General features: G+C 68.3%; 55 protein-coding genes (2 of these 55 only partly in view). 23 read left to right on the top strand and 32 right to left on the bottom strand.

Going from position 1 to position 54861, the window contains the following annotated elements; genetic code table 11:
* Positions 1–436 carry the beginning of a DMT family transporter gene (locus tag P8934_RS04025; protein ID WP_278033048.1) on the bottom strand. Its footprint begins 455 nt before the window's first position, so 436 of the gene's 891 nt are visible here — the first part of the coding sequence; it begins with the start codon at positions 434–436; its stop codon lies beyond the left edge, outside the window.
* Positions 437–447: 11 nt separating this feature from the next.
* Entirely contained in the window at positions 448–717 is a 270-nt protein-coding gene (locus tag P8934_RS04020) for a SelT/SelW/SelH family protein (protein ID WP_278033047.1), read from the bottom strand.
* A 55-nt stretch (positions 718–772) separates the two neighbouring features.
* On the opposite strand from P8934_RS04020, the gene P8934_RS04015 reads away from it, so the two are divergent.
* The 5 genes from P8934_RS04015 to P8934_RS03995 all read left to right on the top strand — a co-directional run bounded on the left by P8934_RS04015 (position 773) and on the right by P8934_RS03995 (position 6328).
* Complete coding sequence (locus P8934_RS04015; protein WP_278033046.1) at positions 773–2086, top strand: MFS transporter; 1314 nt, start codon at positions 773–775, stop codon at positions 2084–2086.
* 115 nt (positions 2087–2201) lie between these two features.
* The gene (locus P8934_RS04010; protein ID WP_106229787.1) at positions 2202–2636 is read left to right on the top strand and encodes a PAS domain-containing protein; all 435 of its coding nucleotides are present in this window, start codon (positions 2202–2204) and stop codon (positions 2634–2636) included.
* 187 nt (positions 2637–2823) lie between these two features.
* Positions 2824–3024: a hypothetical protein gene (locus tag P8934_RS04005; protein ID WP_278033045.1), complete on the top strand. Its 201-nt coding sequence runs from the start codon at positions 2824–2826 to the stop codon at positions 3022–3024.
* 89 nt (positions 3025–3113) lie between these two features.
* Positions 3114–4775 carry an energy-dependent translational throttle protein EttA gene (gene ettA, locus P8934_RS04000; RefSeq protein ID WP_278033044.1) on the top strand — a complete coding sequence of 554 codons (1662 nt, stop codon included), beginning with the start codon at positions 3114–3116 and terminating at the stop codon, positions 4773–4775.
* Between the two features lie 215 nt (positions 4776–4990).
* On the top strand, positions 4991–6328 hold the full coding sequence (locus tag P8934_RS03995) for a DUF2254 domain-containing protein (RefSeq protein WP_278033043.1): 1338 nt from the start codon (positions 4991–4993) through the stop codon (positions 6326–6328).
* A 16-nt stretch (positions 6329–6344) separates the two neighbouring features.
* Here the strand turns inward: P8934_RS03995 and lpxL are convergent, their stop codons facing one another.
* The 19 genes from lpxL to P8934_RS03900 all read right to left on the bottom strand — a co-directional run bounded on the left by lpxL (position 6345) and on the right by P8934_RS03900 (position 24450).
* Positions 6345–7262, bottom strand: coding sequence for an LpxL/LpxP family Kdo(2)-lipid IV(A) lauroyl/palmitoleoyl acyltransferase (gene lpxL / locus P8934_RS03990; protein ID WP_278033042.1), 918 nt, complete (start codon positions 7260–7262; stop codon positions 6345–6347).
* Positions 7263–7284: 22 nt separating this feature from the next.
* Positions 7285–8388, bottom strand: a complete 1104-nt coding sequence (gene alr, locus P8934_RS03985) for an alanine racemase (protein ID WP_278033041.1) — start codon at positions 8386–8388, stop codon at positions 7285–7287.
* Positions 8389–8586: 198 nt separating this feature from the next.
* Positions 8587–9600: an RNA polymerase sigma factor RpoS gene (rpoS, locus tag P8934_RS03980; RefSeq protein ID WP_106229781.1), complete on the bottom strand. Its 1014-nt coding sequence runs from the start codon at positions 9598–9600 to the stop codon at positions 8587–8589.
* Between the two features lie 117 nt (positions 9601–9717).
* Positions 9718–10911, bottom strand: coding sequence for a peptidoglycan DD-metalloendopeptidase family protein (locus P8934_RS03975; RefSeq protein WP_278033040.1), 1194 nt, complete (start codon positions 10909–10911; stop codon positions 9718–9720).
* A complete protein-coding gene (locus P8934_RS03970) occupies positions 10904–11878 on the bottom strand; it encodes a DUF368 domain-containing protein (RefSeq protein ID WP_278033992.1) in 975 nt (324 codons plus the stop codon). The genes P8934_RS03975 and P8934_RS03970 overlap by 8 nt, the downstream gene beginning before the upstream one ends.
* Positions 11879–11888: 10 nt before the next feature.
* Entirely contained in the window at positions 11889–12557 is a 669-nt protein-coding gene (locus P8934_RS03965) for a protein-L-isoaspartate(D-aspartate) O-methyltransferase (protein WP_133636463.1), read from the bottom strand.
* Positions 12544–13290, bottom strand: a complete 747-nt coding sequence (gene surE / locus P8934_RS03960; RefSeq protein ID WP_278033039.1) for a 5'/3'-nucleotidase SurE — start codon at positions 13288–13290, stop codon at positions 12544–12546. Before surE ends, P8934_RS03965 begins: the two co-directional genes overlap by 14 nt.
* Positions 13290–14405, bottom strand: a complete 1116-nt coding sequence (locus tag P8934_RS03955) for a tRNA pseudouridine(13) synthase TruD (protein ID WP_278033038.1) — start codon at positions 14403–14405, stop codon at positions 13290–13292. The genes surE and P8934_RS03955 overlap by 1 nt, the downstream gene beginning before the upstream one ends.
* Positions 14398–14892: a 2-C-methyl-D-erythritol 2,4-cyclodiphosphate synthase gene (gene ispF, locus P8934_RS03950; RefSeq protein WP_278033991.1), complete on the bottom strand. Its 495-nt coding sequence runs from the start codon at positions 14890–14892 to the stop codon at positions 14398–14400. Before ispF ends, P8934_RS03955 begins: the two co-directional genes overlap by 8 nt.
* A gap of 21 nt (positions 14893–14913) precedes the next feature.
* On the bottom strand, positions 14914–15669 hold the full coding sequence (ispD, locus tag P8934_RS03945; protein ID WP_278033037.1) for a 2-C-methyl-D-erythritol 4-phosphate cytidylyltransferase: 756 nt from the start codon (positions 15667–15669) through the stop codon (positions 14914–14916).
* Positions 15666–16016: a cell division protein FtsB gene (gene ftsB / locus P8934_RS03940; RefSeq protein WP_278033036.1), complete on the bottom strand. Its 351-nt coding sequence runs from the start codon at positions 16014–16016 to the stop codon at positions 15666–15668. Before ftsB ends, ispD begins: the two co-directional genes overlap by 4 nt.
* A gap of 210 nt (positions 16017–16226) precedes the next feature.
* Positions 16227–17285, bottom strand: coding sequence for a transporter (locus P8934_RS03935; protein WP_278033035.1), 1059 nt, complete (start codon positions 17283–17285; stop codon positions 16227–16229).
* A 160-nt stretch (positions 17286–17445) separates the two neighbouring features.
* Positions 17446–18246, bottom strand: coding sequence for a hypothetical protein (locus P8934_RS03930; RefSeq protein WP_278033034.1), 801 nt, complete (start codon positions 18244–18246; stop codon positions 17446–17448).
* A gap of 47 nt (positions 18247–18293) precedes the next feature.
* Positions 18294–18998, bottom strand: a complete 705-nt coding sequence (locus P8934_RS03925; protein WP_278033033.1) for a C39 family peptidase — start codon at positions 18996–18998, stop codon at positions 18294–18296.
* A 107-nt stretch (positions 18999–19105) separates the two neighbouring features.
* Positions 19106–20182 carry a hypothetical protein gene (locus tag P8934_RS03920; RefSeq protein WP_278033032.1) on the bottom strand — a complete coding sequence of 359 codons (1077 nt, stop codon included), beginning with the start codon at positions 20180–20182 and terminating at the stop codon, positions 19106–19108.
* Positions 20183–20234: 52 nt separating this feature from the next.
* Entirely contained in the window at positions 20235–20957 is a 723-nt protein-coding gene (locus tag P8934_RS03915; RefSeq protein ID WP_278033031.1) for a hypothetical protein, read from the bottom strand.
* Between the two features lie 2 nt (positions 20958–20959).
* Positions 20960–21391 carry a hypothetical protein gene (locus P8934_RS03910; RefSeq protein ID WP_278033030.1) on the bottom strand — a complete coding sequence of 144 codons (432 nt, stop codon included), beginning with the start codon at positions 21389–21391 and terminating at the stop codon, positions 20960–20962.
* 356 nt (positions 21392–21747) lie between these two features.
* Positions 21748–23127: a sigma-54 dependent transcriptional regulator gene (locus tag P8934_RS03905; protein ID WP_278033029.1), complete on the bottom strand. Its 1380-nt coding sequence runs from the start codon at positions 23125–23127 to the stop codon at positions 21748–21750.
* Between the two features lie 189 nt (positions 23128–23316).
* A complete protein-coding gene (locus tag P8934_RS03900) occupies positions 23317–24450 on the bottom strand; it encodes a GNAT family N-acetyltransferase (protein WP_278033028.1) in 1134 nt (377 codons plus the stop codon).
* Positions 24451–24557: 107 nt separating this feature from the next.
* Between P8934_RS03900 and P8934_RS03895 the strand changes: the two genes are divergently transcribed.
* The 5 genes from P8934_RS03895 (at position 24558) to P8934_RS03875 (ending at position 31014) form a co-directional block, all read left to right on the top strand.
* Positions 24558–25952 carry a coniferyl aldehyde dehydrogenase gene (locus P8934_RS03895; RefSeq protein ID WP_278033027.1) on the top strand — a complete coding sequence of 465 codons (1395 nt, stop codon included), beginning with the start codon at positions 24558–24560 and terminating at the stop codon, positions 25950–25952.
* A gap of 133 nt (positions 25953–26085) precedes the next feature.
* Entirely contained in the window at positions 26086–27972 is a 1887-nt protein-coding gene (gene edd, locus P8934_RS03890; protein WP_278033026.1) for a phosphogluconate dehydratase, read from the top strand.
* A gap of 184 nt (positions 27973–28156) precedes the next feature.
* A complete protein-coding gene (gene glk / locus P8934_RS03885; protein WP_278033025.1) occupies positions 28157–29125 on the top strand; it encodes a glucokinase in 969 nt (322 codons plus the stop codon).
* Positions 29126–29146: 21 nt separating this feature from the next.
* A complete protein-coding gene (locus P8934_RS03880; RefSeq protein ID WP_278033990.1) occupies positions 29147–30034 on the top strand; it encodes a D-hexose-6-phosphate mutarotase in 888 nt (295 codons plus the stop codon).
* Complete coding sequence (locus P8934_RS03875; protein WP_278033024.1) at positions 30031–31014, top strand: carbohydrate kinase; 984 nt, start codon at positions 30031–30033, stop codon at positions 31012–31014. The genes P8934_RS03880 and P8934_RS03875 overlap by 4 nt, the downstream gene beginning before the upstream one ends.
* A 161-nt stretch (positions 31015–31175) precedes the next feature.
* Here P8934_RS03875 and P8934_RS03870 read toward each other — a convergent pair whose 3' ends face one another.
* From P8934_RS03870 to zwf, 3 genes are read right to left on the bottom strand one after another with little or no spacing between them, the layout of a single operon-like run.
* On the bottom strand, positions 31176–31838 hold the full coding sequence (locus tag P8934_RS03870) for a bifunctional 4-hydroxy-2-oxoglutarate aldolase/2-dehydro-3-deoxy-phosphogluconate aldolase (protein WP_133636473.1): 663 nt from the start codon (positions 31836–31838) through the stop codon (positions 31176–31178).
* 16 nt (positions 31839–31854) lie between these two features.
* A complete protein-coding gene (gene pgl, locus P8934_RS03865; RefSeq protein ID WP_278033023.1) occupies positions 31855–32532 on the bottom strand; it encodes a 6-phosphogluconolactonase in 678 nt (225 codons plus the stop codon).
* A gap of 1 nt (position 32533) precedes the next feature.
* Positions 32534–34045 (bottom strand): glucose-6-phosphate dehydrogenase, encoded by a 1512-nt coding sequence (gene zwf, locus P8934_RS03860; RefSeq protein ID WP_278033022.1) that lies wholly within the window; start codon positions 34043–34045, stop codon positions 32534–32536.
* 229 nt (positions 34046–34274) lie between these two features.
* Here zwf and P8934_RS03855 point away from each other — a divergent pair, with 229 nt between their 5' ends.
* The 4 genes from P8934_RS03855 (at position 34275) to P8934_RS03840 (ending at position 38308) form a co-directional block, all read left to right on the top strand.
* Entirely contained in the window at positions 34275–35147 is an 873-nt protein-coding gene (locus tag P8934_RS03855; protein WP_133636476.1) for a MurR/RpiR family transcriptional regulator, read from the top strand.
* Between the two features lie 73 nt (positions 35148–35220).
* Positions 35221–36075 (top strand): putative selenate ABC transporter substrate-binding protein, encoded by an 855-nt coding sequence (locus P8934_RS03850; RefSeq protein WP_278033021.1) that lies wholly within the window; start codon positions 35221–35223, stop codon positions 36073–36075.
* Positions 36075–36788 carry an ATP-binding cassette domain-containing protein gene (locus tag P8934_RS03845; RefSeq protein ID WP_278033020.1) on the top strand — a complete coding sequence of 238 codons (714 nt, stop codon included), beginning with the start codon at positions 36075–36077 and terminating at the stop codon, positions 36786–36788. Before P8934_RS03850 ends, P8934_RS03845 begins: the two co-directional genes overlap by 1 nt.
* Positions 36785–38308, top strand: a complete 1524-nt coding sequence (locus P8934_RS03840) for an ABC transporter permease (protein WP_278033019.1) — start codon at positions 36785–36787, stop codon at positions 38306–38308. The genes P8934_RS03845 and P8934_RS03840 overlap by 4 nt, the downstream gene beginning before the upstream one ends.
* A 33-nt stretch (positions 38309–38341) precedes the next feature.
* On the opposite strand, the gene P8934_RS03835 is transcribed toward P8934_RS03840, so the two are convergent.
* Together P8934_RS03835 and P8934_RS03830 are read right to left on the bottom strand one after the other, a co-directional pair.
* On the bottom strand, positions 38342–38704 hold the full coding sequence (locus P8934_RS03835; protein ID WP_133636480.1) for a RidA family protein: 363 nt from the start codon (positions 38702–38704) through the stop codon (positions 38342–38344).
* 33 nt (positions 38705–38737) lie between these two features.
* Positions 38738–39079 (bottom strand): TraR/DksA family transcriptional regulator, encoded by a 342-nt coding sequence (locus tag P8934_RS03830; protein ID WP_278033018.1) that lies wholly within the window; start codon positions 39077–39079, stop codon positions 38738–38740.
* Positions 39080–39247: 168 nt separating this feature from the next.
* Here P8934_RS03830 and P8934_RS03825 point away from each other — a divergent pair, with 168 nt between their 5' ends.
* Positions 39248–40441 (top strand): MFS transporter, encoded by a 1194-nt coding sequence (locus tag P8934_RS03825; RefSeq protein ID WP_278033017.1) that lies wholly within the window; start codon positions 39248–39250, stop codon positions 40439–40441.
* Positions 40442–40492: 51 nt separating this feature from the next.
* On the opposite strand, the gene P8934_RS03820 is transcribed toward P8934_RS03825, so the two are convergent.
* The 5 genes from P8934_RS03820 to P8934_RS03800 all read right to left on the bottom strand — a co-directional run bounded on the left by P8934_RS03820 (position 40493) and on the right by P8934_RS03800 (position 46623).
* A complete protein-coding gene (locus P8934_RS03820; protein ID WP_278033016.1) occupies positions 40493–41347 on the bottom strand; it encodes a universal stress protein in 855 nt (284 codons plus the stop codon).
* Between the two features lie 64 nt (positions 41348–41411).
* Positions 41412–42902 (bottom strand): SulP family inorganic anion transporter, encoded by a 1491-nt coding sequence (locus P8934_RS03815; RefSeq protein ID WP_278033015.1) that lies wholly within the window; start codon positions 42900–42902, stop codon positions 41412–41414.
* 420 nt (positions 42903–43322) lie between these two features.
* A complete protein-coding gene (locus tag P8934_RS03810; protein WP_278033014.1) occupies positions 43323–44120 on the bottom strand; it encodes a slipin family protein in 798 nt (265 codons plus the stop codon).
* A gap of 64 nt (positions 44121–44184) precedes the next feature.
* Positions 44185–45696, bottom strand: coding sequence for a nodulation protein NfeD (locus tag P8934_RS03805; protein WP_278033013.1), 1512 nt, complete (start codon positions 45694–45696; stop codon positions 44185–44187).
* 225 nt (positions 45697–45921) lie between these two features.
* A complete protein-coding gene (locus P8934_RS03800) occupies positions 45922–46623 on the bottom strand; it encodes a c-type cytochrome (RefSeq protein WP_278033012.1) in 702 nt (233 codons plus the stop codon).
* A gap of 220 nt (positions 46624–46843) precedes the next feature.
* On the opposite strand from P8934_RS03800, the gene P8934_RS03795 reads away from it, so the two are divergent.
* Genes P8934_RS03795 through P8934_RS03780 form a run of 4 tightly spaced genes read left to right on the top strand, consistent with a single transcriptional unit; the run spans position 46844 to position 51580 of the window.
* Positions 46844–47944 carry an aminoglycoside phosphotransferase family protein gene (locus P8934_RS03795; protein ID WP_278033011.1) on the top strand — a complete coding sequence of 367 codons (1101 nt, stop codon included), beginning with the start codon at positions 46844–46846 and terminating at the stop codon, positions 47942–47944.
* Between the two features lie 57 nt (positions 47945–48001).
* Positions 48002–49219: an ABC transporter substrate-binding protein gene (locus P8934_RS03790; protein WP_278033010.1), complete on the top strand. Its 1218-nt coding sequence runs from the start codon at positions 48002–48004 to the stop codon at positions 49217–49219.
* Positions 49220–49268: 49 nt separating this feature from the next.
* Positions 49269–50948: an ABC transporter permease subunit gene (locus P8934_RS03785; RefSeq protein ID WP_278033989.1), complete on the top strand. Its 1680-nt coding sequence runs from the start codon at positions 49269–49271 to the stop codon at positions 50946–50948.
* Positions 50945–51580 (top strand): ATP-binding cassette domain-containing protein, encoded by a 636-nt coding sequence (locus P8934_RS03780; RefSeq protein ID WP_278033009.1) that lies wholly within the window; start codon positions 50945–50947, stop codon positions 51578–51580. The genes P8934_RS03785 and P8934_RS03780 overlap by 4 nt, the downstream gene beginning before the upstream one ends.
* A 53-nt stretch (positions 51581–51633) precedes the next feature.
* Here the strand turns inward: P8934_RS03780 and P8934_RS03775 are convergent, their stop codons facing one another.
* On the bottom strand, positions 51634–52344 hold the full coding sequence (locus P8934_RS03775) for a lipo-like protein (protein ID WP_278033008.1): 711 nt from the start codon (positions 52342–52344) through the stop codon (positions 51634–51636).
* A 235-nt stretch (positions 52345–52579) separates the two neighbouring features.
* Here P8934_RS03775 and P8934_RS03770 point away from each other — a divergent pair, with 235 nt between their 5' ends.
* The gene (locus P8934_RS03770) at positions 52580–53281 is read left to right on the top strand and encodes a TIGR04283 family arsenosugar biosynthesis glycosyltransferase (protein ID WP_278033007.1); all 702 of its coding nucleotides are present in this window, start codon (positions 52580–52582) and stop codon (positions 53279–53281) included.
* Positions 53271–53918 (top strand): TIGR04282 family arsenosugar biosynthesis glycosyltransferase, encoded by a 648-nt coding sequence (locus tag P8934_RS03765; protein WP_278033006.1) that lies wholly within the window; start codon positions 53271–53273, stop codon positions 53916–53918. Before P8934_RS03770 ends, P8934_RS03765 begins: the two co-directional genes overlap by 11 nt.
* Positions 53919–54288: 370 nt before the next feature.
* A complete protein-coding gene (locus tag P8934_RS03760) occupies positions 54289–54861 on the top strand; it encodes a sigma-70 family RNA polymerase sigma factor (RefSeq protein ID WP_278033005.1) in 573 nt (190 codons plus the stop codon).
* A protein-coding gene (locus P8934_RS03755; RefSeq protein ID WP_347403448.1) for a zf-HC2 domain-containing protein crosses the window boundary here: on the top strand, positions 54858–54861 show its 5' end (the start). Its footprint extends 188 nt past the window's final position; only the first 4 of its 192 coding nucleotides appear in the window; the start codon lies at positions 54858–54860; its stop codon lies beyond the right edge, outside the window. The genes P8934_RS03760 and P8934_RS03755 overlap by 4 nt, the downstream gene beginning before the upstream one ends.

Raw genomic sequence — 54861 nt, 5'->3', positions numbered from 1 at the left:
CGAACACCGCCCCGCGGGTGGCGATCACCCACACGCCACCGTAGGCGATCAGCCCCGCCAGGACGTCGATGCGGGTCAGCCGCTGGCCCAGCAGCGGCACCGCCAGGAAGGCCATCGCCAGCGCCCAGGTGTAGTTGAGCGCCATGGCCTCCTGGCCGGGCAGGCGGTCGTAGGCGCCGAACAGCACCAGGTAGTAGGCCACCGGGTTCATCAACCCTGCCCAGGCGGCGGTGCGCCAGCCGCGCCGGAGCGCCTGGCCCAGCAGCCCCTGGCGCGCCACCAGCACGCCGATCAGCGCCCAGGAGACCAGTGAGGCGAGCCACATCAGGGCCAGCGGCGACATGTGGGCGAGCGCCACCTTGAAGGCGGTGGCCACGGTGGACCACAGCGCCACCGCCCCCAGCCCGAAGAGCATCGCCTGGCGATCACCGGCCATGGGCCTCGGGCTCATCGGTCGAGGTGCCCCAGGTCACGGCCGGGGGCCAGGCGGTCGCGTACCGCCTGCTTGAGGGCCTTGATGTCGGGGAAGCCGCCGTCGCGCTTGCGCTCCCAGAGCGAGGCCTCATCAAGGAGGATCTCGAAGTGGCCGCCGTGGGAGGGCACCAGAGCCACCTCCTCCAGCTCCTCGCCGAAGGTGGAGAGCAGCTCCTGGGCGTACCAGGCACTGCGCAGCAGCCACTGGCACTGGGTGCAGTAGTGGATTCGGATACGTGACATGGAACCTCGAGTGTCGCGACAATGAGCCTCTGATGATACCAGCCAGGGAGTTCCGATGGCCGCCCCCGAGATCAGCCAGACCCGCCTCTTCGAGTGGCTCACCGGTGACGAGGACAGCCGGATGTGCCGGGACATCCCGGACGAGGCCTGCCACGAGCAGCCGCGCAACTTCTTCCTGCACCTGGTGGCGGCACTCGGCAACAAGCTGGCCGACGAGCTCTCCAGCGCCCGCCTGGTGCTGCCCTGGTTGCTGGGGGTGATCGGCGCCCCGCTGTGGATGGTCGGCCTGCTGGTGCCGATCCGCGAGTCCGGCGCCCTGCTGCCCCAGCTGTTCGTGGCCGGCTTCATCCGGCTCAAGCCCGAGCGCAAGTGGGTGTGGGTGCTGGGCGGTGCCCTGCAGGCCCTGGCCGCCGCCCTGCTGGCCCTGCTGGCGCTGCTGGGCAGCGGGGCCGTCGGCGGGGGCCTGGTACTCGCCGTGCTGGTGGCGCTGTCGCTGGCCCGGGGCCTGTCGTCGATCGCCACCAAGGACGTGATGGGCAAGACCATCGCCAAGCAGCGCCGCGGCACCCTGATGGGCTGGAGCGGCAGCGTGGCTGGCGGGGTGACCCTGGCCGCCGGCGGCGTGCTGATGCTGTTCGGCGACCGTCCCGGGGAGCTGGCGCTGGCCGTGCTGCTCGGGGTGGCGGCGCTGGGCTGGGCCGTCAATGCCCTGTCCGCGGCACGCATCAGGGAGACACCCGGCGCCGTGGAGGGTGGCGAGAATGTCTGGGACAGCGTCAAGCTGGGGCTGCGCCTGCTGCGCGACGACCGCGCCTTCCTGCACTTCAACCTCTCCCGCGCCCTGCTGCTGGCCAGCGCCCTGGCCCTGCCCTATGTGGCGCTGCTCGGCCAGCAGCAGAGCGGCGCCGAGCTCGGCGGCCTGGGCATCCTGATCGTGGTCTCGGGGCTTGCCGGCATGCTGGCAAGCCCGATATGGGGCAAACGCGCCGATGCCTCGAGCCGACGGGTAATGCGCGATGGGGGCCTGGGCACCGCGGCGGGCTGCCTGCTCGGGGCGGCCTTCGCCTGGCTGCCCGGTGCCTGGAGCGAGAGCGTCTGGCCCTATGCGCTGGTCTACGCGCTACTGGTGATCGTCCATGCCGGCGTCCGCCTGGGCCGCAAGACCTACATCGTCGACATGGCCGGCGCCGACAAGCGCGCCCTCTACGTGGCGCTCTCCAACACCCTCACGGGCGTGCTGATGCTGGTCGTGGGCGGGGCCGTCAGCCTGCTGGCCCAGTGGCTCGGCAGCGCCGGGCTACTGGCCTGCCTGGCACTGATGGGCCTCGGCGCGGCCGCCAGCGCCTGGCGACTGCCCGAGGTGCAATGACCCGCCGGCACGCCAGCGCGTTGAAATCCCGACGCCGGCTGGCCATGATGAGGGCAATATCCCGCCCCTTGCCGCCATGCGATGCGCCAAGGGCACCGCGACAGGAACCCCCTGCATGAAACGATCCCCCCTGATCAGCCCGGAACTGCTGGAACGCATCATCGATGCCTCCGAGGATGGCATCGTGGTCGCCGAGCAGGAGGGCGACGAGAACATCCTGATCTACGTCAACCAGGGCTTCGAACGCCTCACCGGCTACAGCGCCGACGAGATCCTCTACCAGGACTGCCGCTTCCTGCAGAACGAGGACCGCGACCAGCCGGGGCTCGATGCCATCCGCAAGGCCCTGAAGGCGGGTCGTCCCTGCCGCGAGGTACTGCGCAACTATCGCAAGGACGGCACCCTGTTCTACAACGAGCTCTCCATTACCCCCATGTACGACGAGGATGACCACCTCACCTACTACATCGGGGTGCAGAAGGATGTCACCGAGCGCGTCGAGGCCCAGCTGGAACTCGAGCGGCTCAAGGCCGAACACGGCCTCACCTGAGAGCGCAAAGGCGGCGACGAAAAAAAGTCTCCCGGGGGGCTTGTCCCCGGCCCACCTTGCGGCTATATAGCCAGCAGGCAACGGCCGTTGCCTGCTGGCGCTTCAGGTTCCGCACCCGGGACGGGAAGCGATCGTATGATCCGCCGGACCTTGCAGCGTTCGGCCCCGGGCCATGGGAGGACGTCGCATGAGCCATGAACCCCTTCTCGATACCACCGACGACGATCAGGACTACCTGGAAGCGGTCAACGACGACTACGGTCGCGTCCGCCCCAGCAGTCGTGCCGATACCCTGAGGGCCCGGCGACGCGTGGAGGCCCTCATCGAGGAGCGCCGCCTGCGCCGCGCCATCGAGGACGACTGGACCCTCGAGGAAGAGGAAGAGTAACCCCTGCCCTCGGCCCGGGGACGCTGGCCTTTGGCGTCCCCGGGCTCTATCATCGTGGCCACTGACATCCCCCAACCAAGTGGCTTTCCATGGCGCAATACGTCTACACCATGAACCGGGTGGGCAAGGTCGTGCCCCCCAAGAAGCAGATCCTCAAGGACATCTCCCTCTCCTTCTTCCCCGGCGCCAAGATCGGCGTGCTGGGCCTCAACGGTGCCGGCAAGTCGACCCTGCTGCGCATCATGGCCGGCGTCGACACCGAGTTCGAGGGCGAGGCGCGCCCCATGCCGGGCATCAACGTCGGCTACCTCCCCCAGGAGCCGGCACTGGACGACGACAAGAACGTCCGCGAGACCGTGGAAGAGGCCCTGGGCGAGATCAAGGAGGCGCAGGAGAAGCTCGACGCCGTCTACGCCGCTTATGCCGAGCCGGACGCCGACTTCGATGCCCTGGCCACCGAGCAGGCGCGCCTGGAGAACATCATCGAGGCCTCCGACGCCCACAACCTGGACCGCAAGCTGGAAGTGGCCGCCGAGGCCCTGCGCCTGCCACCCTGGGAGGCCCGCGTCGGCCACCTCTCCGGCGGCGAGCGGCGCCGCGTGGCGCTGTGCCGCCTGCTGCTCTCCAGCCCCGACATGCTGCTGCTCGACGAGCCCACCAACCACCTGGACGCCGAGTCCGTGGCCTGGCTGGAGCGCTTCCTGCACGACTACAGCGGCACCGTGGTGGCGATCACCCACGACCGCTACTTCCTCGACAACGTGGCCGGCTGGATCCTCGAGCTCGACCGCGGCCAGGGTATCCCCTTCGAGGGCAACTACTCGGGCTGGCTGGAGGCCAAGGAGAAGCGCCTCGAGCAGGAGGCCAAGCAGGAGGCCTCCAAGAACAAGGCCATCAAGCACGAGCTGGAGTGGGTCCGCAGCAACGCCAAGGGCCGCCAGGCCAAGAGCAAGGCGCGCCTCAACCGCTTCGAGGAGATGCAGTCCGGCGACTTCCAGAAGCGCAACGAGACCAACGAGATCTACATTCCGCCCGGCCCGCGCCTGGGCGACAAGGTCATCGAGTTCCACGACGTCGCCAAGGCCTTCGACGACAAGCTGCTCTACGAGGACCTGACCTTCACCGTCCCCAAGGGGGCCATCGTCGGCATCGTCGGCGGCAACGGCGCGGGCAAGTCGACGCTGTTCAAGCTGATCACCGGCCAGGAGCAGCCCGACCGCGGCGAGGTGGTGGTCGGCGAGACCGTCGATATCGCCTACGTCGAGCAGCTGCGCGACGCCCTGGATGACAAGCAGACGGTGTGGGAGGCGGTCTCCGACGGCCAGGACATCCTCAACATCAACGGCTACGAGGTCTCCTCGCGGGCCTACGTGGGGCGCTTCAACTTCAAGGGCAACGACCAGCAGAAGCGCCTTAACGAGCTCTCCGGCGGCGAGCGCGGTCGCCTGCAGCTGGCCCAGACCCTCAAGCAGGGGGCCAACGTGCTGCTGCTCGACGAGCCCTCCAACGACCTGGACATCGAGACGCTGCGCGCCCTGGAGGAGGCCCTGCTGGCCTTCCCCGGCTGTGCCCTGGTGATCTCCCACGACCGCTGGTTCCTCGACCGCATCGCCACCCACATCCTGGCCTTCGAGGGCGACTCCCACGTGGAGTTCTTCGAGGGCAACTACACCGAGTACGAGGCGGACCACAAGAAGCGCGTCGGTGACGACACCCCGCACCGCATGAAGTACAAGCGCATCGACGCCTGACCCGGCTTCGCCGCGCCGAAAGAACGCCCGCTTCGCGGGCTGAAGCTTGAAGCTGGAAGAAGACCCCACGACCGAAAGGTTCGTGGGGTCTTTTCTCTTCTGGCTTCCCGCTTCCAGGCGCGAGGCACCGCTCTTCCAGCTCCCGGGGATAGCGCGGGGTTGCCCCGAACGACGAGACGCGCCATAAGGGGGATTCCTGCCGCGAGGAGTCACCCATGAGCGTCCTGCTGTCCTGGCCCATCCACCTGCTCAAGGCCTTCCGGCAGAGCATCGCCTACCTGCCCTCACTGCTGGCATTGGCCTATGCCCTGCTGAGCCTCGTCGCGCTGCTGCTGCCGATCTCCGACGACCGGCTGCCGGCCCTGCTCACGATGCTGGGCCTGGAGGCGCCGGAAGAGACCCGCGCCCTGCTCGCCGCGCTGCTCGGCGGCATGATCTCGCTGATGGTGTTCAGCTTCTCCATGGTCATGTCGGTGCTCTCGCAGGCCGGCGGGCAGTTTTCCCACAAGCTGGTGTTCGGCCTGATCTCGGAGCGCCCCCACCAGTGGGTGCTGGGCCACTACCTGGGCACCATCCTCTTCACCCTGATGCTGCTGATGGTCCCGGATGTCGCCGAGGGCCAGGCGACCTGGCGGTCGCTGGCGATCTACCTGGCCTGCGCCATGGTGATCCACTGCCTGGCGCTGTTCGTCTACTTTATCCACAACGCCTCTCAGTCGATCCAGGTCGACGCCGTGGCCGCCGACCTGCACCAGTCGACGCTCGCCTCCCTGCAGGCGCTGCAGTCCCGCCAGCAGGGCAAGGAGTGGCGCATCCTGGCCGTCGCGCCGTCATCGGGCCATCGCCAGCATGCCGTGCATGCCCGCCGCGCCGGCTACCTGCAGAACGCCGATCTCACCGCCCTGGCCGAACTGGCGCGCCGTGTCGACGGCATCGTGCACCTTCACTTCCGCTTCGGGGACTACGTGGTGGAGGGGCTGCCGATCCTCTCGCTGGAGGCCGCGGCGGCCCCCGAGGCGAGCTGGTGCGACGAGGTCCGGGCCACCCTGACCTACGTGGAGGGAGAGTCGATCACCGAGCACCATGTGTTCGGCATGACCCAGTTGATGGAGGTCGCCCTGAAGGCCCTATCGCCGGGCATCAACGACCCCGGAACCGCCCGCCTCTGCCTGCATCGCCTGACCGACCTGCTGCGCCGGCGCCTCGAGTGGCGGCCCTGCGATGCGCTCTTCGATGAGGACGGGCACTGCCGGGTGACCTGGCAGGTAGAGGATTTCGAGAGCCTGCTCTACCGGCTCTTCCAGCCCATCCTGCGGTACGGCAGGGACGACCTGAGCATCGGTCTCGGGGTGCTCAAGGCCCTGAAGACCCTCTCGCTGTTCGCCGAGCAGAAGGATCTCGAGACCCTCCAGGCCCATGCCGACCGGGTGGTGGAGACGCTGTCCCACGCGGCGAGCCACCCGCTTGACCGGCGCTTCGTCTCGGCGCGCCTGGACGACGGCATTCACCGGCTCTCGCTCCCGGCCGCGCTCCCTGGCCGTCAGCAGGCCTGATCGCCGCCTGCCGGCGTCAGTAGAGCTTGGGCTCGCCGGGCGGGCGGGTCTTGAAGCGCCGGTGCAGCCACAGGTACTGCTCCGGGTGGCGGCGGATCGCCGCCTCGATCACCGCGTTGATTCGGGCGGCATCGGCCACCTCGTCGCCGCTGGGGAAGCCTTCCAGCGGCGGCAGGTACTCCAGGGTATAGGTGCGGTCATCCGGGTTGCGGTGGAAGATCAGCGGGATCACCGGGGCGCCGGTCATGCGCGCGATGCGCGCGGTCATCCGCACCGTGGCGGCCGGGATGCCGAAGAAGGGGGCGAAGACGCTGGCGTCGCGGCCGAAGTCCTGGTCCGGGGAGTACCAGACGCCGTGCCCGGCCTTGATGCGACGCACCACGCCGCGCAGGTCATGGCGGTCGAGGACCGCATCGAAGTAGGGGGCGCGGGCGCGGGACATGAAGCGGTCGAAGAGCGGGTTGTCATGGGGCCGCTGCACGGCGTCGGCGCGGAAGTAGAGCGCATGCAGGGCGGCCCCCAGGTCCAGGGTGGAGAAGTGAATGCCGAGGATCAGCGCCCCCCTCCCCTCGGCCTGCAACCGGGCCCGGTGCTGCTGCCCCAGGAAGGTGACGCGGTGGCGCAGGTGCTCCGGATCGCGGCACCAGCCGGTGGCCGTCTCGACGATGCCGATGCCATTGGCGACGAAGGTCTCCCTGACCAGCCGGCGTTGCCGGGGCTCGTCGAGGTCGGGAAAGCAGAGGCGGATATTGGTCTCGGTGATATGGCGTCGCCGCCTGGCGAGGCGCCAGGCGGCAAGGCCGATCCCCCGGCCGACCCACAGCTTCAGCCGCCAGGGCAGCCAGGCCACGACATGCATGGCGCCGATAGCCAGCCAGGTCGGCCAGTAGCGCGGATGGGCAAAGGCGGTCTGCGGGGTGTCGTCCCTGGACATGCGGCTTCCCGTGGTGCGGCGATCAGTCCGCCCCATGATACCGCCTGGGCACCCTCGGCAGCACCCCGGTCAGCAGGGTGTAGCTGATGGTGTCGCAATGGCGGGCTACCTCATCCACCGACAGCAGCGCACTGTTCGCGGCGCGTCCCCAGAGCACGACCTCACTGCCGATGCCGGCCTCGGGAAGGTCGGTGAGGTCCACCGTCAGCATGTCCATGGAGACCTTGCCGGCGATGGCCGTGCGCTGCCCATCGACCAGTACCGGGGTGCCGTCGACCGCGTGCCGGTCATAGCCGTCGCCGTAGCCACAGGCGACCACGCCGATCCGCGAGGGGCGTGGCGCCCTCCAGCGCCCCGCATAGCCCACCGGCTCGCCCGGGGCGAGTTCGCGCACGGCAATGATCGCGGAGCGCAGGGTCATCACCGGCGCCAGGCGACGGCTCGCCTCGTTGGAGGCTTCCAGCGGGTCGCTGCCGTAGAGCATCACCCCAGGACGGTTCCAGGCGCCATGCGCCTCGGGCCAGGCCAGGGTGGCGGGGGAGTTGGCGAGACAGGTGGGGGCCTCGAGCCGGATCGCCAGGTCGTCGAGCAGCTCGAGCTGGCGCCGGAAGTAGCCGGGTTCCAGGGCGTCAGCGGTGGCGAAGTGGCTCATCAGGTGCAGGTCGCAGGCGCGGTCGGGCGCCGCGGCGAGACGCGCCCAGACCGCCTCGGCCTGTTCCGGCGGGAAGCCCAGCCGGTGCATGCCCGAGTCCACCTTGACCCACACCGGGATGGGTCGCGCGGGGCGATAGGCGAGCAGCGCCTCCAGTTGCCAGTCGGTGTGCACCGCGATCCACAGCCCCAGCGCCTCGACCCGCTCGAGCTCGGCGGCCTCGAAGATGCCCTCGAGCAGCACGATGGGCGCCGTGATGCCCCCCTCGCGCAGGATCTGCGCCTCCTCGAGGCAGGCCACGGCAAAGGCCGGCGCCAGCCCCTCGAGTGCCCGGGCACAGGCCACGGCGCCATGACCATAGGCATCCGCCTTGATCACGGCGACGGCGCGGCTGTGGGGGGCCTGGTCACGGGCCAGGCGATAGTTGTGACGCAGGGCGTCGAGGTCGATGTCGGCGTTCAGCGGCCGGGCCATGGTCGGGGTCCTGGAGCGTCGATGGGAAACGCCACGATTATCCCCCAAAGAGGAGCCGATTTCACGGCACGACCAACTAGCAAGAGAGCTTTTAGCGGGATAAACGCCAGATAAAGGGGCATGTTGACAGGGCGATCATCTGACCGTCATGAGGGAATGACACGACGGTGCCGGAGGCGCCTCCTCCGGCACACGGCATCACTCGAAGATGGCATCCAGCGAGAGGCCCTGCTTGTCGAGCATGCGACGCAGCTTCTTGAGCGCCTCCACCTGGATCTGGCGGACCCGTTCGCGCGTCAGGCCGATCTCCTCACCGACCTGCTCGAGGGTCGCGGCCTCGTGGCCACGCAGGCCGAAGCGGCGCACCACCACCTCCATCTGCTTCTCGGTGAGCTCGGCCAGCCATTCGTCGACATGCTGGCGCACGTCGCCGTCCACCAGGGTGGATTCCGGGCCCTGGTCGTTGTCGTCGGCCAGGGTCTCGATCAGCGGCTTGTCGCTCTCGCTGCCCATCGGGTAGTCGACGGAGGAGACCCGCTCGTTGAGGCCCATCATCTTCTTGACCGTCTCCACCGGCTTGTCGAGGTAGTCGGCGACCTCCTCGGCCGTGGCCTCGTGGTCCAGCTTCTGGGTCAGCTCGCGGGCCGCCCGCAGGTAGATGTTGAGTTCCTTGACCACGTGAATCGGCAGCCGGATGGTGCGGGTCTGGTTCATCAGCGCCCGCTCGATGGTCTGGCGGATCCACCAGGTGGCGTAGGTGGAGAAGCGGAAGCCGCGCTCGGGGTCGAACTTCTCCACCGCGCGTATCAGGCCCAGGTTACCCTCCTCGATCAGGTCGAGCAGGGTGAGGCCTCGGTTGAGATAGCGCCGGGCGATCTTCACCACCAGGCGCAGGTTCGACTCGATCATCCGCGAGCGGCCGAGCGGATCACCCTTGCGCGCCAGGCGGCCGTAGTAGACCTCCTCCTCCGGCGTCAGCAGCGGCGAGAAGCCGATCTCGTTGAGGTAGATCTGGGTGGCATCGAGGCTGTGACGGTGATGGCGATCCTCGCGACTCAGCGCCTTCTCGAAGGCCTCCTCGTCGCCGACCACCGCCTCCTCGTCCTCGATCTCTTCCCGCTCCAGGTCATCCTCTGCCTCGACAGCGTCATCGTCCGCCTCGTCGGCGGAGGCCAGATTCACATCCTGAAGGTCCCGTTCAAGCATGCTCATCGATTGCTACCCCATGGTTGCGACAGGGCGTCGTGGGTCCATGGCCGGACGATCGACGCGCGAAGTTATTATTGTGCGGCCCCCCGTCATGGATCCGATGCGCGCCGACCGTCGGGGTCAGCGGGCCGGCAGGAACTCGAGGGGGTCCTGAGGCTGGCCATCCTTGCGCACCTCGAAATGCAGCCTGACATCCTCGGCATCGCTGTCGCCCATGGTGGCAATGACCTCACCGGCCTCGACCACATCGTTCTCCTTGACGTTCAGGGTGTCATTGTGGGCATAGGCACTCAGGAACTGGTCGTTGTGCTTGAGCAGGATCAGGTTGCCGTAGCCCCTGACGCCGCTGCCCGCATAGACCACGATTCCCGGGCCGGCTGCCTTGACAGGTTGCCCCTTTTGACCGGCGATATCAATGCCGGCGGTGATGCTCCCCCCTTCGCCGAACTGACCGACCACGTCACCGGCGACCGGCCACTGCCAGTCCACCTCGTCCACCGGGGTATAGCTGCGTCCGGCGCGCTGCTCGGCGGCCGGCTCGCCGGCGACCGAGGTCCCGGCATCGGCGCCGGCGTCGTCCCTCTCCGTGGACGCCCGGGCGACCTGGGCCGCCTCGTCCTCGGCCGCCGCGTCTGGCTCGGGGTCGCCCTGTGCCGCCGCCGTCGTGCCGGCGGCCTGCTGCTGCTGCGCATTCTCCGCCTCCGTGCGCGCGGCCAGCTCCCGCCGTTCGGCCAGGTCACGCTCGCTCAGGCTGCCATCCGCTCCCGGGCTGTCGTAGCTGTAGACCGGGCCCGGGCCCTGGTCGGCCCCCGAGACGGCATCGGCGCTCTCCATGGCCGTCTGGCTGGGCCCCTGGGACGCGTCGCCCTCCTCCAGGCGCTCGGCCGAAAGGCGACGGTTGCGCTCGATGGCGCTCTCGTCGGGCATCAGCCAGTCGAGCTCCTCGTCGCTGCCGGACGCCTCGCCGCCGAGGCCCGTGGCCACGACCCCACGGCCGCCGGACGCGCCTTCGCCGCCGTCCTGGCCGGAAGCCGCGGTGGCGCGCCCCTCGCCGCCCAGCACCAGCTGCTGGCCGGGCTCGATGCGGTAGGGGGGAGAGATGCGGTTGAGGCGCGCCAGGTCGCGGTAGTCCATATCATGGCGCCAGGCGATGCCGTAGAGCGTGTCGCCGGCTTCCACGGTGTATTCGCCGGGCGTCGCGTCGGCCCGGCTGGCCGACAGGTCGCGGACCTGCACCGGGCCACTCTCGCCCTGCTGGGCGGCGCAGCCGGCCAGGGCCAGGGCCAGGCCGGATATCAGAAATACCTTATGCATCGGAGCCTTCCTCCTTGTCAGCACCTTGTCGGGAACCGGGTGTCGCCGGCCGGTTGGCCCGTGCGATCAGCAGCACCAGGACCGCACCGGCCAGCATCAGGGCTACCACCGCCGGCAGCCGGGCAGGGTCGCCGGTCAGCTCGGCGAAGTCGGCCGGGGTCAGGTAACGGTAGTCGAGGGGGATCATCTGGCCCTCGGCACCCAGCTGGTAGCGTACCAGCTCGCGCCACGGCCAGAGTACCGGCAGCGAGCCGATGATGAAGCCGACCAGCAGCTGCAGGGTCGCGGTATGGTGGTGGCGCAGCAGCCAGGAGAGCAGCCGCGAGAAGCCGAACAGCCCGACCAGGCAGCCCGCCCCGAACAGCCCGATCAACCCCAGGTCGAAGCTGCGGATGCCCTGCATCACCGTGCCGTAGAGGCCCATGGTCAGCAGCAGGAAGCTGCCCGACACGCCGGGCAGCAGCAGGGCACTGATGGCGATGGCCCCGCCCACCACCAGCACAAGGTCAGGACTGCCGAGCAGGGTGACCAGCGGCATCAGCGACGGCAGGCCGTGGGCCAGCAGCAGGCCACCGGCCAGCGGCAGCAGGTGCCACCACTTCCAGTCGGCCGGGTGGCGGCTGACGACCACCGCCGACGCCGCCACCAGGCCGAAGAAGAAGCCGTTGAGCAGCTGGGGGAAATCGTCCATCAGCCAGACGACGAGGTGGGCCACACTGACCAGGCTGATGGCGATGCCGGCCAGCAGCGGGAGCACGAAGGCCAGGTTGAGATGAGCCGCCAGCAGCGGCAGGCCGCCGCGTCGCCAGGCGACGAAGGCGCTGGGACCGAACTGCTTGATGCTGTGGATCAGCTCCTCGTAGATGCCGGTGACGAAGGCGATGGTGCCGCCGGAGACGCCCGGCACCGCATCGGCGGCCCCCATGCCGGCGCCCCTGAGAAAGATACCGAGATGACGCTTCAACAGCGGACTCCTTTCATCGAATGACGCCTTCCAGCAGCGGCACGAAGCGCACCGCCTCCAACCGCTGTGTCTCGAAGCCCTCGTCGCTGCGGCGCACACGGGTCAGCCATTGCCGGCCATCCGGCTCGGCCAGCGGCGTGATCAGCACCCCCCCTTCGCCGAGCTGGGCGAGCAGCGGCGCCGGCAGCTCGCTGGCACAGGCGGTGAGCAGGATCACCTCGAAGGGCGCCTCCTCCGGCCAGCCATGCCCCCCGTCGGCGAGGCGCAGGCGGGTGTTGCGGACCTCGAGCAGGCGCAGGCGGCCGCCGGCACGACGATGCAGGGCATTGATCCGTTCCACCGACCAGAGTTCCTTCACCAGGCGCGACAGCACCAGGGTCTGGTAGCCGGAGCCGGTCCCCACCTCCAGCACGCGGGACGGCGCCTCCTGGATCACCAGCTCGGTCATGCGCGCCACCATCCACGGCTGGGAGAGGGTCTGGCCATGACCGATGGGCAGCGAGGTGTCCTCGTAGGCACGATGCGCCAGGGCCTCGTCGAGGAAGAGGTGACGCGGCTCCCGGGCCATCACCTCCAGCACCCGCGGGTCGCGGATCCCCTGGTCGGCCAGCCGGCCGACCATGCGGTCCCGGGTTCGCTGCGATGTCATGCCGACACCGCGCAGCAGATCAGGTGAGTGCATCCAGCCAGTCCTGCACGTCGTCGCGCGCTGCATGCCGTGTCAGGTCGGTCTGCAGCGGCGTGATGGAAACATAGCCCGCCTCGATGGCGGCGAAGTCGGTGTCCGGGCCATCGTCGGCGTTCTCGCCCACGGCGGCGATCCAGTAGCGCAGCCGGCCCCGCGGGTCCCGCACCTCCAGGGGGCGGGCCGCCGGGCCGCGATAGCCCAGCCGGGTGACCCGAAAGCCCTGGATCTCGCTCCACGGCAGGTCCGGCACATTGACGTTGAGCAGGCTGCGCGGCGGCAGCGAGAGCTGCTCGGCCGCCCCGATCAGGCTCGCCGCCACCCGCCCGGCGGTCTCGAAGTGGCGCGCGCCCACCAGCGACATGGCGATGGCCGCCATGCCCAGGTTACGCCCCTCCATGGCGGCGGCCACGGTGCCGGAGTAGAGCACGTCGTCGCCGAGGTTGCCACCGTGGTTGATGCCCGAGATCACGAGGTCCGGCCGTTCGTCCCAGACGCCGTTGACTCCCAGGTAGACGCAGTCCGCGGGGGTGCCGTCGACGCTGTAGAAGCCGTTGTCGAGCGAGGCGAGCGCCAGCGGCCGGCTCAGGGTGAGGGAGTTGCTGGCCCCGCTCTTGTCGCGGTCCGGCGCGACAACACGCAGCCGGGCATGGGGCAGCAGGGCATCATGGAGGGCACGCAGCCCCGGGGCATGCACCCCGTCGTCATTGGAGAGCAGCAGTCGACGCATCACAGGCTCCTGTCGGGGGAAGGGGCCCCCAGAGAGGGATGAGAGATCAGTTCCCGCAGCACGGCGGTGGCGAAAGCCCCCCGCGGCAGGCTGAAGGCCAGCCAGAGCTCGCCGTCGCCTCGCGTCATCCGCGGCTCGCCCAGGCGCAGCCGCAGTGCCCGGCGGGCCAGGCGGACACCGGCGCGCTCCAGCCCGCCGCACAGGCCCGGGTAGCGCGCGGCCAGGGCAGCCTCGTGGGCCCGGGCCTCGCCGGTGGCGCGCGACTCGCCGACGCCCCACAGCACCCCGGCGGGGTGCAGATCGAGGCGCCGGGCCCGCTCGACGAGCCCGGCGAGCTCGGCGGCATCGTCGGGCGCGACGTCGAACTGGCTGGCGCTGCCGTCGAGCATGACCACCTCGCCGGGCAGCGGTGTGGCCCAGCTATGGTCGCGCACCCGGGCGGCCAGCAACTCGTTGAACAGGTAGCTGCGGGCCGCCGAGAGCAGCATGCCCTCGCGGTCATCGCGCTTGCGCCAGCCGCGGGCCAGCACGGCCCGGGCGCGCTGCAGGTTGCGGCCGTGCGGGCCGAAACGCTGGGGGCCGACATAGTTGGCCACACCCGCGTCGCACAGACGCTGCCAGCGCGCCTCGAGCGCCGGGTCGGCCACGGCGGCCCCGGTGATCCGCAGGCGGAAGCGGTTGGCCCGGTGCACGCCGCGCTTGAGCTTGCGCGGATGTCGGGACTGGTCGAGGACCCGCATGCCCCGCTCGGCGAGTCGCGCCGCGAGGCCCTCGGGGGCCTCGCGGCCGGGCAGCTGCACGGAGAGCCATTGGCGGGTCACGGCGACACGGTCCTTCATGCCCGAATAGCCCACCTCCCGTGGCGAGACCTCGCAGAGCCGGGCCAGCTCGCGGGCGACCATCGCGGTGGTCAGGTCGCGCTTCTCGATGAACAGCCATAGGTGCTCGCCCTCCCCTTCCGGGGCGAAGTCAAGGGCTTCCTCGACCTGGAAGTCCTCGGGGACGGCGCGATAGTCGCCGGATGACGGCGCACCGAGCTCCCCTTCCAGCACCCGCGGCCAGGCCGGCGGCCAGTCGATGGCATCCTGGACGCCGGATGACCTGACCTCACTCACCGGCCGAATCCCCGTCGCGGCGCACCAGCAGCGCCACCGCCTCGGCGGCGATGCCCTCGCCGCGGCCGGTGAAGCCGAGCCGTTCGGTGGTGGTGGCCTTGACGTTGACCGCGCCCCTGGCGACGCCCAGGTCCTCGGCAATATGCCCGGCCATGGCGTCGATATGCGGCGCCATCTTCGGCGCCTGGGCGATCAGGGTGGCGTCCAGATTGCCGACCCGGTAGCCGGCCTCGACCACCAGCCCGGCGACGTGGCGCAGCAAGCCGCGGCTGTCGGCGCCGGCCCAGGCCGGGTCGGTATCGGGGAAGTGGCGGCCGATGTCGCCGAGGGCACAGGCGCCCAGCAGGGCGTCACAGACCGCATGCAGCAGCACGTCGCCGTCGGAGTGGGCGATGAAGCCGCGGTCGAAGGGGATGGCGACGCCGCCGACCATCAGGTGGTCGCCCTCGCCGAAGCGGTGGACATCGAAGCCGTGGCCGATTCGCATCATGCGTTTTTCATGCTCCCTTCATGCTCCGTTCGTCCCGTGCGGGGACGCCTCGGGGTGGGTCCTCGAGGCCGCCTGGGCGGCCAGAGCCTGGGCGGACAGCACCAGCTCAGCCAGGGCCAGGTCCTCGGGATGGGTGATCTTGAGGTTGTCGCGACGCCCGCCGACCAGCCGCGGCGAGAGGCCTACCGCCTCCACCGCCGAGGCCTCGTCGGTGACGGCCACACCCCGCGCCAGCGCATCATTCAGGGCGCGACGCAGCAGGCCATGGCGGAAGCCCTGTGGGGTATAGGCGTGCCAGAGCCCCTCGCGGGACTCGGTGGCCCGCACCCGCCCGGCGCCGTCGTCGCGCTTCATGGTATCGGCCACCGGTGCCGCCAGCAGCCCGCCCACGGGGTCGTCGGCAATGGCCGCCACCAGGCGCCTCAGGTCGTCGACGGTGACGCAGGGCCGGGCGACGTCATGGACCAGCACCAGATCGTCCTCTTCGGCCTCCGGGGCGATGGCCTCCAGGGCGTTGACCACCGAGTCGACCCGCTCGGTCCCGCCGGGGGCGCGGCGCCAGTCGGCGAAGGGCACCCAGGCCGGGTCGAAGTGGCCATCGTCGGCGTCCAGGCAGAGGCAGAGCCGGGCCTCGGGGAAGGCCTCATGGAGGCGCGCCAGGGTGCGGGCCAGCACCGGCCGGCCGGCCAGCAGCAAGTACTGCTTGGGACGGTCGGCGCCCATGCGTCGCCCCTGCCCCGCGGCGGGCACCACCAGCCACAGGCGTCCGCTCACTGGCCGGCCTCCGCCCCGGGCGCCGGCATGCCCAGCAGGCCGGCATTGACTTCGAGACCGGTGGTCTCTACCGCCACGCCGGGCACCCAGAAGAACTGCTCGTCGCTGCGCACCATGCCGATGTCGCTGCGGGCCCGCTCCTCGATGGCATCGAGGCCGGTCTTGAGGTCCACCACCTCGGCGGCCAGGCGCGCATTGCGGTCGCGCAGCGGCTGGTTCTCCTCCTCCAGCACGGCCACCCGCTGGCGCACCTCGGCAAGCTCGCGCATGCCGCCCTCGCCGAGCCACAGCCGGTACTGCAGCAGCGCGAGCAGTATGATGAGCACGATGGCCAGCCACTTGAGCATGCAGGGAGTCCGTCACGAGGGTGTCAATGGCGGGCATTATGCCATCTTGTGACGTCGGGCGGCGAGGCGCCAGGCAGAAGCATGGCAGGGACAATCAATACGCAGCGGAACCCTGCTGCCAGCTTGTCCCCTACCGAGGTGGCGCGGAAAAAGGCAAGCCACCGAACTCGGTGGCTTGCCTGAGCCCAGGGTAATCGATCCGCGAGGCGTCTACATCTGGAAGGGCATGCGGAAAGTCAGGCTGATGTCCGAGGCATCGTCGGTGAGGCCCACGCCCAGGCTGGTGACGATGGAGGTGCTGTCATCCAGCGCATAGGTCCCGCCCAGATTCAGCACTCCGACATTGGCGTCGCTGCCGACCACTTTGCTGGTAGCACCGCCTTGGGTTGTTTCAGATTGCTGGATATATTCGTGGGAATAGGAAAGCGAGAGGCTGAGGCTCTCGTTGAGCGCAAAGGCCGTCCCGAAGCCGGCGCGAATGGTATCCCCAAGCTTCACATCCCCGGGCTGGTTGCCTTCGCTCGCAGAGATATCATCAAAACTCTCCTCGAAGTTATACGTATAGCCGAGATTGGCAAAGACGATGGCCGGGTCCAGCGTCTTGAGGAGCGACACCCCGGTATTGACACCCCATACGCCGTTACCGGTAGGCAGTTCGGTAGGCACCTCTAGATTGCCGCTGGCGTCTGTACGCACATCAAGCCCGTAAGGATCGGTACCTGTCGGCGCACGCACGCCAAGATTCCAGACGAGATCGGGGCGGGTCTCCGTTTCCTGGAATAGCCGATAAGAGAGTGACAGGCTGATATCACCGAGGTCCGCTTCATCCACGGATGTCTCACTGTTCTTCTCGGTAGAGAAATCATCACCCATGGACTGGTAGGTACTGGTTCGGTAAACGAAGGGGAGGTTCACCCCGAGTTCCAGCCGGTCGGTCAAGCCGTAACGGGTGTTCAGGTCGAACGTCGTGATGTGGCTTTCGACCGCATCGACACTGATCTCCCCCAGAAAGATGGCGTCGAGAGCCAGAAAGCCCCGCAGGGCCAGCTGGGAGCGATCGGAATAGGAGTAGTTGATGCCCGGCTCGATGGTCAGCCGATCGGAGAAGAGGGTATGCTCCTCGCGAAGGACGTTCTCGACACTCTTGCTGGGCCTGGCTTCGCGAACCACCTCTTCCTCGTCATCGGCCATCTGGGCGTGAGCCGTCGATGCCGCTCCAAGCGATGCTGCCACGATGGAAACGTAAAAGAGTGATGCCGTATCCCGCATGAATGACCTCGCTGTGTGCTCATCAAATCATTGGTGCGCAACTTCCTGCCAAGCGACACTGGCCGTGCCCCTCTCCCGGCACGACCAGTGGCCTGCACTCTCCTACCCTATCGTTCACCCCGGACGGTGTGTAGACCAGCCATCCACGGATCTAGGTTCCTCAAGGTGCCAGGGGACGCGCCGAGCGGACCGCACGGCGCACGCCGGACGCATCGGCCGTCGCACCGCGCTCCCCCATATAGAGCTGTAGCCGCGTGAGGTTGCGCACCTGCTGGAAGTCACTGGTCAACTGGATCGACTGGCGCAGCCCCTGACTCGGAACGACGGCTTGCTTGACGTGCCCCATGCCCGGGACATCCAGTGAAACTCCCATGCCCTGGGACCCATTACTGACCGAGACTCGCGTGCCGGATGCCAGCCGTTGCTCGACGGCGCTTACGCTCGCAGCGCCCGCTCCCTGGGGAACCGAGGCATCGGCGGCGTCGAGCACATCGATCTGCAGGTCGTTGGCGGCGGCGTTGAAATCCCCGGCCGCCTGGATGGTCTGCACCACGCCGCCGGCGTTGCCGGTACCGGCATCCACGACGGTGGCACCATTGCCCACCGGGCCATCCGAGGCCAGGGAATCCGCCGCTACCGCGGTGATCCGCGGCTGGAAACTCACGTGGGGTGTTGCGCCGCTGAGATCCCCCCTCAAGTCCCCCTGGGCCACCAGGTGCTCGCCGTGGGACGTCCGCCACTCGCTGGTTACCTGCACCCCGAAGAACATCAGACTGCCCTTGTCGACGAACCGTCCTCGTTGCTGCCCGAGCTCGTCATCACTCAGCTCGCGGCTCGATGTGAAGGCATCAAAGTCCGAGGTGGCGGCCTCGGCCGGTGCCGCCAGTCCCGTCGTGGAGACCGCCAGCAAGGCCGCGAGGCCTGCCTTCTTGCAATTACGTTGCCACGCTTTCTTGAGCATGATCGTCACCCCCTGTTCGGCTGATAGCCCCTGCAGGTTCGGTGGAGTCAGAAGAGGTCGGCATGACGAAAACCGAAGTCCAGCAACTTCTGCTTCGGTACCGGGGCGAAGACATCCTGCATGCGATGTGCCGTCAGCGGCTGCCGCGGATCCAGCAGTACCGTATCCGGATCAAACCCCTCGCCGACGACGGCGAAAATGATGTTGTTCCAGGCATCCATGAACGCTTCGCGATCCATGACGCGATTGCCAAGAGCCGGATCCCCCACGTAGACACGATCACCGCTAGCCTTCTTCATCACCACGAAGTGCTTGTAGCCCTCCAGGTCCAGCAGCACGATGACCGGGATCGACACCTCATCCAGGGTTTTCGGTGCCACCTCGTACCCCCGGCCGCGATAGCCCAGTTCCTCCACGTAGTGCTTCAGGTCCAGCAGCGAAAACCCTTGCTGACGAACCAGTTCGGGGTCCGCGACCTCAAGCATGCCAGCCAGGACACTCTCCTCGGTGACGGAGGGCTTCTGGTAGGCATACCGGAAAATGGTGGCCAACGAGGCCGCGCCACAGGAGAAATCCGTCTTCTGCTCGACGATATTCTCGAAGCGACGCTCACGGATGGACTGGACATCCTTGTGGATCATCGTGCCGGACATGACATTGCCCAGACGCATACTGGCCGCCTGAGCATCGAGAAGCGGGAGCAAGAGCCCCAGGAGTACGGACCCTAGCGCGAATCGATGGTGGGTTGGCATGAGCAACTCCTCGACTCACTCTCGTCTGGGGTAGAACACCCGGCCTGCCGAGGCAGGCCGGGATTGGGTTGCAGCATCGCCGTTCTGCCAAGAGCTGGCGAGCAGGATCAGCTGCCGCCGCCGCTTGACGAGGCGATGGAGAGGGAGTTGCGCTGCAGGTTGTTTGTCCCTGCCGCCACGTTGGCGCCGATGTTGCCGCTGGCCCCACTGAGGGCGCTGCCGTCCAGGGACGCGTCATTGCGATGGTCGATATAGGCCGTGCCTTCGGTGGGCACCTCCCCGGTCACGGTCATGCCCAGCGTGGAGTCTTTGGTACCCTGAAAAGCCAGGTCCTCCAGTTCTCCAACGTGATCGAGATTCTCTGAGCCTGTTGGTCCTGCATCATCGTAGATCGGGATCTCAACAGATTCTGGCTGCTGCTCCATGACCAGGTCGCTGGCATCCAGCGTCACGTCCAGGTCGACCTCGGCGGTACCGCCCGTCTCCCGGATCTCCGGTCCGTTGAAGGTGGCATTGTTGTAGGTTGACTGCACGCCCGCCGAGGTGGCACTGGCATCGCCGGAGGCGCTGTTATTCGTAATCGCCAGCGAGTTCTGCTGGGCGTTACCGACGCCAGCTGCAACGTTGGCAGCAATGTTACCGGCGGCATTCTGCAGCGAGTTGCCACCCAGTTGGGCCGAATTGGAGCTGCCGATATTGCTTACCATATTACCGGAGGCCGACTGGGCGGAGTAGGCTTCGGCCTGGCCGAATACCTCAGCGGCGTCCGAAGAAGCCAGTGCTGCATCGTTGGCCTGGCTGTTGCTGTCGCCAGCGGCCACGTTGGCACCGATGTTGCCCGAGGATCCGACCAAGGAGTCGCCGCCCATCGTTGCGTCGTTCTCCGAGCCCTGATTGGTCACCACGTTGCCATCGGTCAACTGCTTGCTGTCCACCGTGGCACCGGCGTATTGATCAGCTTCACTGATGGCAGTCACACTGGTGATGAAACTGCTGTCGCTGGTAGCGCTGTTGTTGATACTGACATTGATCGAGTTGTTGAACTCCGAATTGATTGTGCTCTCCGTGCTGAACTCGTTGCCTTCAGGGAATACTGGCACCTCCTCGCCTTGAGCCAGTGCATAAGGCGCGACCATAAGGGTGGTGATGGCGATGGCAAGCGGAGTCTTGTGGAACGTCTTCATGGCTTTCCTCCTGGATGAACCGAATCGTTCGGATTCCTGCGTTGCGATTGCGCTACTCTCCCAGCGCCATGTTCATGCGGAAGCTGTTGCGAGTAGCGTTTCCCGTGCCGGCTGACTGGTTGACCTGGATGACACCTCGGGTGCCCTCGAAGGTGGTCTCGTCGACCTCGATCCTCCGTGAAGACTTGCCCGAATCATCACCTTCGGTCCCATTCAGCCCCTGCTGATCGGCCATTACCTGTTGAAGACTGCTGTCACTCAGGTTGCTGGCCGATATGCCCAGAGCCACCTCGAAGGCGTTGCTCTGCACATTCCCCAGGCCCGCTGCCTGATTGATCGACATCCACCCTTCGGAATGTCGATAGGCGCGGCCCTCAATACTGACGCTGTCCTGCCGGTCGACGAGTGAATCGTCGATGCGTGACCGTTGCCGTAGGGCGTTGGCCGTGGTGGCGACATCACCGATGGAGATGGCACCACTGTTGCTTTGCAGGTTGCCCTCGCCAGCGGCCAGGTTGGTGGTGCTGATGCCCGCGACCCTGCTGAGGGCGCTGCTGTCGAGGGCGCTGTTGTTGCGCGTTGTCAGCTCTTCCTGAGCCATGGCCAGTGGCATGCCGGCAGCCAACAGAGAGGCAACTGCCATCAGCTTGGTGGTGTCCCTCAGGCCTGACACGCGAGTGTGGCTGGCCAACTTGCCGGCCTCCTTGCCGAACCGCATCGCCATCGGTGCTGTGCCCTTTTTCACGTCTTTGTCCAGCAGCTTCATGAGGCCCATGACTATCTCCCCCGGCGGGTGGTAACGGTGGTTTCCTGATGGTTGCCGATTCCCGTGGCGCGAGACTTGACGGTACTCTTGCTGCCAGCCGTCGGGGTATCCTTCCCGCGCTCGTCCCAGAGGATGACCGAATTGCTCCTCGTGCCTTCAACGTGCCCGGCATCGACATGGCGACCACGAACGGCCTGGAGCGAAGGGTCATCGAGAGGCTCCATTCGAACGGCATCGGATGCCTCCGGCTTCAGCGCGGGGGAAGAGGCCTCGACAAGCTTCGCCTCTGCTGCCTGGGCATCCTGCCGCGTGTCTACGGCCAACATGGCGCCGAGAAGACCGACCATCACGGCTAGCCGAAGGCCGTAGCTGGCAGACTCGCCCGTCACTGCCGTGATCCGCTGCTTGCTCGTGGGTCGCTGTATCTGAGTCTTCACCTTCATGCCGACACCTGCTCAGCATCCCGTATGCGGTTCTTACCCTGATGGGAGCAAACGCCATGCCAAAATTTAAGTCACTGTTTTTATTGGATTAAATGCGAAGATCTCCTCGGCAGGACCCGTTAAGCAGGTGTAACGCTCCTCCCTCCCTCCCCGCTCAGGAGACGGATCTCAGGTCAGGAATGTTGCGAAATCAGACAATTAGCTTAATTCGATAAGGCCGTTTCATGCATGAACCGCCTCCTTCTTCCCACAGGACTAGATCCTGGTACCATCCATGAAAAAGCCTGATGGAAGGCCCATCAGGCAACATGCAGATCCTCAGTACGGGAGGATGGAAAGATAATACGATCAGCCGATCAGCCCTCGGCTTCCACTCCCGGATGGGAAATACCGTGCTTTTCCATCAGCCGATAGATGGTGACATGCGAGACTCCCAACTCCCGGGCCGCCGGGCGGACCCTACTCTCGTTGCGTTCCAGCGCGGCAACCAATGCCTCTCGCTCTGCCCTCTCCCTGGCCTGGTCGAGCGTCATCGAATGGCGCACGATCTTGCGACGCTCGATGCCCAGATCCCTGGGCTGGATAAGGCGTTTCTCGCACATGACCATGGCACGCCGGATGCGGTTGATCAGCTCACGGATATTCCCGGGCCAGGCATACTGGCGCATGACCACCACCGCCTCGCGGGAAAACCCCTTGAGTCGGGCGCTCTTCTCTCCTGAAAAGCGCTCGAAGAAGTAACGCGCCAGCACCTCGATATCGTCAGGGTGTTCACGGAGCGCCGGCACCCTGACATGCAGCACATTCAACCGATGGTAGAGATCCTCGCGGAATCGCCCCTCCTCGACGGCAGCCTCGAGGTCCACATGGGTCGCGGCGATGATGCGCACATCGACCCTGATGTCTTCCAGGCCGCCCACGCGCTGGATGCTCTGTGTCTCGAGAAAGCGCAGCAGGTTGACCTGGAGTTCCAGCGGCAGGTCACCGATCTCGTCAAGGAAGAGGGTGCCACCGTCGGTTGCCTCGATCCGGCCGATCTTGCGCTGGACCGCTCCGGTGAAGGCTCCCTTCTCGTGCCCGAAGAGCTCGGATTGGATCAGGTGGTCCGGCAAGGCCCCGCAATTGATGGTATGAAACGACGATGACGCCCGCGGTGAACGCTCATGAATCGCCTGGGCGGTCAGCTCCTTGCCCGTCCCGGATTCACCGCCTATCAGGATCGGCGCCTCCACCGCTGCCACCTTGCGGATAGCCTGGAAAAGGGACCGCATCACGGGGCTGGTCCCCACCATTTCATATTCTGACATGTCAGCTGATAGGGCAGCCTCCCTGTGACAGGGCCTGCTGTCGCCACACCGAAGCAGTGACAGGGACACTGCATGTCGCATCAAGCAGTCGAGTTCGGCGAGCTCGATGGTCGGAGCCACCACGGCATGACACAGCGTGGCAATCAGTTGTCGCCTGCCGGCATCCTCGACCGTATCGTCTGCCGCGACCACCAGCCAGGGGCAGTGGCTCTCGAGCAGCATTGCCTCCAGCTGGGCTAGCCGGGCATCCGCCATGCCGTCGAGCAGAACCAGCCCGACCCCGCACTCTCTGTCCTCCTCCAGGCGAGAGCTGAAAAGAGGCGGAAATAGTCGCCTTGCTTCCCAGCCGATGGAGTCGATCTTGGCTTCGAACTGCTCTGCCGCTACCGGATCCTCCGCCACCAGCCAGCAACGTTGCTTCATTTCCATGACGACTCACCTCATCCCTGCGGCAGCGAGTGACATGCGACCTGCAGAGGGCCGGTTCACCGACAACGGTGACCTGGAGCCGGGAACCAGACCTTTCAGGACGCTCACTGCCACTAGCTGATTGGGTGCTGAAGTATGAGATACATTCTGATTACATTGCGCAGGGTGAGTGTAGCAGTCGCCACTCGGTCAGCTCCGGAAGGGCAGCGCCGCCTCCGCCGCCCGGCAGTAGGCCTCGACATGGGCCCGCTCCTCGGCACAGAAGCGCGCCACGGCGTCGCGCAGGCGCGGGTCGGCGATATGGTGCAGCGAGGTGAGCCGGCGCGGGGCAAAGCCCCGGGAGAGCTTGTGCTCGCCCTGGGTCCCGGGATCGAAGAGGGTCAGCCCCCGTGCCAGGCAGTGCTCGATGCCCTGGTAGTAGCAGGCCTCGAAGTGCAGGCAGTCGGCCAGCACCTCGCTGCCCCAGTAGCGCCCATAGAGGGTCCGGTTGCCCTGCAGGCAGAGCGCGGCGGCCACCGGGATACCGTCGCGGCGGGCCTGGATCAGCAGCAGCGCCTCGGGCAGGGTGCGGCGCAGGCGCTCGAAGAAGTCGAGGCCGAGGTAGCCGTGGCGGCCGCGCTCCAGGTAGGTGATCTCGTAGCAGCGGAAGAAGTGGGCCATCGCCGCCGCGTCGATGGCTTCGCCCTCCAGGCGATGCAGGGTCAGGCCCTGATCGGCCACCAGGCGCCGCTCGCGGCGGATCGCCTTGCGCCGCTTCGCGGTCAGGGCGGCCAGGAAGCCCTCGAAGTCGCCATAGCCGCGATCCTGCCACTGGAACTGCACGCCCTGGCGTGCCAGCAGGGACGGACAGGCCGTCTGCCAGGCCTCGACCTCGGCCGGCTCGGCGAACAGCAGGTGCCAGCTCGACAGCTCGCTTTCCTCCCAGGCCTCGGCCAGCACCCGGCGGGCGGCCAGGGGGTCAAGGTGCGGTGCCAGGGCCAGGCGCGGCCCGGGGGCCGGGGTGAAGGGGATCGCCGAGAGCCCCTTGGGGTAGTAGTCGCCCCCGGCGCGCTCCCAGGCCTCGGCCCAGCCCCAGTCGAAGACGTATTCGCCGAAGGAGTGGTGCTTGTGGTAGTGGGGCAAGACGCCGACCAGCACCTCGCCCTGCCACAGGGTCAGGTGGCGCGGCACCCAGCCGGTGGCGGGACTCACCGCCCCGCTCGCTTCCAGGGCATGCAGGAACTCGTGGCGCAGGAAGGGGTGGTCGTCGCCGACCAGCGCATTCCAGGCCACGGCCGGCACCGCCTCGATGGCGGACACTTCGCTCAGGACCAGTTCCGACATGGGGACTCCCGGGGAAAGAGGGGGCAGCGGCTGACAAGCCACCGGCATTGCGCCTACATTGTGCGCAGACCCTTCCGCCGATGCCACCACTGACCTGGGAGACGCGCATGGCCGACGCCCGCGCCCTGCAGGCGCGCCTGGACCAGCAGCGCCACGCCTTCGCCGCCGAACCCTTCCCCTCGGCGGCGACCCGTCGTGAACGCCTCGCCCGCCTGGCGAGCATGACCCGCCACCATCGCGACGAGATCAGCCAGGCGATCCGCCAGGACTTCGGCCACCGCGCCGAGGCCGAGACGCGCCTGGCGGAGGTCGTCCCGCTGCTGATGGCCATCCGCCACACCCGGCGCCACCTGAAACGCTGGATGGCGCCGCGCCGTGCCGCGGTACCCTGGCGCCTGCTGCCGGGCAAGGCGCGCATCCACCGCCAGCCGCTGGGGGTCGTGGGCATCATCGCCCCGGCCAACTACCCCTGGAGCCTCGCCCTGATGCCGGCGGTGGATGCGCTGGCCGCCGGCAACCGGGTGATGATCAAGCCCAGCGAGCAGACCCCCACCACCAGCGCCCTGCTGGCCCGGCTGGTCGAGCGCTATTTCGCGCCCGAGGAACTGCACGTGGCCACCGGCGATGCCGACACTGCCCGTGACTTCGCCGCCCTGCCCTTCGATCACCTGCTGTTCACCGGCAGCCCTCGGGTGGGACGCGAGGTGGCCCGTGCCGCGGCGGCCAACCTGACGCCGGTCACCCTGGAGCTCGGCGGCAAGGCCCCGGCCATCGTCGCCGAGGATGCCGACCTGGCGCATGCCGCCCGGCGCATCGCCTTCGGCAAGTGGCTCAACGCCGGCCGGACCTGCATCGCCCCGGACCATGTGCTGGTCGATGCGGCACGCCTGCCGGCCTTCATCGAGGCGATCCGCGCGGTGGTCAAGGAGTTCTATCCGCAGGGCACCGCCAGCGACGACTACTCGGCGGTGCCCGGCGACGCCTCCCGCAGCCGCCTCGAGCACCTGCTCGACGAGGCCCGCGACCACGGCTGCCGGGTGATCGAGCTCGGCGAGCGCCTGACGCTCAGCCACGGCACCAAGCTGCCGCCCACCCTGGTGGTCGACCCCACCGCGAACCTGGCGATCATGCAGGAGGAGGTCTTCGGCCCCTGGCTGCCGGTGATCGGCGTGCGCGACTTCGACGCCGCCCTGGCCCGGGTCGCCGAGGGGCCTCGTCCCCTGGCGCTCTACGCCTTCACCGACGACCCGACCCGCCGCCGACGCCTGCTGGAGCAGACCCGCTCGGGCGGCATGGTCTTCAACGACACCCTGTGGCACTACGTGGTGCCTGCCCTGCCCTTCGGCGGCATCGGCGAGAGCGGCATGGGGGCCTACCAGGGCGAGACCGGCTTTCTGCGCTTCACCCACCAGCGCAGCGTCTTCCTGCAGGCACGCCGCAACGCCGTGGGGCTGCTCGACCCGCCCTGGCGTCGCTGGTGGCTGCGCCTGCTGGGCCTGTGAGCCGGTCGCTCGGCTCCAAAAATAGCGGTAATAAAACTACAAATATTGTCAGCTACCGGGTAGCATGGCCGAACAACCGGACACTTTATTGGTAAGTTTACAAGACACCCGACACTCGATTCCGAGGTGACCCATGGCCAGCACGACCCCCGCCCTCAACCCCACCGTTGCCGACGTCACCCGCCGCATCCGGGAACGCTCCAGTGAGCGCCGCGCCCTCTACGAGAGCCGCATGGCCGACCAGCACCGCCGCGGCGTGCACCGGGGCGAGCTCTCCTGCGGCAACCTGGCCCACGGCTTCGCGGCCTGCGGCGAGACGGACAAGAATTCGCTGAAGCTGATGAATTCGGCCAACCTCGGCATCATCTCCGCCTACAACGACATGCTCTCGGCCCACCAGCCGCTGGAGACCTTCCCCGAGACCATCAAGGCCGCCGCCCGCGCCATGGGCTCCACCGCCCAGTTCGCCGGCGGCGTGCCGGCCATGTGCGACGGCGTCACCCAGGGCCAGCCGGGCATGGAGCTGTCGCTGTTCTCCCGCGATGTCATCGCCATGGCCACTGCCGTGGGCCTCTCCCACAACATGTTCGACGCCGCGCTCTACCTCGGCGTGTGCGACAAGATCGTCCCGGGGCTGTTCATCGCCGCGGCCCGCTTCGGCCACCTGCCGGCCATGTTCGTGCCGGCGGGCCCCATGCCCAGCGGCCTGCCCAACAAGGAGAAGGCGCGCATCCGCCAGCTCTTCGCCGAGGGCAAGGCGAGCCGCGAGGACCTGCTCGAGGCCGAATCGCAGTCCTACCACAGCCCCGGCACCTGCACCTTCTACGGCACCGCCAACTCCAACCAGCTGATGATGGAGATGATGGGCCTGCACCTGCCGGGCACCTCCTTCGTCAACCCCGGCACCGAGATGCGCGAGGCGCTGACCCGCTACGCCACCGAGCAGGCGGTGCGCAATACCGAGACCGGCGGCGACTACCGCCCCTTCTACAAGCAGATCGACGAGCGCGCCATCGTCAATGCCATCGTCGGCCTGCTCGCCTCCGGCGGCTCCACCAACCACACCCTGCACCTGGTGGCCATGGCCGCCGCTGCCGGCCTGACCATCACCTGGGAGGACTTCACCGACCTCTCCGCGGTGACGCCGAGCCTGATGCAGGTCTATCCCAACGGCCAGGCCGACATCAACCACTTCCAGGCCGCCGGCGGCATGAGCTACCTGTTCCGCGAGCTGCTCGCGGCGGGCCTGATCCACGGGGACATCCCCACGGTGTTCGGCACCGACCTGACCGCCTACACCCGGGAGCCTTTCCTGGAGGAGGGCAAGCTGACCTGGCGCGAAGGCCCCGAGAAGAGCCTCGACGAGGAGGTGCTGCGCGGCGTGGCGGCGCCCTTCGCCCCCACCGGCGGGCTCACCGTGGTCGACGGCAACCTGGGCCGCGGGGTGATCAAGGTCTCGGCGGTGAAGCCCGAGCACCGCGTGGTCGAGGCGCCGATCCGCATCTTCGAGGACCAGAACGACCTCAAGGGCGCCTTCGAGGCCGGCGACCTGGACCGCGACGTGATCGCCGTGGTGCGCTTCCAGGGCCCCAAGGCCAACGGCATGCCCGAGCTGCACAAGCTGACGCCCTACCTCGGCGTGCTGCAGGATCGGGGCTACAAGGTGGCGCTGGTCACCGACGGGCGCATGTCCGGCGCCTCCGGCAAGGTCCCGGCGGCCATCCATATCAGCCCCGAGGCGCTGGACGGCGGACCGCTCGCCAAGCTGCGCGACGGCGACATCGTGCGCCTGGATGCCGACAGCGGCAGCCTCGAGGTCAAGATCGATGCCCATGAGTGGGCCGAGCGCGAGCTGCGGGTCGGCGATCTGGACCACTACCACGTGGGCCTGGGACGCGAGCTGTTCGGCGGCTTCCGCCACCTGGCCATGCGCGGCGAGGAGGGGGCCGGGGTGTTCGGCGGCTTCGAGGCCGACGACCTGGCGCGCCAGGAGGGCCAGATCCACGACGAGGACGCCTGAATGACGCGCCCTGCCCTGATTGGCGGAACCCTCGAGAGCGGTGGCACCCACGGTGCCGCCCTTACCGCCGCTGCCTGTCCGGAGGCATGCCCATGACGCGCCCTGCCCTGATCGGTGGAACCCTCGAGAGTGGTGGCACCCACGGTGCCGCCCTTACTGCTGCGTCCTGTCCGGAGGCATGCCCATGACGCGCCCTGCCCTGATCGGTGATATCGGTGGCACCAATGCGCGCTTCGCCCTGGTGACGCCGGACACCTTCGCGCCTCGTGACATCCTGAGCCTGCCCTGTGCCGACTACCCGGGCCTGGTCGAGGCGGTGCGCGACTACCTCGGCCGGGTCGGGCTGACCGGCGATGGTGCCCCCCGCGAGGCCTGCCTGGCCTTCGCCTGCCCGATCCGCGGCGACCGGGTGAGCATGACCAACAACCACTGGACCTTCTCCCGGGAGGCGGTCCAGCAGACGCTGGGGCTCGACCTCTTCAAGGTCATCAACGACTTCACCGCCCAGGCACTGGGCGTGCCCCATGTGGGTGACGACGACCTGGTGGACGTGCAGCCCGGCGAGGCGGTCCCCCACGCCGCCCGGCTGGTGATCGGCCCGGGGACCGGGCTGGGCGTGGCCGGGCTCTTCCCGGGGCGACACGCCTGGATCCCGCTGGCCACCGAGGGCGGCCATGTGACCTTCGCGCCCACCGACGAGCGCGAGCAGAACCTGCTGCGGCACTTCCGCAACCGCTACGGCCGTGTCTCGGTGGAGCGCATCCTCTGTGGCCAGGGGCTGCTCGACCTCTACCTGGCCCACTGCTCGCTCAAGGGCGCCCCGCCGCAGCATGCCAGCCCCGCCGAGGTCACCCGGGCGGCGGCGGGCGGCGACGGCGTGGCCCGTGATACCCTGCTGCGGTTCCTGAAGATCCTCGGCGACGTCTGCGGCGATGCCGCCCTGACCATGGGGGCCCGCGGCGGGGTCGCGCTATGCGGCGGCATCCTCCCGCGGCTGCTCGAGTGGCTGCCGGAGAGCCGCTTCCTCGAGGCGTTCAACGCCAAGGGACGCATGAGCGCCTATACCCGGGCCATCCCGGTCCAGGTGGTCACCGCGCCCTGGACGGGCCTGCTGGGTGCCGCCGAGGCCCTGCACAATGAAGAGGTCGAGTAAATCGACGCAAGAGGCCGAATGATGATTCCACAGAGTCTGCGAACCCTGATCGACGAGACCCGCGGCCAGCGCCGTGCCGAGTGGGCCGGCCGCGAGGTATGGCTGGCCAATGAAGCCTGGGGAGAGCTGGCGGTCTCGCTGCAGGGCGCGCAGGTCCTGCATTTTCGCCCCGCGGGAGCTGACGGCGGCTGGCTGTGGGTAACGCCCACCCCCCAGACCCTGCCGGGGGCGATCCGCGGCGGCATCCCGCTGTGCTGGCCCTGGTTCGCCGACGAGAACACCGCCGACGAGTCCCCGGATCGTTCCGGCCCCATGCATGGCCCGGCGCGCAAGGCCCCATGGCGGCTGGATGCCGTGGACGAGCACGAGGAGGGCGTGGAGCTGCACCTCTCCCCCGAGGAGCGCCTGCATGGCCAGCTGGTGCCACGCGCGGTCATCCAGGCCAACGCCCGGCGCCTGCACGTGGAGCTGATCACCGAGCATGTCGGGGAGACGCCGGTGAAGATCACCGGGGCCCTGCACAGCTACCTGGCGGTCGCCGATGCCTTCGCCTGCCGCGTCGAGGGCCTGGCCGGCGCCACCTACCTGGACAAGCTGGCCGACTTCGCCGAGCGCGACCAGCAGGGCGAGCTGGGCGTGCGCGGCGCGCTGGACCGCATCTACCGCAGCAATGCCGAGCTGTGCCTCGACGACGGCACCCGCCGCCTGAGGATCGCCCGCCAGGGCAGCGATTCCGCCGTGGTCTGGCATCCCGGTGACGCGCCCCCCGGGGACACCTCGATCGAGGCCGCCCGCCACTTCCTGTGCATCGAGTCGGCCAACACCCGGCTCGACCCTGTGTGGCTGGTCCCCGGCGCCCAGCACCTGCTGGGCACCACCCTGAGCCGTGAGGAGGGAGCGACCCCATGACCCCCGTGATCAGCTTCGGCGAGGCCCTCGTCGACCTGCTTTCCAGCCGCCTCGGCGACACGCCGGGCGTCGCAGCGGATGCCCCGGAGACCTTCACGCCCTATGCCGGCGGCGCCCCCGCCAACGTGGCCGTGGCCTGCGCCCGCCTGGGCGTGCCCAGCCGCTTCCTCGGCATGCTCGGCGAGGACCATTTCGGGGATTTCCTGGCCGCCGAGCTGGCCGCCCATGGCGTGGACACCTCCGGCGTGGTGCGCACGCGCGAGGCACGCACGGCGCTGGCCTTCGTCTCCCGCGATGCCGAGGGCGAGCGCACCTTCGACTTCTACCGCCCGCCGGCCGCGGACCTCCTCTATCGGCTGGAGCACCTGCCGGCCGGGGTCTTCGCCGACCCGGCCATCGTGCACTTCTGCAGCAACAGCCTGACCGAGCCGGAGATCGCCGAGACCACCCTGGCCATGGCCGAGATGGCTCGCCGCGCCGGCTGCCTGGTGAGCGTGGATGCCAACCTGCGCCACAACCTCTGGGAAGGCGGGACCGCCGACATCAGCCTGGTCACCCGGCTGCTCGACGCCGCCGACCTGCTCAAGCTCTCGACGGACGAGCTCGACGACCTGCGTGCCGACCACCCCCGGGAGGGCTGGCTGGCCGAGCGCTTCGCCGCCGGGGTCAAGGTCGCGGTGATCACCGACGGTCCGGGCGAGGTGATGCTGAAGGGGGTCGGGCTGGACGAGCGAGTCACGCCGCCCCGGGTCGAGGCGGTGGACACCACGGCGGGCGGCGACGCCTTCATCGGTGGTCTGCTCGCCGAGCTCGCCGAGTTCACCGCCGACCAGGGCCTCGACGGCGACTGGCACCGGGACACGGCCTTCCTGCGCCGCGCCGTGGAGATCGCCAGTCGCTGCGGCGCCCATGCCGTGACGCGCCCCGGCGCCTATGCCGCCCTGCCGGATCGCGACGACCTGGCACGCCTGCGCACCTGAGCGTCTTCGACACGCTGCCTTCACCCCGGGCCGGCCTTGCCGGCCCGGGGTCTTCGCGTGTTCGCCCAGGGCCCCGAACCAAAAAAGCCCCGGCGGGGCCGGGGCAAGGGACAGCTACCAGCTGTCGAGAGAGCACAGGGTTGCCGACGCGGGCAAAGCGGTCAGTGGTGGAAGCGCTCCGCCGCCTCGCGGGCGAGCGAGCGGATGGCGTCCCAGTCCTCGGCATCGATCAGCGACTTCGGCGTGAGCCAGGAGCCGCCCACGCACATCACGTTCTTGAGCGCCAGGTAGTCCTCGGCATTGTTGATGCCGATCCCGCCGGTGGGGCAGAAGCGCGCCTCGGGAATCGGGCCGGCGAAGGCCTTGAGAGCCTTGACGCCGCCGCTGGCCTCGGCAGGGAAGAACTTGAAGCGGCGATAGCCGTACTGCCAGCCGGTCATCAGCTCGGAGACGGTCGCCACCCCCGGCAGCATCGGCACCGGGCTGGTGACCCCGTAGCGGTAGAGCGCCTCGGTGGTACCGGGGGTCACCACGAAGTCGGCCCCCACCTCCTCGGCCTGGCGATACTGGGCCGGCGTCAGCACCGTGCCCACGCCGATGCTGGCCTGGGGCAGCGCCTCATTGATGCGCTTGATCGCCTCCAGGGCACAGTCGGTGCGCAGGGTGATCTCGAGCACGGTGAGGCCGCCCTCGAAGAGGGCGCGGGCCAGAGGCACGGCATCCTCGATGCGCTGGATGGCCAGCACCGGGATCACCTCGGCCTTGAGGCAGATGCTGTCCAGTTCGGTGGTGCGGGTCGAGGGCAGCTGCTTTTCGATGGTCATAACGGTCTCCAGAAGCTCAAGGGGCCCAGTAGGTGGCCAGCGGACAGGCCAGGAAGGCGCGGATCGGCAGTTCGCGGACGTCGTCGCCGGACAGCGCCCGGGCCAGCACGGCGCGCTTGTCGCCGCCGGTGATGTGCAGCACATGACGGCGGGCCTGGTGCAGGCGGTCGGCGCTGAGGCTGATGCGCGGCTGGGGCTGGCTCGGCGTGCGCACCGCCACCGCCGGGGCCTCGGTGGAAAGCGCCAGGGACAGTTCCTGGCTGTCGGGGAACAGCGAGGCGGTGTGGCCGTCGCCGCCCATGCCGAGGATCACCACGCTGGCCGGCCAGGCCAGCCCGGCGACCCGCTCGGCCACCGCCGCAGCACCCTGCTCGGGCGTGGCATCGGCGGTGGTCAGCGGCACGAAAGTGGCGGCGGCGGCCGGCCCCTGCAGCAGGTGGGCGCGTACCAGGCGGGCATTGCTGTCCTCGGCGTCCTCGGCCACCCAGCGCTCGTCGGCCAGGGTCACCTGGACGCGCTCCCAGGGCAGCTCGCAGGCCGCCAGGGCCGCGAAGAAGGGCACCGGTGTGGAGCCCCCCGAGACCACCAGCAGGGCCTGGTCGTGGGTCACCAGGTCGGCGCGCAGCGCCTCGGCCACGGCCTCGGCCAGCTGCCGGGAGAGCTGTTCGCGGGGCGAGGGTGTCGTGTCGGTCATCTCAGTAGTCCTCGTACCAGCTGCGCCCATCCTGGGTGATCATGGCGATGGAGGCCACGGGCCCCCAGGAGCCGGCCGGATAGCGCCGGGGCGGCTCGTCGCGGTCGGCCCAGGCGGCGACCAGGCTGTCGCACCACTGCCAGGCATGCTCGACCTCGTCGCGGCGCACGAAGAGGTACTGCTGCCCCTTCATGACCTCGAGGAGCAGCCGCTCGTAGGCGTCCGGGATGCGGGTCTTGGGGAAGGCGCTGTTGAAGTCCAGGTGCAGCGGGCCGCGGCGCAGGCGCATGCCCTTGTCCAGGCCGCTGTCCTTGGTCAGCACCTCCAGGGCGATACCCTCCTCCGGCTGCAGGCGGATCACCAGCTTGTTGGCGGCCAGCCCCCGCTGGTCGGGGTCGAAGATATAGTGCGGCTGCTGGCGGAAGTGGATGATGATCTGCGAGAGCTTCTCCGGCATGCGCTTGCCGGTGCGCAGGTAGAAGGGCACGCCGGCCCAGCGCCAGTTGGCCACGCCGGTCTTCATGGCCACGAAGGTCTCGGTGTGGCTCTCGGTATTGGCCCCCTCCTCCTCCAGGTAGCCCGGCACGGCCTGGCCATCCGTGGTGCCGGCCATGTACTGGCCTCGTACCACGTCGCGGCCCAGCATGTCGTCGGTGAAGGGCTTGAGCGCCTTGAGCACCTTGACCTTCTCGTCACGGATGGCGTCGGCATCCAGGTTGGCCGGCGGGTCCATGGCGATCAGGCAGACCAGCTGCAGCAGGTGGTTCTGCACCATGTCACGCAGCTGACCGGCCTCGTCGAAGTAGCCCCAGCGCCCCTCGATGCCGACCTTCTCGGCCACGGTGATCTCCACGTGGGAGATATGGTTCTGGTTCCATTGGGTGCCGAACAGCGGGTTGGCGAAGCGCAGCGCGATGAGGTTCTGCACCGTCTCCTTGCCCAGGTAGTGGTCGATACGGTAGACCCGTGACTCGGGGAAGACCGCACCGATGGCATCATTGATCTCGGCGGAGGAGTCGAGGTCGAAGCCGATGGGCTTCTCGACCACCACTCGGCTCTGCTCGTCGAGGCTGCCGCTGGCCTCGAGGTGGCGGCAGATGTCGCCATAGATCTTGGCGCCCACCGAGAGGTAGACCACCATGGGGCGCAGCAGGCCCTGCTGTCGCCACTCGCGGATGCCGGCGTAGCCCTCGGGACGGGTGAAGTCGAGCTGCAGGAAGTCCAGGCGAGCCAGGAAGCGCCTGAGCACGGAGCGGTCGAGCTCCTCGGCCTTGACGTGGGTCTTGAGCGCCGTCTCGACCCGGGCCTGGAAGGCCTCGCGGTCGAGCTCCTGGCGCGCCAGGCCCAGCAGGCGGGTACTGGCGTCCAGCAGGCCCTCGCGGTCGAGCTGGTAGAGCGCCGGATAGAGCTTGCGCTGGGCCAGGTCGCCCAGGGCACCGAACAGGGCCAGGTCGATTTCCGTGCTGCCGACGTCGGTGGGCCTGGCCTCGCCGGCTCGTTTGCGTTGTGTCATGTCCGCCCCATCTGGTTAACTTACCTAAAAAATAGCGCATGCAGGCCGAGGCTTGCAAACTATTTATGTAAGTTTACAACATTCTTCGACAGCCGTTGCCGCGTCCCCGGCTACCGCCTTTGCGCATTCCCCAGCATAGCCAGCATAATGTAGTTAAATCACTACATCACCCGTGTTTCACTCCCCGCGCCGCCGATGGCGCCCCGTCGTCACGGAGACTTCATCGCCCATGGTCCGACACGATCTGCTCGACCGCATCCGCCGGCAGCTCGACGAGCTCAACCGTTCCGAACGCAAGGTGGCCGACGTCATCCTGGCCGACCCGGCCTCGGCCACCAGCATGAGCATCGCCACCCTGGCGCAGCTGGCCTCGGTCAGCGAGCCCACGGTCAACCGCTTCTGCCGCAGCTTCGAGGCCAAGGGCTACCCGGACTTCAAGATCAAGCTGGCCCAGAGCCTGGCCGGCGGCACCCCCTACGTCAGCCAGGCGGTGGAACCCGGCGACTCCGCCGCCGAGTACACCAACAAGATCTTCGGGGCCACCATCGCCGCCCTGGACCTGGCCCGCCGCGAGGTGACCCCGGAGCGCATCGAGCGCGTGGTCGACTACCTGATCCAGGCCAGGCAGCTGCACTTCTTCGGCCTGGGGGCCTCCGGGGCGGTGGCCCAGGATGCCCAGCACAAGTTCTTCCGCTTCAACCTGCCGGTCACCGCCTATGTGGACGTGCTGATGCAGCGCATGGTGGCGGCGGCCTGCCACACCGGCGACGTGGTGGTGGTGCTCTCCTGGACCGGACGCACCCGTGACCTGGTGGACATCGCCCGACTGGCGCGGGAGAACGGCGCCGTGGTGCTCGGCATCACCGCCCCCGACTCGCCGCTGGCCGCCGAGTGCACCGAGACCCTGGAGGTCGCCACCCCGGAGGACACCGACTACTACATGCCGATGACCTCGCGGATGATCCAGCTGGCGCTGATCGATGTCCTGGCCACCGGGGTGACCCTGCGCCGCGGCGAGGACTTCCTGCCCCACCTGAAGAAGATCAAGGACAGCCTGCAGCCGACACGCTACCCCGCCGGAGGGCGCGACGACCAGTCCTGAGACACCTCCCGACTTGCCAGGCCGGCGCCGAGCCACAACAATGGCCAGCCTATCGCCCACCACGGAGACCGAGATGCGCTGGCTTGCCGCTTCCACCACTGTCCTCGCCCTGTTCGCCCAGGGTGTCGCCGCCGATACCTTCCGCTTCACCGCCATTCCCGACGAGGACCAGTCGCGGCTGGTCGAGCGCTTCTCGAAGGTGGCGGACTACCTCGAGGAGCGCCTCGACGTCGAGGTGGAGTACGTGCCGGTGAAGTCCTATGGCGCCACGGTCACCGCCTTTCGCAACGACCAGGTCCAGCTGGCCTGGTTCGGCGGCCTCTCCGGGGTCCAGGCGCGTCGCCTGGTGCCGGGCTCCGTCGCTGTGGCCCAGGGCAGCGAGGATGCCGAGTTCAAGAGCTACCTGATCGCCCACCGCTCCACCGGCCTCGAGCGGGCCGAGGAGCTGCCCGGGGCCATCGAGGGCATGAGCCTGACCTTCGGCTCGCGCACCTCCACCTCGGGACGCCTGATGCCCGAGCACTTCCTGCGCCAGCACTTCGGCGAGGCACCCGACGAGCTCTTCTCGCGGGTCGGCTTCTCCGGAGACCATTCGCGCACCATCGCCCTGGTGGAAGCCGGCACCTGGGACCTGGGGGCGGTGAACTTCAGCGTCTGGGAGGCCGCGGTGGCCGACGGCCGGGTGGATACCGACAAGGTCGAGGTGATCTGGGCCACCCCGCCCTACCCGGACTACAACTGGACCCTGCGCGGCGACGTCGATGCACGCTTCGGCGAGGGCTTCAGCGAGAAGGTTCGCACGGCCCTGCTCGAGATGGACGACCCCGAGCTGCTGGCAAGCTTCCCGCGCGAGGCCTTCATCCCCGCCGACAACGCCCTCTACGCCCCCATCGAGGACGTCGCCGAAGAGCTCGGCCTGCTGCGCTGATGGGCGAGCCCAGCGACGCCCTGGTCTCGCTGAACGGCATCGACCTGGGCCATGGCGAGCGGGTGGTGCTGCCGGGACTGCACCTCGGCCTGCGTCGCGGCGAGCGGGTCGCCCTGCTCGGCCCCAGCGGGGCCGGCAAGTCCACCCTGCTCGGCGCCCTGCGCCGGCAATTGGGCGACAGCGCCGCCTGGTGCCCCCAGCAGCATGGCCTGGTGCCCCAGCTGGCGGTCTATCACAACGTCTACATGGGGCGGCTGGCAGAGCACTCGGCGCTGGCCAACCTGTGGAACCTGGCGCGGCCGCTGGCCGGCCCCTGGCGCGAGGTCGCCGAGCTCTGCGACGACCTGGGCCTGGACGGGCTGATGCGCCGTCCCGTCGCCCAGCTCTCCGGGGGCCAGCGCCAGCGGGTCGCCATCGCCCGAGCCCTCTACCAGCAGCGGGCGCTGTTCCTCGGTGACGAGCCGGTGGCCAGCGTCGACCCCCACCAGGCATTGCGCCTGCTGGCGATGATCGACCAACGCCACGCCACCTCGGTGATCGCCCTCCACCAGCGGGAGCTGGCGCTCAGCCACTTCGACCGGGTATGGGGCCTGCGTGACGGCCGGCTGGTGATCGATGCGCCGGCTCGCGAACTGGGCCTGGCGGACCTGGACGGCCTCTATCCCGACGCCGATGGCCAGACGGGAGAAGCCGCCTCCCGGGGCCGGCCATGACCCAGGCCCAGTCTCGCACCCGGGTGCCCCGGCCAGGCTGGCTGGGAGGCCAGAGCCCCGGCGTGCGCCTGGCGCGCCACAGCCTGACCCTGGTGGCGCTGGCGGTGGTGCTGGTGCCCTTCGCCGACCTGGCGGTGCTGACCCGCGACCCCTGGGCGGAGCTCGGACGCATGGCCCGGGGGCTGGCCTGGCCCGCCTGGGGGGCGCTGGAGTCACCGCTGGAGGCGCTGGGCCTGACCGTGGCCGTGGCCCTTTGGGGGACGCTCGGCGGGATTGTGCTGGGCTTCCCGCTGGCCCTGCTGTTCGCCCGTTCACGGCTGGTACGCGCCGGCTGCGCCTTCGTGCGGGCGATCCACGAGTTGTTCTGGGCACTGCTCTTCCTGCAGGTGTTCGGCCTCTCCGCCGCCACGGCCCTGTTGGCCCTGGCGATTCCCTATGCCGGCATCTTCGCCAAGGTCTATGCCGAGATCCTGGAGCAGATACCCGGTGCGCCGCGCGACGCCCTGCCGCCCGGGGTCGGGCGATTGTCGCGCTTCGTCTATACCGAACTGCCGCTGGCCTGGACCCGGCTCGCCGCCTACACGCGCTACCGCTTCGAGTGCGCGCTGCGCGCCAGCGTGCTGCTGGGCTTCGTCGGCCTGCCGACCCTGGGCTTCCAGCTCGAGACTGCCTTCCGCGAGGGGCGCTACCACGAGGCCGGGGCGCTGCTGTGGCTCTTCTACCTGCTGATCGCCAGCCTGCCCTGGTGGGGCCACCGGCGGCTGATGCCGCTGCTGGCGCTCGGTGGCGCCTTGCTGCTGGGCCCCTGGCCGGCACTGGAGGGCGGCCTCCTGTGGCGCTTCGTCAGCCAGGACATCTGGCCACCGGCGCTGCTCGAGGGCGACTGGCGCGGCCTCATCGACTGGCTGGCCCGCATCCCCGACCTGGGCCCGGCCATCGGCAACACCCTGCTGCTCGGCCTGCTCGGCAGCGTGGGGGCCCTGCTGGTCGCCCTGGCGCTGTGGCCGCTGGCCTGCCGCCACTTCGGCAACCCGGCGACCCGCCTGGCCGGACGGAGCCTGCTGGTCTTCCTGCGCTCGACGCCGGAACTGATGCTGGCTTTCTTCTTCCTGCTGCTGCTGGGGCCGTCGCTGCTGCCCGCCTGGCTGGCGCTGGCGCTGCACAACGGCGCGCTGATCGCCTTCCTGGTGGCACGCCATGCGGACGCCATCACCCCCGGCATGCCGGGGGTGAACGCCACGGGCCGGCTGGCCTACGAGCTGCTGCCGCGGCTCTATCCGGGCATGCTGGCCCTGCTCTACTACCGTGCCGAAGTGATCCTGCGCGAGACGGCCATCCTCGGCATGCTGGGGGTGGCCACCCTGGGCTACTACATCGATGCGAACTTCGAGTACCTGCTGTTCGACGTGGCCTTCTTCCTGCTGCTGGTCACCGCGGCCCTCAACATCGCCGTGGACGCCCTCTCGCGACGCCTGCGGCCGCAGGAGACTGCCATCATCGACGACCCCTGCCAGCGCTAGGCGCTGGCAGGGGGCATTACGGCGCCCTGCCGGCTAGCGGCCCGGCACCAGGGCGGTGACGGTGATCTCCACCTTCAGCTCGTCGGCGGGCATGGGCGCGCAGACGCAGGTGCGCGCCGGCGCATGGCCGGTGGGCACCCAGGCATCCCAGACGGCGTTCATGGCGGCGAAGTCGTGGCCCTCCTTGAGGTAGATGGTCGCCGAGAGCAGATGCTCCCGGTCGGAGCCGATCTCGGCGAGCAGGCCATCGAGGCGTTCGAGCATGCTCTCGGTCTGCTCGGTGATGTCGCCGTGACGGGCCTCGGGGCCGGCCACCTGGCCGCACAGCCAGGCCATGCCGTTGTGGATCACCGCGCGGCTCATGCGCGCCTTGGTGTCGTGTCGCTCGATGCTCATCGTGGTCTCTCCATTGATCGGGTCAGCGCCGCGTCACTCGGCGCAATCGATGCATTTCAGCACCAGGGGATCGCCTTCCAGGCGCCTGGCGCCGATCCATTCACCGCACTCGATACACTCGCCATACTCGCCCTTCTCGATTCGCGCGAGGGCCCCCGTGATGCGCCGCAGCGCCAGCTGGCGACGCTGCTCCTCGGCCTTGGCCATGGCCTGCCCCTGCAGGGCATCCATGCGTGAAAGACGCCCCACCGAGGTCTGGTCCAGCAGCACGGTGTCGCGGGCGTCGCGGCTGGCGTCGCTCTGCTCGAGCAGTTCGGCGCGCAGCGCGTGCAAGCGCCTCACCACGGCGTCCATCTCCAGCTCAGGGTGGTTCATCATCGCCTCCACTTCCGGAACCTCTGGATCAGCCCGGCACGCCACCGTATGCACTCAAGCTGATACCCTGGGTCGCCTTCACCGGCGGGGCCACCATGGCTCCATCTTGCCACCGCGGTCCTGCCGCCGCACTCCCGACTTGCCAGTCATCACGCACCGGAGGTCACCATGGGGTACCGCACCCTGCTGCGGGATCATCGCGGGCTGCTGGGCATCGCCTTCCTGGCGATGTTCACCTCGAGCCTCGGCCAGAGCTTCTTCATCGGCCTCTTCCAGGCGCCGATCTCCACGCGGCTGGGGCTCAGCGCCGGCCAGTTCGGGACCGCCTATGCCGCGGTGACCCTGGTCGCGGGGTTCGCCGTGCTGCGCCTCGGCCCCAGCATCGACTGGGTGGCGCCGCGACGCTTCGCGCTGACGGTGATCGGCGCGCTGCTCGCCGGCGTGGCGTTGCTCACCCTCTCGCCCTGGTGGATCACCGGGCTGCTGGGACTGGGCCTGGTGCGCCTGTGTGGCCAGGGCATGATGACCCACCTGGGCAACACCCTCGCCGGCCGGGAGTTCGTCAGCCTGCGCGGTCGCGCCCTGGGGCTGGTCGGCATGGGTATCATGCTGGGGGAGACGGCACTACCGCCACTGATGGCGGCCCTGCTGGTGTGGCTGGGCTGGCGGGAGCTGTGGTGGCTGCTGGTGGCCTTGCTGGCGCTGTTCTGGGTACCGCTGCTGCTTCGCGGCCCCTGGCCGAAGGCACCGGGCAAGCGCCCGGCGCGTGGCCAGCGCCGCCACGGTCCGCGCCCCTTCCGCGAGGCGCGCTTCTGGCAGCTGCTGCCGCTGCTGATGATCCTGCCGGTCACCATGACCGGGCTCTTCATCTACCAGGCACGCATGACCGAGGACCTGGGCAGTTCCCTTACCGTCTATGCCCTGGCCCTGACCGGCATGGGCTTGGCCAAGCTGCCCGGCGCCCTGCTGGGTGGGCGCTGGGTCGACAGGCTCGGCCCGGTACGCCTGGCAAGGCTCTACCTGCTGCCCTATGCGCTGGCCCTGGTGGTGGCCATCCTCGCCGGCGGCCACGCCGGCGTCTGGGCGCTGATGGTGGGCGGGGGGCTCGCCATGGGGGCCCAGGAGTCCATCGCCACCAGCCTGCTGGTGCGCCTGTGGGGCGCCGAGCACCTGGGCACGGTGCGCGCCACCCTGAGCGCCGCCATGGTCTTCTCCACGGGGATCGCGCCGGCGCTGCTGGGCATCGCGCTAGACCTGGGCGCTTCCTTCTCCCATGTCCTGGTCGGCATGCTGGCGCTGCTGGTCATCGGCTGGGCGCTGGCCCAGGGCGTGCTGGCGAGCCCCGAGGCCCGGGGAGCCTGACGCGACGACGCCGGCCCGGAGGCCGGCGTCGCGTGGTGCAGGCGATGGCGATCAGCGCAGCAGCAGCACCGGCCCCTTGGCCTTGCGCAGCATGGTGGTGGTGGTACTGCCCACCAGCAGGTGGCGGATGCGCGAGTGGCCATAGGCGCCCATCACCAGCAGGTCGATGCCCTGCTCCTCCTGGTAGCCGCGCAGGGTCGCCTCCACCTCACCGGCGCGGATGGCACCCTCGGCCTCGTGGCCCGCATCACGCAGGGTCTTGAGCGCCCAGTCGAGCTGGGAGCGGTTGTCCCCGGTCTCGGCGCCGACGATGACCACGTGCACCGGGATACCGTCGAACAGCGGGCTCTTGGCCAGCATCTCCACCCCCTTGCGGGTGGTCTTGCTGCCGTCGAAGGCCAGCATCACCTTCTCCGGCTGCCTGAAGGACTCCGGCACCATCAGGATCGGCCGGTGCAGGGTGCGCACCACCCGCTCCAGGTTGCTCCCCAGATGGTCACCGTCCTGGTGGGCCATCTCGCCGCGCTTCCCGATCACCAGCAGGCGCATCTCCTCCTGCAGCTCTTCCAGGGTCTCCACCAGGGTACCGTTGCGCTGGCGACCGGCCGGCTCGGCCACGCCGTCCTCGACGGCCCGATCCCTGGCCGCCTTGAGCATCAGCCGGCCCTGTTCCTGGGCCACCTTGGCCCGCTTCTCCTCCAGTTCGGAGAGTTCCTCGAGCAGGTGCTCCCGCGACCCCAGGCCGATGTTGCCCGAAAGGTCCGCCTCGGCGGTCTGGGGATGGTTGTCGTTCACATGCAGGAAGGTAAGCGGGGCCCCCAGCGCCAGGCTGGCCCAGGCGGCGTAGTCGCACACTCCTTCCGAGAACTTCGAGCCGTCGATGGCGGCCATCACCTGTTCTGTCATCGTCTTGTCCTGAAGCTGGCGTGTATGGTCATCTCTTCACCTTCTACATCATCCGTCCGGCGGGTCAATGGCCGCCCATCAGCTTCTCGACGGCCTCGGGATCGTCATGCACCGCGTAGCGGTCGACGATGGTGGCGCTCGCCTCGTTGAGGCCGATCATCTCCACCTCGGTGCCCTCACGCCGGAACTTGATCACGATACGGTCCAGCGCCTGGACGGCGGTGATGTCCCAGAAGTGGGCGCGCGACAGGTCGATGGTCACCTTCTCCACCGTCTCCTTGAAGTCGAAGGCCTCGCCGAAGCGCTCGGAGGAGGCGAAGAACACCTGGCCCACTACCTTGTAGAGCCGGGCGTTGCCCTCGTCGGCCTCCTCGCTGCCGATGTAGAGGATATTGCCTACCTTGTTGGCGAAGTTCATGGCGGCGAGCAGCACGCCGACGAAGACGCCGATGGCCAGGTTGTGGGTGCCCACGGTCACCACCACGGTGGCCACCATCACCATGTTGGTGCTCATCGGGTGCTTCCTGAGGTCCTTGATGGAGCTCCAGCTGAAGGTGCCGATGGCGACCATGATCATCACCGCCACCAGGGCCGCCATGGGAATCTGGGAGACCCAGTCGGAGAGGAACACCACCATCAGCAGCAGCGCCACGCCGGCAATCAGGGTCGACAGGCGACGGCGACCGCCGGACTTGATGTTGATCACCGACTGGCCAATCATCGCGCAGCCCGCCATGCCGCCAAGCAGGCCGGCGCCGAGGTTGGCGATGCCCTGGCCCTTGCACTCACGGTTCTTGTCGCTCTTGGTGTCGGTCAGGTCGTCGACGATGGTGGCGGTCATCATCGACTCCAGCAGGCCCACCACGGCCAGCATCAGCGAATAGGGCAGGATGATCATCAGCGTCTCGAGGTTGAGCGGGACCTCGGGCCACAGAAAGACCGGCAGGCTGTCGGGCAGCTCGCCCATGTCACCGACGCTTCGGATCTCCATACCGGTCAGCATGTAGACCGCGGTGAGCGCCAGGATGCACACCAGCGGCGACGGCAGCAGCTTGCCCACCACCGGCAGGTAGGGGAAGCCGTAGATGATCGCCAGGCCGGCCGCCGTCATGGCGTAGACGTGCCAGGTCACGCCGGTGAGCTCGGGCAGCTGGGCCATGAAGATCAGGATCGCCAGGGCATTGACGAAGCCGGTGACCACCGAGCGCGACACGAAACGCATCAGCTCGGCGAGCCTGAGATAGCCCGCGAGGATCTGGAAGACGCCGGTCAGCAGGGTGGCGGCCAGCAGGTACTGCAGGCCGTGCTCCTTGACCAGGGTGACCATCAGCAGCGCCATGGCCCCGGTGGCCGCCGAGATCATGCCCGAGCGCCCGCCCGCGAAGGCTATGATCACGCAGATGGCGAAGGAGGCGTAGAGGCCCACCTTGGGGTCGACCCCGGCGATGATGGAGAAGGCGATGGCCTCGGGGATCAATGCCAGGGCGACGACGATGCCCGAGAGGGTGTCGCCCTTGAGGTTGGAGAACCAACTCAGTTTCATTTTCTCGTACATGCTGCGGTCCAGTCAGGGGGGATGGATGGGCCGTGAGGCGTCGGGATCCTGTCGTGCGCATGCCCTTCCCGGCACCCCGGTGGGGCGCTGTCGCCGTTGGCAGATTCAGGAGAAGGCGCAAGCCGCCGGATGGCGCGCAGGGGCGCCCGCGACATCAGCGTGATGTCGAGCGATGACGCACCGATGACGGTGGCATCGCCGGGAGATTAGGGAGGGTGCGCTAGGGCGGCGTGGCCAGCCCTGCCAGGGGAGTCATCACGTGCTGTCGTTTCCCTTGCTCGGCATCGGTGGGGCGCCATCGGACGAAAGTCGCATCAATGCACCCGATAAGAGCGCGGGAGTCTAGCAGAGATGCCATGGCGCTGCATCCATCCGCCCGGGCAAGGGCTGCCACGACCGGCTGGCCGTGGCAGGACGGGATCAGGAGGCGTCATCCGGGGCGCCGCCGCCGGTGCGCGCCTGGGCGGCGGGCGAGGCCTTCATGTGCTTGAAGGCCTCCATGATGTCCATGGGCAGCGGGAAGAAGATGGTGGAGGCGTTCTTGTTGCTCATGTCGCTCATGGTCTGCAGGTAACGCAGCTGCAGCGCGGCGGAGTTCTCGGCCATCACGTTGGCCGCCTCCACCAGCTTCCTGGAGGCCTGCAACTCGCCCTCGGCGTGGATCACCTTGGCGCGCCGCTCGCGCTCGGCCTCGGCCTGGCGGGCGATGGCGCGGATCATGCTCTCGTCGAGGTCGACGTGCTTGATCTCCACGTTGGCCACCTTGATGCCCCAGCTCTCGGCGGAACTGTCGATGATCTCCTGGATGTCGTCGTTGAGCTTGTCGCGCTCGGAGAGCATCTCGTCGAGGTCGTGCTTGCCGAGCACCGAGCGCAGCGTGGTCTGGGCCAGCTGGCTGGTGGCATTGACGAAGTTCTCCACCTGGATGATCGCCTTCTCCGGGTCCACTACCCGGAAGTAGAGCACCGCATTGACCTTGACGGTGACGTTGTCCTGGGAGATGACGTCCTGCTCCGGCACGTCCATGGTGATAACCCGCAGGTCGACCACCTCCATCTTCTGGATGCCGGGAATGATGATCAAAAGGCCCGGCCCCTTCACCGCCTGGAAGCGGCCGAGGAAGAACACCACCCCCCGCTTGTATTCGGGCAGGATGCGGATCGAGGCCGCCAGCAACATGATCAGCAGGACGACCGGAACGAGATAGGAAATCAACATGGCTTGCTCTCCTTCGATGTGTCCGGCGACGGCAGGCGCCGGCGCCGGGAAACGTGCCGGGGCCTCAGGACGAGGCGTCGAGCGGCTCTACCTCCAGGGTCAGGCCGTCGACCGCCGTCACGCGCACCGCCTGCCCCCGGGTCAGCGGCTGGGTACTGCGGGCATTCCAGCGCTCCCCCATCAGCCGCACATGACCCTGTCCCGCGAAATCCTCGAGTGCCTTGGCCTCGCTGCCGACGAGCTCCTCCTGGCCGGTCCGGGGCACGCGACGACGCAGCCCGATGAAGCGGGTCATCACCCACAGCATCAGGCCCGCCGCCAGCAGGGCGATGCCGCCGATCATCGGCAGCGAGATGTTCAGGTTGTCCGCGTCCATCAGCATCACCGATCCGATCACGAAGGCGACGATGCCGCCTATCCCGAGAATGCCGAAACTGGGCATCAGTGCCTCGCCCACGATCAGCCCCAGCCCCACCAGGATCAGCGCCAGGCCGGCGTAGTTGACCGGCAGCACCTGGAAGGCAAACAGTGCCAGCAGCAGCGAGATGATGCCGATGGTCCCCGGCACCAGGCTGCCCGGGTTGGACAGCTCGAAGATCAGCCCGTAGAAGCCGATGATCATCAGGAAGTAGGCGACATTGGGATTGGTGATCACGGCCAGCAGCTTGGTCCGCCAGTCCGGATCGAAGCGCTCGACGGCCAGATCGGCCGTGGCCAGGGTTCGCTCGCCGTCCTCCATCACCACCGTGCGCCCGTCAACCTGGGTCAGTAGATCCTCCAGGTCAGTGGCCACCACGTCGGTGACGTTCTGCTCCAGGGCCTCCCGGGCAGTGAGGTTGACCGCCTCGCGCACGGCCTGCTCCGCCCAGTCGGCATTGCGGCCATGGCGTTCGGCGAGCGAGCGGATATAGGCCACCGCGTCCTCCAGCACCTTGCGCTCCATGGCCGTCTCGCCACGCCGTCGGTCGTCGCCGCCCTCCTCGCTGGCCTCTCCTTCGCCGCCGGCTGCTGCGTTATCGGCATCGGCCCCGTTGCCGGAATCATCCTCGCTCCCGGTTGCCGGCGCGTCACTCTCCTCTGCCTCCTGTGCCCGGGCGTCGCCCTCTCCCCCATCGTCGTCATCGCCGAGTCCCGGCAGGCCACCGCCGCCGATCTGCACCGGGGTCGCCGAGCCGAGATGGGTGGCCGGCGCCATGGCTGCCACATGGCTGGCATAGAGCAGGTAGGTCCCGGCGCTGGCCGCCCGGGCCCCCACCGGCGAGACATAGATGGCCACCGGCACACTGGAAGTGAGCATGGCGCGGATCATCGAGCGCATCGAGGCATCGAGCCCGCCGGGGGTGTCCATCTCGACCACGACCAGCTCGGCATCGCGCTCCTCGGCGAGTTCCAGGCCACGCAGGAAATAGTCGCTGATGGCCGGCCCGATGGCATCGTCGATCGTCATCACCAGCGCGGTACGCTCACCCTGCTGCGCCTGCACCTGCCAGGCCAGCAGCGCACCGAGCGCCAGACACAGCAGGCTTGCCAGCATCAGGATGCGCCCGGCCATGCCCCTGCGTTCTGGATTCGTCATCTCGTACCCGCCCTTCAGTGCCTGTTCCTGAGAACCTCATTGGGGAACAGTGGTTCAGTCATTGCCGATATCAGCGTAGGCAGTGGACCCATGGGCGGCAACAGCCTGCCTCCAGTCGAAGGGGAAGGAGATGGCCTCGTCGCAGGCAACCGGGCCCGCCACCTGGCGGGCCCGGGGACGATGGCAGAGGAGAGAGGTGAGCGAGTTCAGAGCCGCAGGCCGGGCTCAGAGGTCATGCGGCTCTCCGGCAACGCGCCTCTGCACCTCCACCATGTAGGCCGCCAGTGAGGTCAGCTCCTCGCTGCCCCACTCCAGCGGCTCGGCCGCCATCGGCGCCACCATGCAGATCTGCACCATCTCGTCGGCGTGCACTTCCGACATCCCGAACTGGTTGGCGGCCATCGCCACCCGATGGGGGAAGGGCTGTTCGAATGTCGGGTTGTAGCCCATGTCCTGACCGTCACTGCCGTGGCAGCTCGCGCAGGCAAGGCCATTGCTGCTCAAGGAGGTGTCGTAATAGAGTTCCTCGCCGCGGACCAGCATCTCCCGGGGATTGTCGCCGGTCTCGCTGTAGGCCGGCGAATACCCCTCGGGCCTTGCCACCGCGGCGCTGTCGCCTCCCTCGGCCTCACCTTCGGCTTCGCCTTCCGCTTGACCCTCTGCCTCGCCTTCCGCTTGACCCTCTGCCTCGCCCTGGGCTTCTCCCTCGGCTTCACCCTGCGCCTCGGCGGCCCCCTCTGCGTGGTTGCTGGCCAGCATCAGGGACGTATCGGAGGGCGAAGCAAAGTCGGCAACGGCCGCGTCATCACCTGCCGAGGCCTGAAGGACGGCACCCCCCACCACCAGGGCGAGCAGCGGCGCCGTGTAGGCCAGTTGCCGATTCAGGCGGCCCAGGAGCTTGCGGCGCTTATCGTCATGCTGTGACATATTGTTCACCTTCGCTTGTGTTCATCCAGAAGATATCCGGAGCCCTCGCTCCACCGTGTCGCAACAACGGTTCCCCTATGTCGATGACGGTGCCCCAGGCTTACAGGCCGCCGAGATGCAACAGGCCATCGGGGAGCTCACCATCACCCCGCCTGTAAGGAACGCCTTGCGTCGCACGACCCTCCATCATCGACTGCAACCACATCACCCGAGGAGCGTCATGCCGGATATCGCCGTTCGCCCCGCGTCGCCACAGGCCCGACCGGATCTCTGCCATACCCTGGCCGTGGCCCTGCGCCACACCGGTCATGACGCGGACATTCAGGCCATGCACCCGATGGCCGATACGGGCCTGGCCCATCACCACGTGTGGCTCGAGCGGGATCAGATCGACTGGGTGGCGCGATTACCCAAGCAGAGCCAGATGCGACTCGACCCCGCCGCCAACCTCGCCTACCAGGCGGCCTGCTTCGAGCGCGCCAGCCAGGGCGGCCATGCCCCCTCCCTGCACGGCATCCTCCCGCCCGGCCCGTCGCTGCCGCGCGGCGGGCTGCTGGTCAGTGCCATCCGGGGTCGCCCGGCGCGACTCCCGGATGATCTGCCCGACATCGCCGAGGCGCTGGCCAGCTTCCATCTACTGGACGTGCCCGATGCCGAGTCGCGCCCACCGCTGCTGTCACCCGCCGCCCCCTGGACGGCGATGCTCGAGGAGATCAGGGACCAGGCGCGCTTCCTCGACCAGGCCGGGCTGGAAGCGGACGTCCGAGCGCTGATCGAGGCCGAGCTGGCCGCCCTGCCGGAACGCCTGCCTCCCGGGCCTGGCGCCGAGCCGCGACTGATCAGCTTCGATGCCCATCCCGGCAACTTCCTGATCACCGAGTCAGGACGCGCCGTGCTGGTGGACCTGGAGAAGTGCCGCTACGGCCTGGTGGGCTTCGACCTGGCCCACGCCAGCCTCTACACCTCCACCACCTGGGACCTGCAGAGCCGCACCGAACTGCTCCCCGCCGAGGTGGCCGCCTTCTATCGTCACTGGATCGCCGCCACGGGCTTCGACGGCGACACCGACACGCTGCTGGCGAGCCGGCGGGCCATGTGGCTCTGGTCGCTGACCTGGTGCGCGAAGTGGCGAGCCAGTAACCTTCACTCCCGGGACACCCAGGCCCGCGGCGAGGACTGGTCCGCCGAGCTGAGCGACGATGCCCTGATTGCCCACGTTCGCGAGAGGGTCGACCACTACCTTTCCGTGACCGTGATCGAACATGTGCGGCAGGAGAGTCGCGTGCTGACGCGCCTGCTCTCTGCCCCTGCTCACGATTGAAGCCTGCCCTCTCGACCGCCCCTTCACGCTGTCTCCCCAGAAAAGAGGACCCCTGCAATGCGCGCACCCTTCCCCCGGCTCGCTGCCCTGCTGCCGGCAATGATGCTCACGTCCACGGGCCTCGCGGCCGCGCCCGACCCGTCGGACTGGGAGGCCGTGCTCGACGAGGCGCGCGGCCAGGCAGTCTACTGGTATGCCTGGGCCGGTGAGCAGCGCACCAACGACTATATCGACTGGGTCGCCGGGCGGGTCGAGGCGCAGTTCGATATTGCGCTCACCCATGTCAAGGTCGGCGACACCGCCGAGGCGGTCTCTCGGGTGCTGGCGGAAAAGCAGGCCGGCAACGGTGACGACGGCAATGTCGACCTGATCTGGATCAATGGCGAGAACTTCGCCACCATGAAGGCCAACGACCTGCTGTTCGGTCCCTTCGCCGGGTCGCTGCCGAACTTCGCGCTCACCCACCCCGAGCACAACCCCGAAGTGGTCACCGACTTCACCCTGCCCACGGAGGGGTACGAGTCCCCCTGGGGCCGGGCACAGATCACCTTCTACTATGATAGCGACGAGGTCGCTGCGCCCCCGCAGGATATTCCAGCCCTGCTGGAATGGGCCGAGGCCAACCCCGGCCGCTTCACCTACCCGAGGATCCCCGACTTCACCGGCAGCACCTTCCTCAAGCAGGCCCTGATCGAGCTGACCGATGAGGAGGAGGCACTCTATGCGCCGGTCGAGGAGGGCGACTTCGCGGCCGTCACTGCCCCGCTCTGGGACTACCTGGATGCGCTCCACCCCCACCTGTGGCGCAGTGGTCGGCAGTTCCCCGCGACCGGGCCCGAGATGCGCAGCCTGATGGGCAACGGCGAACTGGCGCTGGCCTTCACCTTCACGCCCTCGGAGCCGGCGGCGGCGGTCGCCGACTTCGAACTGCCGGAAAGCACCCGCAGCTATGTGCCGAAGGGCGGCACCCTGGGCAACGTGCACTTCGTGGCCATCCCCTTCAACTCGCCCCACAAGGCCGGGGCCATGGTGGTCGCCGATTTTCTGCTCTCACCGGAGGCCCAGGCACACAAGCAGGACCTTGCCGTCTGGGGGGATCACACCGTGCTCGATGTGGCCCGCCTCGATGACGACACCCGGGCCATGTTCGCCCTGGACGAGAGTAACCCGGCGATGCTGCTCGCAGGCGCCCTGCAGCAGACGCTGCCCGAGCCGCACCCCAGCTGGATGACGGCCCTGCAGGATGCCTGGCAGGCCCGCTATATCGGCAACTGATGGCCAGGGACCACGCCCCGACCGCTCCCGCGACGAGGCCCGTTCGATGATGCTGCGCCTGGCTCCCGTGCTGCTCGTCGCGCTGCTGGTGGCCCCGATCCTTGCCGGCCTGGGCATGGCCCTGCTGCCAGCCTTCGGCTACCTGCCGGCCCTGGGCGGGGAGAGCCTGTCGCTCGCCCCCTGGCGGGCCCTGTTTGCCGAGCCCGGCATCTGGCGCTCGGCCGCCATCAGCCTCGCCAGCGGACTGCTCGCCACCGCCATCTCGCTGGCGGTGGTGATGCTCTATCTTGCCGCTGTAACCGGCAGCCGGTTCGACCGCTGGATCCGGCGGCTGGTCTCGCCGCTGCTCTCCATTCCCCATGCCGCCGCGGCCTTCGGGCTGGCCTTCCTGATCGCTCCCTCGGGGCTGGTCGCACGACTCGCCTCGCCAGGGCTGACCGGCTGGGAGCGCCCCCCGGACCTGCTGATCGTCCAGGACCCCTGGGGGCTCTCCCTGATCGCGGGGCTGGTGATCAAGGAGATTCCCTTCCTGCTGCTGATGAGCCTGGCGGCCCTGCCCCAGCTCGACCCCGAACGGCGCGTCGCCATGGCGCGCTCGCTGGGCTACCGCCCGACCCTGGCCTGGTGGAAGGTCGTCGCCCCGTCGCTCTATCCGCTGATCCGCCTGCCGGTCTATGCGGTGATCGCCTACGCCTCGTCGGTGGTGGATGTGGCGATGATCCTCGGCCCCACCCTGCCCCCTACGCTGGCCGTGTCGATCCTCGGCTGGTTCAGCGACCCCGACCTCGACAAGCGCTTCCTGGCCTCGGCCGGCGCGATCCTGCAGCTCGGCGTCACCGCCATGGCGCTGGCGATCTGGTGGGGACTGGAGCGGGTCGCCAGCCGGCTGATGGGCACCTGGATCGCACGAGGAGGGCGCCGTCAGGGCGAGACAGGGCTTCGGATCGCCGGCAAGCTGTGGATCCTGCTGGCCACGGTGATCGCCTTCGTCGGCATCGCCGGCCTGGCGATCCACTCCGTGGCAGGCTTCTGGCGCTTTCCCGATGCCCTGCCGGGAAGTTTCACCGCCGCCCACTGGGCCCGGGTATTGCCCTCGCTTGCCGGGCCGGTCGCCTCGACGGCGCTGATCGCCCTGGTCTCGACACTGCTCGCCGTGACCCTGGCCCTGGCGGCCCTTGAAAACGAGCAGCGCACCGGCCGACACCCCTCGCGGGCCCTGTGGTTGCTCTACCTGCCGCTGATCGTCCCGCAGATCGCCTTCCTGTTCGGGCTAGTGGTAGTGATGGAGCAGCTCGGTACCCGACCGACCCACGGCCTGATCATCTTCGGCCACCTGCTGTTCGTGCTGCCCTACGTCTTCCTCTCGCTCTCCGAGGCCTACCGCCGCTTCGACCCGCGCTGGTCACGCCTGGCGTTGACGCTGGGGGCCTCGTGCAACGGGGCCTTCTGGCGGGTACGCCTGCCGATGCTGCTGGCGCCGATCCTCACCGCCCTGGCCGTGGGGCTGGCGGTCAGCATCGGCCAGTATCTGCCCACCCAGCTACTGGGCGCCGGACGCATCACCACCGTGACCACCGAGGCCGTCTCGCTGGCCGCCGGCGCCAATCGCCGGGTGATCGGCGTCTGGGCACTGGTGCAGGCCTGCCTTCCGCTGGCAGGCTTCATCCTCGCCGTCGGCCTGCCCAGGTTGCTATGGTCGCGGCGACGCGGCATGCAGGGAGCCCCATGAACGCCACCCATCGACTCGAACTCCGTGATATCTGCATCCGGCTGGGCGACCAGCTCCTGGTGGAGCTCGATGCCGAGATCGGCCCCGGTGAGGTCCTCACCGTCATGGGGCCCTCCGGCTCGGGCAAGTCGACCCTGCTCGCCTATCTCGCTGGCTTCCTGGCCCCCGAGTTCCGGGCCAGCGGCCAGGTGCTGCTCGATGGTCACGAGATCGGCGGCCTGCCGGCCGAGCGCCGCGGCATCGGCCTGCTGTTCCAGGACCCGCTGCTTTTCCCCCACCTCTCGGTGGGCGGCAACCTGCGCTTCGGCATGCCCGGGGCCAGCGCCGACAAGGCCGCTCGGGTCGAGCAGGCCCTGGCAACCATCGGCCTCGCCGGCTTCGGCGACCGGGACCCGGCCACCCTCTCCGGCGGCCAGAAGGCCCGGGTGGCGCTGATGCGCCTGCTGCTGTCGGCCCCCTGCGCGGTACTGCTCGACGAACCCTTCTCGAAGCTCGACACCCACCTGCGTCACGAGATGCGCCGGCTGGTGTTCGACCGCCTGCGCGAGGCCGGCCTCCCCAGCCTGCTGGTGACCCACGACGCCGAGGACGCCGAGGATGCCGGTGGGCGAGTGATCGAACTGTCCCACTGAGCCTCTGGGCCCCTGCCCCAGGACGGGCTCAGGCCGGCTCCTGCCAGTGCAGCTCATGGGGGTCGAAGCCCCCTGCCAGGCCGGGCTTGACGACATCGAACCAGGGGGGAAAGATCGAAATCGCGGGGGGTGAACAGCGTATGGTGCCGGCGCTGGAACATTTTCGCCTCGCCCGCCACGGGGATCGGCAGGATCGGATAGCGAATCGACTGGAAGGCCTCGGCGATCAAGGTCGAGCAAATGGCCCGGGTCGGATCCCCGCTGCCCAGCCCGAGCATGCGTCGTCGCCAGGGCATGGGCACGGGAGGCAAGGGCAGCAGGTAACGGGCCAGATCGAGGATGTTGCGAAGGTCGTAGCGGTGACCCACGCGCCCGCAGGCAAAGGCGATCAATCGCTCGAGGTCCTGAGGCCCCAGGCCTACCGGACGGCAGATGCGCAGCGGATAGCCCTCGAACTCCTCGAATCCCACCACCCGCACCCCCTCGGCGAGGTCCGCCTCGACAAAGCCGCCGCCCTGGACCGAGGCTGCCGACCCGGGACAGCCGCCCTCGCCGACATAGAGGGCGGCATGGGACCAGGTGGACTGCGTCAGGTACTTGATCACCGTGCTGATCCGCGAGGAGCCCTCGACCAGCAGGACATCACCGGGCTCGAGACATGACCGGACGCCCTTATCAACCGGCAACAGGGGGCTGTGCCAGGGCCTGGGACAGGAGAGCCAGCAACCGAGCCCATAGCCGCAGCGCTCGAGCATGTTGGACATCGATGGCTCCCTCCGGCGACTCAGGAGATGGATGACGGCAGGGCCAGCCAACAGGCATGCAGCCGCCTCATGACCTGCCCTTCTCTTGTACCCGGTATCGGCGACCCTGCGTTTCTGTCGTATCGTCCAGGGACGCCTTACAGGCCCGCCAGCCACCGCCGCACTGTAAGGATCAGGCGACATATCATACCCAGAGGATCTCAGCATCGATCCGCACATCGGGAGGCGTATCGGCATGACGGACATACCGAGGCTCAGCATCATCATCCCGACACTGGATGAAGCGGCCACCATCGAGGAGTTGCTGACCCGACTGACGCCATGGGAGGCCGACGGCGTCGAGGGCATGGAGACAGTGGTCGTGGATGGGGGCAGCCTCGACGACACGGTGGCCCGGGCACGCCCCCTGGCATCAATGGTGATCGTCAGCGAACCCGGCCGGGCCCGTCAGATGAATGCCGGGGCTCGCGAGGCCCGCGGAGATCACCTGCTGTTCCTGCATGCCGATACGCGACTTCCGCGAGGCGCCGATCGGTTGATCGCCTCGGCCCTTGCGGATGGACATTGCTGGGGCCGCTTCGATGTACGACTGGAGGGGCATCATCTGTTGCTGCCCGTGATCGCCGTCGCCATGAACCTGCGCTCGCGCCTGACGGGCATTGCCACCGGCGACCAGGGGCTGTTCATGACCCGGGAGGCCTTCGACGCCGCGGGCGGCTTTCCCGACCAACCGCTGATGGAGGACATCGAGATGTCGCGGCGACTCAAGCGGCAATCGCCTCCCGCCTGCTTGACGGAGAAGGTGGCCAGCAGTGGCCGGCGCTGGGACCAACAGGGCGCCTGGACCACCATCCGCCTGATGTGGCGATTGCGCTGGCGCTACTGGCGAGGAGTGACGGCGGATGACCTGGCCCGGGCGTATCGCCATGTCCGCTGATGCTCACGGGACCTTTCCCCTGGCGATACTGGCCAAGGCACCGATTCCCGGACAGGTGAAGACGCGCCTGATCCCGGCCTTGGGCGCCGAGGGCGCCTGCCGGCTGCACGAGCGACTGCTGCGCCATGCGGTGGCTACGGCCCTTGCGGCGACCTCGCCGCAGTGCATCACCCTGTGGACGGCACTGGATCATGCCCATCCCATGTTCCGGGAACTGGCCGATCGGCATGGCCTTAGGCTTCGCGCCCAGCCAGAAGGCGACCTGGGGGAGCGCATGCACCAAGCCCTGCAGGCCATGGACGCACCGGGAGTGCTGATCGGCAACGACTGCCCGGCACTCACCCCGGCGCTGCTTCGGCGCTGCCAGGCTGCCCTGACGCACGCCGATGCCGTCTTCCTGCCGGTCGAGGATGGCGGCTATGCACTGGTCGGGGTCCGACGAGTCGACCGCCGCCTCTTCGCGGACATTGACTGGGGCACGAACCGCGTCATGGCACAGACGCGCGCTCGCGTCGACGAGCTGGGCTGGCGGTTGGCCTGCCCCGCCCGGCTCTGGGATGTGGACAGGCCCGAGGACCTTAATCGGCTCGCGGATCATTCCGACCTGATCACGGTGCCGGGAGGCCGTTACCGATAACGATGGCCCGCCCCGCCCCATCTTTCGCGGTGGCAGTGCGCCTGAATATCGCCCCTCCTCTCCCATGAAGGCCGGGGAAACTTGCCTGAAAAGCACACCAAACCGCATCAAGAAGTCAAGGAATCAATAGGCACTTTGCCTCCCAGATATCCTGCTATCCACATCAAATAATGGACAGGAACACATGGCATTACAGCAGCATTACTGATGCCATCTATCCCATAATACCTGTCGATGACCTTGAGAAATCTGTAAGGAAATCCTGGCCTGAACGACTCACTCGAGAGACCCTGTACCCTGGCTGATACCAGCTGCTAGACTTTGCCTGAATCTGGTCCAAGCATCGGCACAGGGAACGAGGGTCTCCTAGATGAACGAAAAAGACGATAGGCTACAACGACTTACGGCCGTCAGGCCACGCCTGGTCTCCTTCGCCCTCATGCACTTGCGTGATCGAAGCCAGGCCGAGGATGCCGTGCAGGAGGCCATGATGTCCGCCATCGAAAAGAATGAAAGCTTCGCCGGGCGATCCGGCTACGAGACCTGGGTCTTCGGCATCCTCAAGTACAAGATCCTCGACGCCATGCGCGTGCAGAAACGTCATGGCCGCTGGCAGCCTCTCGAGGACGAGGACGACGCCATCGACCGGCAATTCCAGCAGAATGGCCGCTGGCAGGAGAGTGCTCGCCCTTCCAGCTGGGGAGAGCCCGAGGCAGCCTTCGAGACCGAGCACTTCTGGCAGGTCTTCGATGCCTGCATGATCGCCCTGCCGGACAATGCCGCCAGGGTGTTTTCCCTGCGCGAGCTGATGGGACTCTCCACCGATGATATCTGCAAGGAGCTGGACATCAAGGAGAACAACTGCTGGGTGATACTGCATCGCGCCCGGCTGCGACTCAGGGCCTGCATCGAGAAGGGCTGGCTGAAGGAGGAAACAGCATGA

The organism is Halomonas sp. CKK8, from assembly GCF_029625235.1.
Taxonomy (GTDB): Bacteria; Pseudomonadota; Gammaproteobacteria; order Pseudomonadales; family Halomonadaceae; genus Halomonas; species Halomonas ventosae.
The sequence above is the reverse complement of the archived record's forward strand: the minus strand, read 5'-3'. Positions and strand labels throughout refer to the sequence as shown.

What these genes read in the sequence shown, in the direction of transcription:
- P8934_RS03785 (WP_278033989.1), top strand. Translation starts at nt 49,269, where the DNA reads ATGCTGCGCCTGGCTCCCGTGCTGCTCGTCGCGCTGCTGGTGGCCCCG.
- P8934_RS03775 (WP_278033008.1), bottom strand. Translation starts at nt 52,344, where the DNA reads ATGTCCAACATGCTCGAGCGCTGCGGCTATGGGCTCGGTTGCTGGCTC.
- edd (WP_278033026.1), top strand. Translation starts at nt 26,086, where the DNA reads ATGGCCAGCACGACCCCCGCCCTCAACCCCACCGTTGCCGACGTCACC.
- P8934_RS03900 (WP_278033028.1), bottom strand. Translation starts at nt 24,450, where the DNA reads ATGTCGGAACTGGTCCTGAGCGAAGTGTCCGCCATCGAGGCGGTGCCG.
- glk (WP_278033025.1), top strand. Translation starts at nt 28,157, where the DNA reads ATGACGCGCCCTGCCCTGATCGGTGATATCGGTGGCACCAATGCGCGC.
- P8934_RS03855 (WP_133636476.1), top strand. Translation starts at nt 34,275, where the DNA reads ATGGTCCGACACGATCTGCTCGACCGCATCCGCCGGCAGCTCGACGAG.
- surE (WP_278033039.1), bottom strand. Translation starts at nt 13,290, where the DNA reads ATGCGTCGACTGCTGCTCTCCAATGACGACGGGGTGCATGCCCCGGGG.
- alr (WP_278033041.1), bottom strand. Translation starts at nt 8,388, where the DNA reads ATGGCCCGGCCGCTGAACGCCGACATCGACCTCGACGCCCTGCGTCAC.
- ispF (WP_278033991.1), bottom strand. Translation starts at nt 14,892, where the DNA reads ATGCGAATCGGCCACGGCTTCGATGTCCACCGCTTCGGCGAGGGCGAC.
- P8934_RS03925 (WP_278033033.1), bottom strand. Translation starts at nt 18,998, where the DNA reads ATGCCAACCCACCATCGATTCGCGCTAGGGTCCGTACTCCTGGGGCTC.
- P8934_RS03965 (WP_133636463.1), bottom strand. Translation starts at nt 12,557, where the DNA reads ATGCACTCACCTGATCTGCTGCGCGGTGTCGGCATGACATCGCAGCGA.
- P8934_RS03835 (WP_133636480.1), bottom strand. Translation starts at nt 38,704, where the DNA reads ATGAGCATCGAGCGACACGACACCAAGGCGCGCATGAGCCGCGCGGTG.
- lpxL (WP_278033042.1), bottom strand. Translation starts at nt 7,262, where the DNA reads ATGTCCAGGGACGACACCCCGCAGACCGCCTTTGCCCATCCGCGCTAC.
- P8934_RS03850 (WP_278033021.1), top strand. Translation starts at nt 35,221, where the DNA reads ATGCGCTGGCTTGCCGCTTCCACCACTGTCCTCGCCCTGTTCGCCCAG.
- P8934_RS03905 (WP_278033029.1), bottom strand. Translation starts at nt 23,127, where the DNA reads ATGGAAATGAAGCAACGTTGCTGGCTGGTGGCGGAGGATCCGGTAGCG.
- P8934_RS04005 (WP_278033045.1), top strand. Translation starts at nt 2,824, where the DNA reads ATGAGCCATGAACCCCTTCTCGATACCACCGACGACGATCAGGACTAC.
- P8934_RS03770 (WP_278033007.1), top strand. Translation starts at nt 52,580, where the DNA reads ATGACGGACATACCGAGGCTCAGCATCATCATCCCGACACTGGATGAA.
- P8934_RS03765 (WP_278033006.1), top strand. Translation starts at nt 53,271, where the DNA reads ATGTCCGCTGATGCTCACGGGACCTTTCCCCTGGCGATACTGGCCAAG.
- P8934_RS03815 (WP_278033015.1), bottom strand. Translation starts at nt 42,902, where the DNA reads ATGTACGAGAAAATGAAACTGAGTTGGTTCTCCAACCTCAAGGGCGAC.
- ettA (WP_278033044.1), top strand. Translation starts at nt 3,114, where the DNA reads ATGGCGCAATACGTCTACACCATGAACCGGGTGGGCAAGGTCGTGCCC.
- ftsB (WP_278033036.1), bottom strand. Translation starts at nt 16,016, where the DNA reads ATGCTCAAGTGGCTGGCCATCGTGCTCATCATACTGCTCGCGCTGCTG.
- zwf (WP_278033022.1), bottom strand. Translation starts at nt 34,045, where the DNA reads ATGACACAACGCAAACGAGCCGGCGAGGCCAGGCCCACCGACGTCGGC.
- P8934_RS03845 (WP_278033020.1), top strand. Translation starts at nt 36,075, where the DNA reads ATGGGCGAGCCCAGCGACGCCCTGGTCTCGCTGAACGGCATCGACCTG.
- P8934_RS03805 (WP_278033013.1), bottom strand. Translation starts at nt 45,696, where the DNA reads ATGACGAATCCAGAACGCAGGGGCATGGCCGGGCGCATCCTGATGCTG.
- P8934_RS03910 (WP_278033030.1), bottom strand. Translation starts at nt 21,391, where the DNA reads ATGAAGGTGAAGACTCAGATACAGCGACCCACGAGCAAGCAGCGGATC.
- P8934_RS03875 (WP_278033024.1), top strand. Translation starts at nt 30,031, where the DNA reads ATGACCCCCGTGATCAGCTTCGGCGAGGCCCTCGTCGACCTGCTTTCC.
- P8934_RS03915 (WP_278033031.1), bottom strand. Translation starts at nt 20,957, where the DNA reads ATGGGCCTCATGAAGCTGCTGGACAAAGACGTGAAAAAGGGCACAGCA.
- P8934_RS03935 (WP_278033035.1), bottom strand. Translation starts at nt 17,285, where the DNA reads ATGCGGGATACGGCATCACTCTTTTACGTTTCCATCGTGGCAGCATCG.
- P8934_RS03930 (WP_278033034.1), bottom strand. Translation starts at nt 18,246, where the DNA reads ATGCTCAAGAAAGCGTGGCAACGTAATTGCAAGAAGGCAGGCCTCGCG.
- P8934_RS04020 (WP_278033047.1), bottom strand. Translation starts at nt 717, where the DNA reads ATGTCACGTATCCGAATCCACTACTGCACCCAGTGCCAGTGGCTGCTG.
- P8934_RS03920 (WP_278033032.1), bottom strand. Translation starts at nt 20,182, where the DNA reads ATGAAGACGTTCCACAAGACTCCGCTTGCCATCGCCATCACCACCCTT.
- rpoS (WP_106229781.1), bottom strand. Translation starts at nt 9,600, where the DNA reads ATGAGCATGCTTGAACGGGACCTTCAGGATGTGAATCTGGCCTCCGCC.
- P8934_RS04015 (WP_278033046.1), top strand. Translation starts at nt 773, where the DNA reads ATGGCCGCCCCCGAGATCAGCCAGACCCGCCTCTTCGAGTGGCTCACC.
- pgl (WP_278033023.1), bottom strand. Translation starts at nt 32,532, where the DNA reads ATGACCGACACGACACCCTCGCCCCGCGAACAGCTCTCCCGGCAGCTG.
- P8934_RS03870 (WP_133636473.1), bottom strand. Translation starts at nt 31,838, where the DNA reads ATGACCATCGAAAAGCAGCTGCCCTCGACCCGCACCACCGAACTGGAC.
- P8934_RS03760 (WP_278033005.1), top strand. Translation starts at nt 54,289, where the DNA reads ATGAACGAAAAAGACGATAGGCTACAACGACTTACGGCCGTCAGGCCA.
- P8934_RS03810 (WP_278033014.1), bottom strand. Translation starts at nt 44,120, where the DNA reads ATGTTGATTTCCTATCTCGTTCCGGTCGTCCTGCTGATCATGTTGCTG.
- P8934_RS03840 (WP_278033019.1), top strand. Translation starts at nt 36,785, where the DNA reads ATGACCCAGGCCCAGTCTCGCACCCGGGTGCCCCGGCCAGGCTGGCTG.
- P8934_RS03800 (WP_278033012.1), bottom strand. Translation starts at nt 46,623, where the DNA reads ATGTCACAGCATGACGATAAGCGCCGCAAGCTCCTGGGCCGCCTGAAT.
- P8934_RS03880 (WP_278033990.1), top strand. Translation starts at nt 29,147, where the DNA reads ATGATTCCACAGAGTCTGCGAACCCTGATCGACGAGACCCGCGGCCAG.
- P8934_RS03995 (WP_278033043.1), top strand. Translation starts at nt 4,991, where the DNA reads ATGAGCGTCCTGCTGTCCTGGCCCATCCACCTGCTCAAGGCCTTCCGG.
- P8934_RS03975 (WP_278033040.1), bottom strand. Translation starts at nt 10,911, where the DNA reads ATGCATAAGGTATTTCTGATATCCGGCCTGGCCCTGGCCCTGGCCGGC.
- P8934_RS03820 (WP_278033016.1), bottom strand. Translation starts at nt 41,347, where the DNA reads ATGACAGAACAGGTGATGGCCGCCATCGACGGCTCGAAGTTCTCGGAA.
- P8934_RS03780 (WP_278033009.1), top strand. Translation starts at nt 50,945, where the DNA reads ATGAACGCCACCCATCGACTCGAACTCCGTGATATCTGCATCCGGCTG.
- P8934_RS04010 (WP_106229787.1), top strand. Translation starts at nt 2,202, where the DNA reads ATGAAACGATCCCCCCTGATCAGCCCGGAACTGCTGGAACGCATCATC.
- P8934_RS03790 (WP_278033010.1), top strand. Translation starts at nt 48,002, where the DNA reads ATGCGCGCACCCTTCCCCCGGCTCGCTGCCCTGCTGCCGGCAATGATG.
- P8934_RS03895 (WP_278033027.1), top strand. Translation starts at nt 24,558, where the DNA reads ATGGCCGACGCCCGCGCCCTGCAGGCGCGCCTGGACCAGCAGCGCCAC.
- P8934_RS03795 (WP_278033011.1), top strand. Translation starts at nt 46,844, where the DNA reads ATGCCGGATATCGCCGTTCGCCCCGCGTCGCCACAGGCCCGACCGGAT.
- P8934_RS03825 (WP_278033017.1), top strand. Translation starts at nt 39,248, where the DNA reads ATGGGGTACCGCACCCTGCTGCGGGATCATCGCGGGCTGCTGGGCATC.
- P8934_RS03830 (WP_278033018.1), bottom strand. Translation starts at nt 39,079, where the DNA reads ATGAACCACCCTGAGCTGGAGATGGACGCCGTGGTGAGGCGCTTGCAC.